56 protein-coding genes, 2 pseudogenes and 1 riboswitch (1 of these 59 only partly in view) are annotated in these 54666 nt (G+C 72.2%); of the genes and pseudogenes, 23 read left to right on the plus strand and 35 right to left on the minus strand.

What is annotated here, in order from left to right; translation table 11 throughout:
- Positions 1-117: 117 nt before the first annotated feature.
- From ACWGKT_RS35710 to ACWGKT_RS35720, 3 genes are all read right to left on the minus strand, one after another.
- Positions 118-1275 carry an ROK family transcriptional regulator gene (locus ACWGKT_RS35710; protein WP_356147366.1) on the minus strand — a complete coding sequence of 386 codons (1158 nt, stop codon included), beginning with the start codon at positions 1273-1275 and terminating at the stop codon, positions 118-120.
- 111 nt (positions 1276-1386) lie between these two features.
- Entirely contained in the window at positions 1387-2055 is a 669-nt protein-coding gene (locus ACWGKT_RS35715; RefSeq protein ID WP_453276917.1) for a response regulator, read from the minus strand.
- A 14-nt stretch (positions 2056-2069) separates the two neighbouring features.
- Positions 2070-3224, minus strand: a complete 1155-nt coding sequence (locus ACWGKT_RS35720; protein ID WP_453276918.1) for a sensor histidine kinase — start codon at positions 3222-3224, stop codon at positions 2070-2072.
- 107 nt (positions 3225-3331) lie between these two features.
- Here ACWGKT_RS35720 and ACWGKT_RS35725 point away from each other — a divergent pair, with 107 nt between their 5' ends.
- Genes ACWGKT_RS35725 through ACWGKT_RS35735 form a run of 3 tightly spaced genes read left to right on the plus strand, consistent with a single transcriptional unit; the run spans position 3332 to position 5450 of the window.
- Positions 3332-4252: an ATP-binding cassette domain-containing protein gene (locus ACWGKT_RS35725; RefSeq protein WP_356147374.1), complete on the plus strand. Its 921-nt coding sequence runs from the start codon at positions 3332-3334 to the stop codon at positions 4250-4252.
- 2 nt (positions 4253-4254) lie between these two features.
- On the plus strand, positions 4255-4965 hold the full coding sequence (locus ACWGKT_RS35730) for an ABC transporter permease (protein WP_453276919.1): 711 nt from the start codon (positions 4255-4257) through the stop codon (positions 4963-4965).
- A gap of 41 nt (positions 4966-5006) precedes the next feature.
- Positions 5007-5450 (plus strand): hypothetical protein, encoded by a 444-nt coding sequence (locus ACWGKT_RS35735; protein WP_356147379.1) that lies wholly within the window; start codon positions 5007-5009, stop codon positions 5448-5450.
- Here ACWGKT_RS35735 and mug read toward each other — a convergent pair.
- The 11 genes and pseudogenes from mug to ACWGKT_RS35790 all read right to left on the minus strand — a co-directional run.
- Positions 5411-5998, minus strand: coding sequence for a G/U mismatch-specific DNA glycosylase (gene mug, locus ACWGKT_RS35740; protein WP_356147608.1), 588 nt, complete (start codon positions 5996-5998; stop codon positions 5411-5413). The genes ACWGKT_RS35735 and mug overlap by 40 nt on opposite strands.
- Positions 5995-7437, minus strand: a complete 1443-nt coding sequence (gene purB / locus ACWGKT_RS35745; RefSeq protein WP_453276920.1) for an adenylosuccinate lyase — start codon at positions 7435-7437, stop codon at positions 5995-5997. The genes mug and purB overlap by 4 nt, the downstream gene beginning before the upstream one ends.
- A gap of 59 nt (positions 7438-7496) precedes the next feature.
- Positions 7497-7853, minus strand: coding sequence for a DUF4326 domain-containing protein (locus ACWGKT_RS35750; RefSeq protein ID WP_453276921.1), 357 nt, complete (start codon positions 7851-7853; stop codon positions 7497-7499).
- A 10-nt stretch (positions 7854-7863) separates the two neighbouring features.
- Positions 7864-8646, minus strand: coding sequence for an SGNH/GDSL hydrolase family protein (locus ACWGKT_RS35755; RefSeq protein ID WP_356147454.1), 783 nt, complete (start codon positions 8644-8646; stop codon positions 7864-7866).
- Positions 8647-8760: 114 nt separating this feature from the next.
- On the minus strand, positions 8761-9774 hold the full coding sequence (locus ACWGKT_RS35760; protein ID WP_453276922.1) for a hemolysin family protein: 1014 nt from the start codon (positions 9772-9774) through the stop codon (positions 8761-8763).
- Positions 9771-11117 carry a hemolysin family protein gene (locus ACWGKT_RS35765; RefSeq protein ID WP_356147460.1) on the minus strand — a complete coding sequence of 449 codons (1347 nt, stop codon included), beginning with the start codon at positions 11115-11117 and terminating at the stop codon, positions 9771-9773. Before ACWGKT_RS35765 ends, ACWGKT_RS35760 begins: the two co-directional genes overlap by 4 nt.
- A 162-nt stretch (positions 11118-11279) precedes the next feature.
- A complete protein-coding gene (locus tag ACWGKT_RS35770) occupies positions 11280-11744 on the minus strand; it encodes a GNAT family N-acetyltransferase (protein WP_453276923.1) in 465 nt (154 codons plus the stop codon).
- A 197-nt stretch (positions 11745-11941) separates the two neighbouring features.
- Positions 11942-14509 carry an ABC transporter permease gene (locus tag ACWGKT_RS35775; RefSeq protein ID WP_453276924.1) on the minus strand — a complete coding sequence of 856 codons (2568 nt, stop codon included), beginning with the start codon at positions 14507-14509 and terminating at the stop codon, positions 11942-11944.
- 4 nt (positions 14510-14513) lie between these two features.
- Positions 14514-15326, minus strand: a complete 813-nt coding sequence (locus ACWGKT_RS35780) for an ABC transporter ATP-binding protein (protein ID WP_356147469.1) — start codon at positions 15324-15326, stop codon at positions 14514-14516.
- 195 nt (positions 15327-15521) lie between these two features.
- Positions 15522-16232, minus strand: coding sequence for a class I SAM-dependent methyltransferase (locus ACWGKT_RS35785; RefSeq protein ID WP_356147472.1), 711 nt, complete (start codon positions 16230-16232; stop codon positions 15522-15524).
- A gap of 87 nt (positions 16233-16319) precedes the next feature.
- Positions 16320-16628: pseudogene (locus ACWGKT_RS35790) on the minus strand (lipase); the annotation flags it as partial.
- A gap of 4 nt (positions 16629-16632) precedes the next feature.
- Here ACWGKT_RS35790 and ACWGKT_RS35795 point away from each other — a divergent pair.
- Positions 16633-16818: pseudogene (locus tag ACWGKT_RS35795) on the plus strand (helix-turn-helix domain-containing protein); the annotation flags it as partial.
- 29 nt (positions 16819-16847) lie between these two features.
- Here the strand turns inward: ACWGKT_RS35795 and bioD are convergent.
- Genes bioD through bioB form a run of 3 tightly spaced genes read right to left on the minus strand, consistent with a single transcriptional unit; the run spans position 16848 to position 20065 of the window.
- On the minus strand, positions 16848-17564 hold the full coding sequence (gene bioD, locus ACWGKT_RS35800; protein WP_356147475.1) for a dethiobiotin synthase: 717 nt from the start codon (positions 17562-17564) through the stop codon (positions 16848-16850).
- 1 nt (position 17565) lies between these two features.
- Positions 17566-18855, minus strand: a complete 1290-nt coding sequence (locus ACWGKT_RS35805) for an adenosylmethionine--8-amino-7-oxononanoate transaminase (protein ID WP_453276925.1) — start codon at positions 18853-18855, stop codon at positions 17566-17568.
- Positions 18848-20065, minus strand: a complete 1218-nt coding sequence (gene bioB, locus ACWGKT_RS35810) for a biotin synthase BioB (protein WP_453276926.1) — start codon at positions 20063-20065, stop codon at positions 18848-18850. Before bioB ends, ACWGKT_RS35805 begins: the two co-directional genes overlap by 8 nt.
- 147 nt (positions 20066-20212) lie before the next feature.
- On the opposite strand from bioB, the gene ACWGKT_RS35815 reads away from it, so the two are divergent.
- On the plus strand, positions 20213-21340 hold the full coding sequence (locus ACWGKT_RS35815) for an 8-amino-7-oxononanoate synthase (RefSeq protein WP_453276927.1): 1128 nt from the start codon (positions 20213-20215) through the stop codon (positions 21338-21340).
- 75 nt (positions 21341-21415) lie between these two features.
- Here ACWGKT_RS35815 and ACWGKT_RS35820 read toward each other — a convergent pair whose 3' ends face one another.
- Entirely contained in the window at positions 21416-21640 is a 225-nt protein-coding gene (locus ACWGKT_RS35820) for a DUF397 domain-containing protein (protein WP_356147486.1), read from the minus strand.
- 9 nt (positions 21641-21649) lie between these two features.
- Positions 21650-22516, minus strand: coding sequence for a helix-turn-helix domain-containing protein (locus ACWGKT_RS35825; RefSeq protein ID WP_356147488.1), 867 nt, complete (start codon positions 22514-22516; stop codon positions 21650-21652).
- A gap of 213 nt (positions 22517-22729) precedes the next feature.
- Between ACWGKT_RS35825 and ACWGKT_RS35830 the strand changes: the two genes are divergently transcribed.
- The gene (locus ACWGKT_RS35830) at positions 22730-23188 is read left to right on the plus strand and encodes an ATP-binding protein (RefSeq protein ID WP_235453893.1); all 459 of its coding nucleotides are present in this window, start codon (positions 22730-22732) and stop codon (positions 23186-23188) included.
- Between the two features lie 31 nt (positions 23189-23219).
- On the opposite strand, the gene ACWGKT_RS35835 is transcribed toward ACWGKT_RS35830, so the two are convergent.
- Positions 23220-24134, minus strand: a complete 915-nt coding sequence (locus tag ACWGKT_RS35835) for a LysR family transcriptional regulator (protein WP_453276928.1) — start codon at positions 24132-24134, stop codon at positions 23220-23222.
- 102 nt (positions 24135-24236) lie between these two features.
- On the opposite strand from ACWGKT_RS35835, the gene ACWGKT_RS35840 reads away from it, so the two are divergent.
- Entirely contained in the window at positions 24237-24854 is a 618-nt protein-coding gene (locus ACWGKT_RS35840; RefSeq protein WP_453276929.1) for a LysE family translocator, read from the plus strand.
- A 74-nt stretch (positions 24855-24928) separates the two neighbouring features.
- On the opposite strand, the gene ACWGKT_RS35845 is transcribed toward ACWGKT_RS35840, so the two are convergent.
- The 3 genes from ACWGKT_RS35845 to ACWGKT_RS35855 all read right to left on the minus strand — a co-directional run bounded on the left by ACWGKT_RS35845 (position 24929) and on the right by ACWGKT_RS35855 (position 26906).
- Complete coding sequence (locus ACWGKT_RS35845) at positions 24929-25402, minus strand: C40 family peptidase (RefSeq protein ID WP_356147498.1); 474 nt, start codon at positions 25400-25402, stop codon at positions 24929-24931.
- A 3-nt stretch (positions 25403-25405) separates the two neighbouring features.
- Positions 25406-25614: riboswitch (cyclic di-AMP (ydaO/yuaA leader) on the minus strand.
- Positions 25615-25954: 340 nt separating this feature from the next.
- Complete coding sequence (locus ACWGKT_RS35850; RefSeq protein ID WP_356147501.1) at positions 25955-26263, minus strand: hypothetical protein; 309 nt, start codon at positions 26261-26263, stop codon at positions 25955-25957.
- Between the two features lie 7 nt (positions 26264-26270).
- The gene (locus ACWGKT_RS35855; protein WP_453276930.1) at positions 26271-26906 is read right to left on the minus strand and encodes an ATP-dependent Clp protease proteolytic subunit; all 636 of its coding nucleotides are present in this window, start codon (positions 26904-26906) and stop codon (positions 26271-26273) included.
- Positions 26907-27034: 128 nt separating this feature from the next.
- On the opposite strand from ACWGKT_RS35855, the gene ACWGKT_RS35860 reads away from it, so the two are divergent.
- The 8 genes from ACWGKT_RS35860 to ACWGKT_RS35895 all read left to right on the plus strand — a co-directional run bounded on the left by ACWGKT_RS35860 (position 27035) and on the right by ACWGKT_RS35895 (position 34133).
- Positions 27035-27319, plus strand: a complete 285-nt coding sequence (locus ACWGKT_RS35860; RefSeq protein ID WP_453276931.1) for a type II toxin-antitoxin system Phd/YefM family antitoxin — start codon at positions 27035-27037, stop codon at positions 27317-27319.
- A gap of 540 nt (positions 27320-27859) precedes the next feature.
- Positions 27860-28162 carry an urease subunit gamma gene (locus tag ACWGKT_RS35865; RefSeq protein ID WP_356147507.1) on the plus strand — a complete coding sequence of 101 codons (303 nt, stop codon included), beginning with the start codon at positions 27860-27862 and terminating at the stop codon, positions 28160-28162.
- Positions 28163-28175: 13 nt separating this feature from the next.
- On the plus strand, positions 28176-28487 hold the full coding sequence (locus ACWGKT_RS35870; protein WP_453276932.1) for an urease subunit beta: 312 nt from the start codon (positions 28176-28178) through the stop codon (positions 28485-28487).
- Entirely contained in the window at positions 28480-30201 is a 1722-nt protein-coding gene (locus ACWGKT_RS35875; protein ID WP_453276933.1) for an urease subunit alpha, read from the plus strand. Before ACWGKT_RS35870 ends, ACWGKT_RS35875 begins: the two co-directional genes overlap by 8 nt.
- A gap of 9 nt (positions 30202-30210) precedes the next feature.
- A complete protein-coding gene (locus ACWGKT_RS35880; protein ID WP_453276934.1) occupies positions 30211-30885 on the plus strand; it encodes an urease accessory protein UreF in 675 nt (224 codons plus the stop codon).
- A 90-nt stretch (positions 30886-30975) separates the two neighbouring features.
- On the plus strand, positions 30976-31653 hold the full coding sequence (ureG, locus tag ACWGKT_RS35885; protein WP_235453882.1) for an urease accessory protein UreG: 678 nt from the start codon (positions 30976-30978) through the stop codon (positions 31651-31653).
- Complete coding sequence (locus ACWGKT_RS35890) at positions 31650-32408, plus strand: urease accessory protein UreD (RefSeq protein WP_453276935.1); 759 nt, start codon at positions 31650-31652, stop codon at positions 32406-32408. Before ureG ends, ACWGKT_RS35890 begins: the two co-directional genes overlap by 4 nt.
- A gap of 129 nt (positions 32409-32537) precedes the next feature.
- On the plus strand, positions 32538-34133 hold the full coding sequence (locus ACWGKT_RS35895) for an alpha/beta hydrolase (protein ID WP_356147523.1): 1596 nt from the start codon (positions 32538-32540) through the stop codon (positions 34131-34133).
- Positions 34134-34213: 80 nt separating this feature from the next.
- Here the strand turns inward: ACWGKT_RS35895 and ACWGKT_RS35900 are convergent, their stop codons facing one another.
- Entirely contained in the window at positions 34214-34939 is a 726-nt protein-coding gene (locus tag ACWGKT_RS35900) for a lysophospholipid acyltransferase family protein (RefSeq protein ID WP_453276936.1), read from the minus strand.
- A gap of 237 nt (positions 34940-35176) precedes the next feature.
- A complete protein-coding gene (locus ACWGKT_RS35905) occupies positions 35177-38635 on the minus strand; it encodes a patatin-like protein (RefSeq protein ID WP_453276937.1) in 3459 nt (1152 codons plus the stop codon).
- A 133-nt stretch (positions 38636-38768) separates the two neighbouring features.
- On the opposite strand from ACWGKT_RS35905, the gene ACWGKT_RS35910 reads away from it, so the two are divergent.
- On the plus strand, positions 38769-39167 hold the full coding sequence (locus tag ACWGKT_RS35910; RefSeq protein WP_453276938.1) for a DUF6153 family protein: 399 nt from the start codon (positions 38769-38771) through the stop codon (positions 39165-39167).
- An 82-nt stretch (positions 39168-39249) separates the two neighbouring features.
- Positions 39250-39882, plus strand: coding sequence for a DUF305 domain-containing protein (locus ACWGKT_RS35915; RefSeq protein ID WP_453276939.1), 633 nt, complete (start codon positions 39250-39252; stop codon positions 39880-39882).
- A gap of 79 nt (positions 39883-39961) precedes the next feature.
- On the opposite strand, the gene rocD is transcribed toward ACWGKT_RS35915, so the two are convergent.
- From rocD to ACWGKT_RS35930, 3 genes are all read right to left on the minus strand, one after another.
- Positions 39962-41188 (minus strand): ornithine--oxo-acid transaminase, encoded by a 1227-nt coding sequence (gene rocD, locus ACWGKT_RS35920; RefSeq protein WP_453276940.1) that lies wholly within the window; start codon positions 41186-41188, stop codon positions 39962-39964.
- Positions 41185-42009, minus strand: a complete 825-nt coding sequence (ddaH, locus tag ACWGKT_RS35925) for a dimethylargininase (protein ID WP_356147536.1) — start codon at positions 42007-42009, stop codon at positions 41185-41187. The genes rocD and ddaH overlap by 4 nt, the downstream gene beginning before the upstream one ends.
- A 155-nt stretch (positions 42010-42164) precedes the next feature.
- Entirely contained in the window at positions 42165-42650 is a 486-nt protein-coding gene (locus ACWGKT_RS35930; protein ID WP_235453873.1) for an Lrp/AsnC family transcriptional regulator, read from the minus strand.
- Between the two features lie 77 nt (positions 42651-42727).
- Between ACWGKT_RS35930 and ACWGKT_RS35935 the strand changes: the two genes are divergently transcribed.
- Genes ACWGKT_RS35935 through ACWGKT_RS35950 form a run of 4 tightly spaced genes read left to right on the plus strand, consistent with a single transcriptional unit; the run spans position 42728 to position 46786 of the window.
- Positions 42728-43477: a LytR/AlgR family response regulator transcription factor gene (locus ACWGKT_RS35935; protein WP_453276941.1), complete on the plus strand. Its 750-nt coding sequence runs from the start codon at positions 42728-42730 to the stop codon at positions 43475-43477.
- A 2-nt stretch (positions 43478-43479) separates the two neighbouring features.
- Positions 43480-43875 (plus strand): hypothetical protein, encoded by a 396-nt coding sequence (locus ACWGKT_RS35940; RefSeq protein ID WP_356147613.1) that lies wholly within the window; start codon positions 43480-43482, stop codon positions 43873-43875.
- The gene (locus tag ACWGKT_RS35945; protein WP_453276942.1) at positions 43872-45584 is read left to right on the plus strand and encodes a sodium/solute symporter; all 1713 of its coding nucleotides are present in this window, start codon (positions 43872-43874) and stop codon (positions 45582-45584) included. The genes ACWGKT_RS35940 and ACWGKT_RS35945 overlap by 4 nt, the downstream gene beginning before the upstream one ends.
- On the plus strand, positions 45581-46786 hold the full coding sequence (locus ACWGKT_RS35950; RefSeq protein WP_356147545.1) for a sensor histidine kinase: 1206 nt from the start codon (positions 45581-45583) through the stop codon (positions 46784-46786). Before ACWGKT_RS35945 ends, ACWGKT_RS35950 begins: the two co-directional genes overlap by 4 nt.
- A gap of 14 nt (positions 46787-46800) precedes the next feature.
- Here the strand turns inward: ACWGKT_RS35950 and ACWGKT_RS35955 are convergent, their stop codons facing one another.
- The 5 genes from ACWGKT_RS35955 to ACWGKT_RS35975 form a co-directional block, all read right to left on the minus strand.
- Positions 46801-46971 carry a hypothetical protein gene (locus ACWGKT_RS35955; RefSeq protein WP_235453869.1) on the minus strand — a complete coding sequence of 57 codons (171 nt, stop codon included), beginning with the start codon at positions 46969-46971 and terminating at the stop codon, positions 46801-46803.
- Between the two features lie 101 nt (positions 46972-47072).
- A complete protein-coding gene (locus tag ACWGKT_RS35960) occupies positions 47073-48023 on the minus strand; it encodes a cytochrome c oxidase assembly protein (RefSeq protein WP_356147548.1) in 951 nt (316 codons plus the stop codon).
- Between the two features lie 122 nt (positions 48024-48145).
- Complete coding sequence (locus tag ACWGKT_RS35965; protein WP_453276943.1) at positions 48146-49171, minus strand: 6-phosphofructokinase; 1026 nt, start codon at positions 49169-49171, stop codon at positions 48146-48148.
- A 255-nt stretch (positions 49172-49426) separates the two neighbouring features.
- Positions 49427-50155 (minus strand): type 1 glutamine amidotransferase, encoded by a 729-nt coding sequence (locus ACWGKT_RS35970; protein ID WP_356147554.1) that lies wholly within the window; start codon positions 50153-50155, stop codon positions 49427-49429.
- Between the two features lie 20 nt (positions 50156-50175).
- Complete coding sequence (locus tag ACWGKT_RS35975) at positions 50176-51414, minus strand: MurT ligase domain-containing protein (RefSeq protein ID WP_235453865.1); 1239 nt, start codon at positions 51412-51414, stop codon at positions 50176-50178.
- 151 nt (positions 51415-51565) lie between these two features.
- On the opposite strand from ACWGKT_RS35975, the gene def reads away from it, so the two are divergent.
- Entirely contained in the window at positions 51566-52105 is a 540-nt protein-coding gene (gene def / locus ACWGKT_RS35980; RefSeq protein WP_356147557.1) for a peptide deformylase, read from the plus strand.
- Positions 52106-52108: 3 nt separating this feature from the next.
- On the opposite strand, the gene ACWGKT_RS35985 is transcribed toward def, so the two are convergent.
- A complete protein-coding gene (locus ACWGKT_RS35985) occupies positions 52109-52753 on the minus strand; it encodes a TetR family transcriptional regulator (protein ID WP_453276944.1) in 645 nt (214 codons plus the stop codon).
- 170 nt (positions 52754-52923) lie between these two features.
- Between ACWGKT_RS35985 and ACWGKT_RS35990 the strand changes: the two genes are divergently transcribed.
- Positions 52924-54153, plus strand: a complete 1230-nt coding sequence (locus tag ACWGKT_RS35990) for an acyl-CoA dehydrogenase family protein (RefSeq protein ID WP_453276945.1) — start codon at positions 52924-52926, stop codon at positions 54151-54153.
- Between the two features lie 84 nt (positions 54154-54237).
- On the opposite strand, the gene ACWGKT_RS35995 is transcribed toward ACWGKT_RS35990, so the two are convergent.
- On the minus strand, positions 54238-54666 hold the 3' portion of the coding sequence (locus tag ACWGKT_RS35995) for a cupin domain-containing protein (RefSeq protein ID WP_356147616.1). 93 nt of this gene lie beyond the right edge of the window; only the last 429 of its 522 coding nucleotides appear in the window; the start codon falls outside the window, past its right edge; it ends in the stop codon at positions 54238-54240.

Raw genomic sequence — 54666 nt, forward strand, 5'->3', positions numbered from 1 at the left:
CGACTGCCGACTGCCGACTGCCGACTGCCGACTGCCGACTGCCGACTGCCGACTGCCGACTGCCGACTGCCGACTGCCGACTGCCGACTGCCGACCGCCTTTCGCGTGGCGTCGGCGTCAGCGGCGGGCCGTCACCGTGCCCTCCACGGCGAACAGTTGCTCCTCCACATGGTCGAGCGCGAGCCGCAGGGCGCCCGTGGCCACGGCCGCCTCGCCGAGCAGGGAGAGGGCGACCTTCGGCGGGCGCAGGCAGTAGCGGGCGAGTTCGTTGCGCAGGGGTTCCAGGACGCCGTCCAGCCCGGCCGCCCAGCCGCCGACGACGACCAGCTCCGGGTCGAGGGCCAGCACCAGGGCCGCCACGTCGTGGACCAGGCGCTGGATGAACCGCTCGACGGCGGCGCGGGCCCGCTGGTCGCCCTCGCGCGCGAGCGCGAACACCTCCGCGACCGCCTGTTCGTCCAGCGGGTGCAGCGGCTCGTCCGTGGTGGACAGCAGCGTCTCCGGAGTCACCTCCCGGCCCAGCAGATGGAGCGCGCCGATCTCCCCGGCCGCCCCGCCGTACCCCCGGTGCAGCCGTCCGCCGATCAGCGAACCGGCGCCCGGGCTCAGCCCCGCCAGTACGAACACGATGTCGTCCGACTCGGTCGCCACGCCCTTCCAGTGTTCGGCGACGGCCGCGGCGTTGGCGTCGTTCTCGACCAGCACCGGGCACTTGAAGGAGCGGCTGAGCCGTTCCCCGAGCCTGAGGCCCGTCCACTGGGGGAGCGCGGTGCCCAGCCGCACGGTGCCGTCGGCCTCGACGATCCCCGGCGTACCGACGCCCACCGCGCGCAGCGAGCCGCGCGCGACCCCGGCCCGGCGCAGCAGTTCGGCGACCGCGGTGCGCAGCCGTTCGAGACGCTCGTCCGCGTCGGCGGTCTCGTCGACGTCCTTGGCCTGCGCGCCCAGGACCCGTCCGTCCAGGTCCGAGAGCAGCGCGGCCACGCGGTGTGCGCCGATCTCCAGGCCCAGCAGATGGCCGGCCTCGGCCCGGAACCGGAACCGCCGCGCGGGCCGCCCCTGACGCCGGGTCGCGCCCTCCTCGGCCGCCGTCTCGACGACCAGCCCGGCCTCGATGAGGCCCTCGACGACGCCCTCGACGGTCGGCCGGGACAGTCCGGTCACCCGGGTGATCTCGGTGAGCGTCGCGCAGTCCGTGGCACGCAGCGCGTGCAGCACCACCGCGGAATTGATCCTTCGCAGCAGCGAGGGATCCCCGCCGGTCAGCCGCCCCACCGTCCGTCCTCCCAGCTCGTGCGCGTGTTGGGCGGATCGTACTCGGCGTGACGTGCCCCGGCGAGTGCCGGGCGCCCGGGACCCGTCCGGCCTTCCGGATCGTTCCCGGGATCACCCGGGGGCGACGAAGCCCGACTGATACGCCGCGATCACCGCCTGCGTCCGGTCCCGCGCCCCGAGCTTCGCCAGGACGGCGCTGACGTGCGACTTCACCGTCTCCGTGCCGACGAACAGCTGGTCCGCGATCTCCGCGTTCGACAGCCCCCGGGCCATGAGCCGCAGCACTTCCGCTTCCCGCTCGGTCAGCCGCGCCCGCTCCAGCGCGGCGCGCGCCGCCCGGTTGCCGTCGCCCTCGCCCTCGCCGTACCGGGCGGCAAGTTGCCGTACCGAGGCGGGGAACAGCAGTGACTCGCCCTCGGCGACCAGCCGGACCGCGTGCACGACCTCCGCGGGCCGCGCCCGCTTCAGCAGGAACCCGTCGGCGCCCGCCCGCAGCGCCTCGTACACGTACTCGTCGTTCTCGAACGTGGTCACCACGAGGATCTTCGGCGGCTCGTCGACGGTGCGCAGCACCGCGCGCGTGGCCTCGATCCCGTCCAGCAGGGGCATCCGTACGTCCATGGCGACCACATCGGGCCGCAGCTGCCGGACCAGCGGGATCACGGCGGCTCCGTCGGCCGCCTCACCGACCACCTCGATGTCGGACTGGGCCTCCAGCACGGCCCGCAGACCGGCGCGGACCAGGGGTTCGTCGTCGACGAGGAGAACGGTGACCGGCATCCGGCCAGCGTAGATCAGGCGAGCGGCAACTCGGCGCGCACATGCCAGTCGTCCGCGTCCGGCCCGGTCCGCGCGCGGCCGCCGAGCAGGGCTGCGCGCTCACGTATGCCCCGCAGCCCGCTGCCCCGCCCCGGACCGGGCACGGGAGCCGTCAGCGGATTGCGCACCTCCAGGCCGAGCAGGCCGTCGCCGACCCTGACGCGGACGGTCACCGGCACGGGCCCCGCGTGCCGCAGCACATTGGTGAGCGCCTCCTGGAGGATGCGGTAACCCTCGCGGGAGACCGGGCCCGGCACCGTCTCCAGGGGGCCGGTCACCTCGGCGTCCACCGTGGCGCCGGAGGCCCGTGCCGACTCCAGCAGCCGGTCGGCGTCGGCCAGCGTCGGGCGGCCGCTCGCCGGGCGCTCCGACTCCCGCAGGACGCCGAGCACCCGCTCCAGGTCCTCCAGGGCGGCCCGCCCCGTCTCCTCGATGGCACCGAGGGCCCGGTCCGTGAACTCCGGGTTGCCCGCCGCCCGCGCCGCGCCCGCCTGCACGACCGCCACGGTCAGCGCGTGCCCGATGGAGTCGTGCAGTTCACGGGCGATACGGGTGCGTTCCAGGAGTTGCTCGGTGCGCTCCTCAAGGGCGGCCATCCGCTCGGCGGCGGACGGGCCGAGCAGTCCCCGCGCGAGGGCGGTGACCAACGCGCCGAGACCGACCACGACTGCGTAGTACGCCACCAGTGGCAGCGGGATCAGCAGGGCGTACGCCCAGTGCGGCTCGGTCCGCCCGACCAGCGGAACGTCGGCCGAGGCGTGGCCCGCGGCGAGCCGGGCCAGTTCGTACACCAGCCCCGGCAGCCACACCGTGGCGAACACGGCGGCCGCCCCCAGGACCATCCGTGCCTCCAGCCACACCACTGTGCGCAGCCGGTCCCGCCAAGAGGCCGACGGGGTCACGGAGATGCCCGGCTCCTCCTCGCCCGGTGTGAGCAGGAGCCGCGCCTGAACCCCCTCGCCCATGCGCACGGCGGGCACGAGGCCGGCCGGGACCAGCACGAGCGCGGGCACCCACGGAGTCGACATGTCGATGAACATCCACATGCTGACGACGAGCATCGGCACCCACAGGTGCAGCAGGCGCGTGTACGTCGTCCCCCGCAGCAGCGGGCGCAGGAAGCGGACCATTCGGCCATCGTCGCAGGTCCCACCGACAACCGGCCTCCCCCGGGCGGGGGAGGAGATCTCCTCCCGCGGGGGAGGAGCCAACGCCCCCGGGACGCCAGGGTGTTGCCATGACCAGCATCGACGTACGCGACCTCACCAAGGAGTACGGCGGCCGACGCGCCGTGGACCGGCTCACCTTCCGGGTCCGCCCCGGCCGGGTCACCGGCTTCCTCGGCCCCAACGGCGCCGGGAAGTCCACGACCCTCCGGCTCGCCCTCGGACTCGACCGGCCGACCTCCGGGACCGCCACGATCGGCGGCCGCCCCTACACAGCGCTCCGAGAACCCCTGCGCCACGTGGGCGCCTTGCTCGACGCCCAGGCGGCGCACGGCTCCCGCACCGGACGCGACCACCTGCGCGCCCTGGCCGCGAGCAACCGCATCCCGCGCGAACGGGTCGAGGCGGTACTGGAGGAGACCGGGCTCGCCCCGGCCGCGCGGCGGCGGGTGCGGACGTACTCCCTGGGCATGCGCCAGCGGCTCGGCATCGCCGCCGCCCTGCTCGGCGACCCCGCCGTGGTCGTGCTCGACGAGCCCTCCAACGGCCTCGACCCCGAAGGCATCGTCTGGATCCGCCGGTTGCTCCGCAGGCTGGCCACGGAAGGGCGCACCGTCCTGGTCTCCAGCCATCTCATGAACGAGACCGCGTCCTTCGCCGACCACCTGGTCGTCCTCGGACGCGGACGCCTGCTCGCCGACACCCCGATCCGGGACTTCATCCACGCGCGTGTACGGCCCGGTGTGCGGATCCGCACGACCGACGGCACCGCCCTCACCGCCCTGCTCGCCCGCCACGGATACGACGCCGTCCCGACCGAGGACCGGGGGTGGACGGTGCCGGACGCGCGCGTGGAGGACATCGGCCGCCTCATGTCCGAGGCGGGTGTGCCCGTACTCGAACTCGCCGCGGAGGAGGCCACCTTGGAACAGGCCTACCTCGATCTGACGTCCGCCGAGGCCGAGTTCGCCGCACAGCCCCAGGAGGCCTGACCATGTCCTTCACGCCCCTCCTCCGGTCCGAGTGGATCAAGATCCGCACACTGCGGTCGCTCGTCGGCAGTCTCGGCGCGGTCCTGCTCGCCACCGTCGCCTTCTCCGCGCTCGGCGCGGCCGGCACCGACGGCACCGACCCCCTGTTCTCCGCGTTCTTCGGCGTCAGCTTCGGGCAGATCGCGGCCATCGCGTTCGGGGCGACGGCCGTCTCGTCCGAGTTCCACGGCGGCGCCCTGCGCCTGACGCTGTCCGCGGTCCCCGACCGGCGCCGGTGGTTCGCGGCCAAGGCCACGGCGATCGGCGTGCCGGTGCTCGCCGTCGGCCTGCTCACCGGCCCGGTGACCCTCGCCGTGGCCAGAGGCGTGTCCGGCGCGACGGCGCCGACCTGGGCCGAGGGGCTGCGCGGCACGCTCGGCTGCGCCCTCTACCTGACCCTGATGGCCTTGTTCGCGGCGGGAGTCGCGGCTGTCCTGCGCAGCGGTGTGGCGACGCTGAGCACGCTGATCCCCTTCCTGCTGATCGTGTCGTTCGTCATCGGCGACATGTCCGGCGGCGTCGCCGACTTCCTGCCCGACCGGGCGGGCCAAGTGGCGCTGCACAGCTCCTGGGACGGCACCCTGGGCCCATGGACCGGGCTTGCCGTGACCGCGCTGTGGGCGGCGGCCGCGCTGCTCGCGGGAGCCTGGAGCGTGCGGCGACGGGATGCTTGACGCCCCGCCAAATGTCAGTGGCGCCCGCTTTACTGGATCACATGGACATCGCGAAGTGCCTGACCCTCATCGACCTGCTGTGCGCCCGGGAGTTCCCCGCGGCGCACGGCAGGACGGAGCACGGCGAGAGCGGGCCCGGATACCACATAGCCGAATTACACACGAGCGCCGAGTTCTGGGAGGACGACGGCACGGAACGCGAGGAGACGGCAGCGCAGTACGAGATCGACCGGGACGGCCTCGGCGAGCGGTTCACGGACCGCTGGGGGCCGGCGGAGGCCATCAGCCTCCACAGCGTCCACGTGCGGACCATGGACGGGGAGGACATCGAGCAGCCGTGGGCCGGCCTGTCCGGGCACGTGCCGGACGTCCAGCTGTGGCGGGTGCCCGAATCGGGCCGGTGGGTCGCCCTCGGGGTCTCCCAGTGGGGCAAGGAGCTGCCCTTTCAACTCCTCGGGATCGTCACGGAGACCGACCCGCCGTGACCGTCCTCGCCCGCCGCCTCGCGCAGCCGGGCGTACTCCTCGGCCATCGTCGCCGCCGTCCAGTGGGCGTTCAGTCCGCTGGGATTGGGCAGCACCCACACGCGCGTGTCCCCGATCGTCCCCTCCTGCGGCCCCACCCGGGCCTTGCGGTCCCCGAACGCGGCCCGGTACGCGGTCACCCCGACCACCGCGAGCCAGCGCGGCCGCAGCCGCGTCACCTTCGCCGTCAGCTGCCGCCCGCCGTCGACGTACTCCTGCGCGGACAGCTCGTCGGCCCGCGCCGTCGCCCGCGCCACGACGTTCGTGATGCCGAGGCCGTACGACAGCAGCTCCCGCTGCTCGGCCGGCTTCATGAGCCTCGGCGTGAACCCGGACAGATGGAGCACCGGCCAGAAACGGTTGCCGGGACGGGCGAAGTGGTGGCCCGTCGCCGCCGTCATCAGGCCGGGATTGATCCCGCAGAACAGGACGTGGAGGCCGTCCGCGACCACGTCCGGTACCAGACGATCGCGGGCGGCCTCCAGTTCCGCCTGGGTGAAGCGGGTCAGAGGATCGCCCCCGGGGTGTACCCGGCAGCCTCCGGGCGCTGCTTGGCGATCTCCTCGATACGACCGACGACGACAGCGACCTGGTCGGCGGCCGCGCCGGTGAAGGACAGCTTGTCGGCCATCAGCTCGCCCAGCGCCGCCCGGTCGAGCGGCAGCCGCTCGTCGGCGGCGAGCTTGTCGAGCAGGTCGTTGCGCTCGGCGCCCTGCTCCCGCATCGCGAGCGCGGTGGCGACCGCGTTCTCCTTGATCGCCTCGTGCGCAACCTCGCGGCCGACGCCCGCGCGCACCGCGCCCATCAGCACCTTGGTGGTGGCGAGGAACGGCAGGTAGCGGTCCAGCTCCCGGGCGACGACCGCCGGGAAGGCGCCGAACTCGTCGAGCACGGTCAGGAAGGTCTCCAGCAGACCGTCCAGGGCGAAGAAGGCGTCCGGCAGCGCGACCCGGCGCACCACCGAGCAGGACACGTCGCCCTCGTTCCACTGGTCGCCCGCGAGCTCCCCGGTCATCGACGCGTAGCCGCGCAGGATGACCATGAGGCCGTTGACGCGCTCGCAGGAGCGGGTGTTCATCTTGTGCGGCATGGCGGACGAGCCGACCTGGCCCGGCTTGAAGCCCTCGGTCACCAGCTCGTGCCCGGCCATCAGACGGATCGTCTTGGCCAGCGAGGACGGCCCGGCGGCCAGCTGCACCAGCGCGGTGACGACCTCGTAGTCCAGCGAGCGCGGGTAGACCTGGCCGACGGAGGTGAAGGCCTGGGAGAAGCCCAGGTGCCGGGCGATCCGGTCCTCCAGCTCGGCCAGCTTGGCGGCGTCCCCGCCCAGCAGGTCCAGCATGTCCTGCGCCGTGCCGACCGGACCCTTGATGCCGCGCAGCGGGTAGCGGCCGAGCAGTTCCTCGACCCGGCCGTAGGCCACGAGCAGCTCGTCGGCGGCGGTCGCGAAGCGCTTGCCGAGGGTGGTGGCCTGGGCGGCGACGTTGTGCGAGCGGCCGGCCATGACCAGCTCGGCGTACTCGCCGGCCAGCTTGCCCAGGCGCGCGAGCACGGCCACCGTACGGTCGCGCATCAGCTCCAGCGAGAGCCGGATCTGCAGCTGCTCGACGTTCTCGGTCAGGTCCCGGGACGTCATGCCCTTGTGCACGTGCTCGTGCCCGGCGAGGTCGTTGAACTCCTCGATCCGCGCCTTCACGTCGTGCCGGGTGACCTTCTCGCGCTCGGCGATCGAGGCCAGGTCGACCTGGTCGAGGACACGCTCGTAGTCGGCGATCGCCGCGTCCGGCACCTCGATCCCGAGGTCCTTCTGGGCCCGCAGCACGGCGAGCCAGAGCTGCCGCTCCAGCTTCACCTTCTGCTCGGGCGACCAGAGCGTGGCGAGCTCGGCGGAGGCGTAGCGTCCGGCGAGGACGTTCGGAATACGGGGCTTGGCGGGCGCAGAAGTCACGTGTACGGATTCTACTGGCGATTCGTGCAGGCCAGCGCCACAGGCTCAGTCGGTGGAACCTACGAGACCGGGGTCACGTCGTCCGTGTCGGCCAGTTCCGCCAGTACGTCGGCGTGGCAGAGTGCCGGCGCGCACCAGCAGGCCAGGGTCTTTCCGCGCAGGTCCGACACCAGGTCCAGGAACTCGGGGTGTTCCAGGAGGTACGCCCGGTACATCGCCATGACCTCGGCCCGGGTGCCGTGCCGCTTCTTCTTCGGGGTGTCGTAGGCGAAGGGGTTGTACAGGGGGTGGCGAGGCAGGTCCCAGCCGCCCATGGTCCAGCGGCGGCCGACGTAGACCACGTCCGCGGGGGCGTGCTCCAACCGGGGGCCGAACTCGTGGATCCGGCCCCGGACGTTGATCACCCGGGTGGTCATGGGAGCGACGCTACGCCGCCGGGCCCTCGTACGGCAGCAGCTCGGGCCGCTTCGCCGGGAGGCCGTCCCCGGACGAGCGGCCGGTCAGCCGCCGGCCGATCCACGGCAGCAGGTGCTCCCGGGCGAACCGCACATCTGCGGAGCGCCGGGTGGCCCACCCCGGCCGCGGGGTGGCGGGCATCGGTGTGCGCCACTCGGTGTCCTCGGGTGCGTAGCCGAGCGTCTGCCAGACGGCCTCCGCGACCCGCCGGTGCCCCTCGCCCGTCAGGTGCAGGCGGTCCACGTCCCACAGCCGGGGGTCGGACAGCGAGGGCGCCCCGTACAGGTCGACGACCAGTGCGCCGTGCCGCTGGGCGAGGTCCTCGACGTGGGTGAACAGCTCCTCCATGCGGGGGCGGAAGCGCTCCAGGACCGGGCCCTGGCGGCCCGGGCTACGCATCAGCACCAGCTGCCGGCACGACGGGGCGAGGCGCTCCACCGCCTCCGTCAGCAGCCCGCGGACCTGGCCCATGTCGCACTTGGGTCGCAGCGTGTCGTTGAGCCCTCCGACCAGCGTGATCACGTCCGCGTTCATCGCAGCCGCCACCTCGACCTGCTCGTCGACGATCTGCCCGATCAGCTTGCCGCGCACGGCCAGGTTGGCGTACCGGAAGCCGGGGGTGGTGGCGGCCATCCGCGCGGCGAGGAGGTCGGCCCAGCCCCGGTAGGAGCCGTCCGGCAGCAGGTCCGACATGCCCTCGGTGAAGGAGTCGCCGACCGCGACCAGGCTGGAGTGTGTGGGAATCGTCTGCATGGCGACAGCGATGGTATCCGAGCTCCATACCCGCCGGTCGGTCGGCCCGGTGTCCGCCGGTGGACCGGCCTGCGCGGCCTCCGCGGGCTCGGCTGCCCCCGGCCCGCCGCGGGCTCACGCGTGCTGGCCGAACAGCTCCCGCAGTACGTCCTCCATCGTCACCAGCCCGGCCAGTCGCCCGTCCGCGCCGAGCACGGCCGCCAGATGCGTACGGCTGCCGCGCATCGCGGTCAGCACGTCGTCCAGCGGTGTGCTCTCCCGCACACGCGCGATGGGTCGCATGTCCCGCAGCCGGAACGGCTCCTCGCGCGGGGAGGCGTCCAGCGCGTCCTTCACATGCAGGTAGCCGACGATCCGCCGGCCCTCGTCCACCACCGGGAAACGGGAGAAGCCCGAATGGGCCGACAGCCGCTCCAACTGCTCCGGGGTCACGCCCACGCTCGCGTACTCCACCTTCTCCAGCGGGACCACGACGTCCTGCACCGGACGCCGGCCGAGCTCCAGCGCGTCGTGCAGCCGCTCCCGGGCCCGCTCGTCGATCAGGCCCGCCTCGCCGGCGTCCTTGACGATCTCCGCCAGCTCCGCGTCGGAGAAGGTCGCGGCGACCTCGTCCTTCGCCTCCACCCGCAGCAGCTTCAGCAGCGCGTTGGCGAAGGTGTTGATCGTGAAGATCACCGGGCGCAGCGCCCGGGACAGCGCGACCAGGGGCGGGCCGAGCACCAGGGCACTGCGCACCGGTTCGGCGAGGGCGATGTTCTTGGGCACCATCTCGCCGAGCAGCATGTGCAGATAGGTGGCCAGGGTCAGCGCGATCACGAAGGAGACGGCGTGGCCCGCGTCCTTGGGCACGCCCACCGCGTGGAACACCGGTTCCAGCAGGTGCTCGATCGCCGGTTCGGCGACGACACCCAGCACCAGCGTGCACAGCGTGATGCCGAGCTGGGCGGCCGCCAGCAGCGCGGACACGTGCTCCAGCCCCCACAGCACGCTCTTCGCGCGCCGGTCGCCCTCCTCCGCGTGCGGCTCGATCTGGCTGCGGCGCACCGAGATCAGCGCGAACTCGGCGCCCACGAAGAAGGCGTTGACGACGAGCGACGCCAGACCGATCAGTATCTGGACCGTGGTCATCGTCCGACCTCCCCCTCACGGCCGATGGCGGCCTCGTCGTCCAGCGGCGCGTGCAGCAGCACCCGGGCCGCCCTGCGCCCCGACGCGTCCACCACGTCCAGCCGCCAGCCGGCGACCTCGACGCGGTCACCCGTCTCGGGTATCCGGCCCAGCAGCGTCGCGACGAGCCCGGCCAGCGTCTCGTACGGCCCGTCGGGGGCGCGCAGGCCCACGCGCGCGAGCTGGTCCGTGCGGGCGGCGCCGTCCGCCGAGAACAGCGCCCTGCCCGCCTCGTCGGCCCCGGCCGGGGCGAGGTCGGGCGTCTCGTGCGGGTCGTGCTCGTCCCGCACCTCGCCGACGACCTCCTCGACGATGTCCTCCAGCGTCGCGACACCCGCCGTACCGCCGTACTCGTCGATGATCACGGCCATCGTGCGTTTGCCGGAGAGCCGGTCGAGAAGCCGGTCCACGGTCAGCGACTCGGGGACCAGCAGGGGCTCGCGCATCACCTGGGCGACCGAACGGCGCGGCCGCTCCTCGGCCGGCAGGGCCAGCACGTCCTTGACGTGGGCGGTGCCGACGACCGAGTCGAGGCTGCCGCGGTAGACCGGGAACCGGGACAACCCGGTCGCCCGGGTCGCGTTCGCCACATCCTCACAGGTCGCCTGCGCGTCCAGGGCGACGACCTGGACGCGCGGTGTCATCACGTTCTCCGCGCTGAGATCGGCGAGGTTCAGGGTCCGTACGAACAGTTCGGCGGTGTCCGCCTCCAGGGCGCCCGCCCGGGCGGAGTGCCGGGCCAGCGCCGCCAGCTCCTGCGGTCCGCGCGCGGAGGCCAGCTCCTCGGCGGGTTCCACGCCGAAGCGGCGCACCACGCGGTTGGCCGTGTTGTTCAGGTGCTTGATGAAGGGGCGGAAGAGCGCGCTGAACAAGCGCTGCGCGTTGCCCACCGTCTTGGCCACGGCCAGCGGTGAGGAGATCGCCCAGTTCTTCGGCACGAGCTCGCCGACGACCATCAGGAACACCGTCGACAGGGCCGTACCCACGACCAGGGCGACGGACCGGGCCGCCGAGGCCGAGACGCCGAGCTCCTCCAGCGGTCCCGCCAGGAGCTCGGCGATGGACGGCTCGGCGAGCATGCCGACCACCAGGTTGGTGACCGTGATGCCGAGCTGCGCCCCGGAGAGCTGGAACGTCAGGTTCCGTACTGCCTTGAGGGCGCCCGCCGCGCCGCGTTCGCCGCGTCGCGCCGCCCGCTCCAGCTCGCCGCGCTCGACCGTGGTCAGCGAGAACTCGGCGGCGACGAAGCCGCCGCAGGCGAGCGCGAGCAGGACCGCCACCAGCAGGAGCAGCACTTCGGTCATCGGGTCACCTCCGTCCCATGATCGGGCAGGGCAGGGAGGAACGCGCGATGTCGTTGGCCGGGAGGCTCGCCCATGGGCGGACGCTCACACCTTTCATCAGAGGCTGGCAAGAAACCGAATGCCCTCCAATGGTAAAGGATCGGCAAAGCGAGCTGGAGGGGGTCAGTCGGTCAATGGCTTCACCCAGCGTCGCCAGCGCTCCTCGGGCGCGTACCCGGCCGCCCGCCAGGCCTGCTGCGCCGACTCGTTGCGGACCAGCACCATCGCGTCGCCGCGTCGCCCGCCGAGCCGTACGAACCGGTCCTCGGCGGCGGCCAGCAGCGCCGAGCCGATGCCCTGGCGCCGCCGCTCAGGATGCACCGCCAGCCGGTACAGATGGCAGCGCCAGCCGTCGAAGCCGGCGATCACCGTGCCGACCAGTTCGCCGTCCTTTCCCCAAGCTCTCGACTTCGCTCCACCAGGGGAGACCCCCAAGGCGAGGATGAGCGCCTCGGGGTCGCGGGCGATCAGCCGCTCCACGCCGTCGCGGTCGTCACTGATGCTGGTGCCCTCGGCGGCCACCTTCCAGAAGGCGAGCACGGCGTCGAGATCGTCGGGGCCGGCGGGACGTATGCGCAATGCGGTCATGCGGATGATCACAGCACGGGGCACGGCGCCCGACGCGGAATTCCGTCATGCGGACAGGCGCCACAGCGGCACCCGGGACTGCGCGGGGCGCGGCCGAGGATCACGTCGTACTCGAGTTCCTCGGCACGCCGAAACGGACCGGACGCGGCATGAACTCTCCTCACCGGCGGGCGACTTGAGTGCATGCCGCGACCGCGTCACTCGTGCGCGATGGCTGCCAGCACATTCATGCGCGAGGCACGCAACGCCGGCAGCAGCGCCGCCACGACGCCCACCACGGCCGAGCCCACCACGACCGCGACGATCGTGCTCCAGGGGATCGCCAGCGCCGACATGCCCTGCAGCGCCAGTACCTGCTGGGTGCACACGCCCCATACCAGGCCGAGCGCCAGCCCGAGGACCGCGCCGAACACCGCGATCACCACCGACTCCAGGCGGATCATCCGGCGCAGCTGCCGCCGGGCCAGGCCGATCGCCCGCAGCAGACCGATCTCGCGGGTCCGCTCCACCACCGACAGGGCGAGGGTGTTGACGACGCCGAGCACCGCGATGACGATCGCGAGCCCGAGCAGCGCGTACACCAGGTAGAGCAGCACCGCGATCTGGTCGTGGACCAGCTTCTTGTAGTCGGCCTGGTCGCGCACCTGCACCTGCGGGTAGGGGTCGAGGGTCTTCTCCAGCCGAGTGCGCAGCTGGTCGGCGGTGGTACCGGCCGTCTTGTTCACGTACAGCGAGGAGTCCTGGCCGCCGGGCACGTACTTCTCGACCGTGGCGATGCCGAAGAACAGCCCGCCCTGCATGCCGAATCCGTCACCGCCGCCCTGGTCGGTGAGCGCGGTCACCTTCATCTCGGCGCTGCGGCCGCCCTGGAACTCGACCGGGATCGTGCTGCCCAGGCGGACCTGGTGGTCCTTGGCGAAGTCCACGTCCATGCCGAGGGCGCCGTCGGCCAGCGCCGCCGCCGTGCCGCCGCCCGCGTAGGTGACATGGGCGACGTCGTCGAGACGCGCGTCGTACCCGGCTGCGGTGGTCTTGATCCGCTTGCCGTCCGGCAGGCGCACGGCCACCGGCGCGAACCGCTGCCGTACGACCAGGCCCACGCCGTCGGTGCCGCGCACCTTGTCCGTGATCTCCTGGGTGAACGGCTGGAAGTTGCTGTTCTGGATCACGTAGTCGGCGCCGAGCGTCTTGTCTATCTGCTGGTCGAACGACTTGGACATGGAGGCGCTGGCCACCGACATCCCGCCGACCAGGGCGAGTCCCACCATGAGCGCGGCCGCGGTGGCGCCGGTGCGGCGCGGGTTGCGCAGCGCGTTGCGCTGGCTCATCCGGCCGATCGAGCCGAACAGCGCGGGGAAGGCCCCGCCGAGGACTCGGATCACGGGCCGCACCAGCAGCGGTCCGGCGATCACGGTCGCGACGAGCGTGAGGACGACGCCGAGGCCCAGCAGGGAGGCCGCCGAGGCGGTCTTCGTCGCGGCCGCGCAGCCGGCGAGCGCGGCCGCGCCGGCCAACCCGACGACGGACCCGACGATCGCCCGCATCCGCAACGGCCGCCCCACACCGGCGATCTCGGCGTCCGCCAGTGCCGCCATCGGGGACACGGTCGCCGCGCGCCGGGCCGGCAGATAGGCGGCGACGAAGGTGACGCCGACACCGACGACGTACGCGGCGACGGGCGTCGGCCACCCGATGACCATCTCGGTGGCCTTGAGGTTCATGCCGAACGCGCTCATCAGCCGGATCAGCCCGAAGGCCAGTCCGATGCCGGCCGCCAGGCCCAGCGTGGAGCCGACCACGCCGAGCAGCACCGCCTCGGTGAGCACGGACCGCCGCACCTGCCGCCGGTCGGCGCCCAGTGCCCGCAGCAGCCCCAGTTCGCGGGTGCGCTGGGCGATCAGCATGGAGAAGGTGTTGACGATCAGGAAGATGCCGACGAGCACGGCGATCCCGGCGAAGCCGAGCATCACGTACTTGATGACGTCGAGGAATCCGCCGAGGTCGGCGGCGTCCGACTTGGCCTGCTCGTCGGCGGTCTTCAGGTCGTAGGCGCCGGTGCCGACGGCCGCGCCGACCCGGCTCTTGAGCGCGGCGTCGGTCACGCCCTTCGCCGCGTCCACCGAGATGCTGGTGGCCCTGTCGGCGGAGCCGAGCAGTTTCTCGGCGGCGACGGCGGGGTCGAGGAAGACGAGGGCGGCGCCCGGGTTGGTGGTCGTGAAGGTGGCGATGCCGACGACCTTCACCGGGAAGGTGCCCGGCTGCGCCTGGACGGTCAGCGTGTCGCCGATCCGTACGTGCTTCTTGTCGGCGGTGTCCGCGTCGAGCAGTGCCTCGCCCGCGCCGCGCGGGGCGTGACCGGAGGTCAGCTTCACGGGGCTGCGGTCGGTGACGTACCAGTCGGTGGCGATGGTCGGGGCGCCGGTGGTCGGGCCGACGGACTTGTTGTGGCTGTCGACCACCACGATGTTCTCGACGGACACGTCCGCGTGGGTCTCCACGACCCCGTCGACGTGGGCGACCTGCTGGGCGAGCGCGGCGGGCACGGTCTGCACGGCACCCGTCGGCACGGACGACTTGAGGTCGTCCTTCGGCTCCACCGTCACGTCGGCGGCGGTGGAGGCGAACAGCCGGTCGAAGGTACGGCTGACGGTGTCGGAGAAGATCAGGCTGCCCGCGACGAACGCCACGGACAGCAGGACGGCGAGCGCGGACAGCAGCAGCCGTCCCTTGTGGGCGAGGAAGCTCCTGAGCGTTGCCTTCAGCACCGGGTCAGACCTCCTCGGCGGCGCCGTCGCCGTCGGCCTGGGTCCGGGTGACGTCGAATCGCTTCATGCGTTCCAGCACGGCCTGGGCCGTCGGGCGCTCCATCCGGTCCACGATCCGTCCGTCGGCGAGGAAGAGCACCAGGTCGGAGTGGGCGGCGGCGCCCGGGTCGTGGGTCACCATGACCACGGTCTGCCCGAGTTCGTCCACGGCGTCCCGCAGGAACCCGAGGACTTCGAGCCCGGCCCGCGAGTCCAGGTTGCCGGTCGGCTCGTCGGCGAAGATCAGCTCGGGCCGGGAGGCCAGCGCCCGCGCGCAGGCCACGCGCTGCTGCTGCCCGCCCGAGAGCTGCGCCGGACGGTGCCCCAGCCGGCCGCGCAGACCGAGGGTGTCGATGACCTGGTCCAGCCACTTCTCATCGGGCTTCTTGCCCGCGATGTCCATGGGCAGGGTGATGTTCTCGGCCGCGTTCAGCGTCGGGATGAGGTTGAACGACTGGAACATGAACCCGATCCGGTCACGCCGCAGCCGGGTCAGCTCCCGCTCCTTCAGCCCGGTTATCTCGGTGTCACCGAGCCACACCTGACCGGCCGAGACCGTGTCGAGTCCGGCCAGACAGTGCATCAGCGTGGACTTCCCGGAACCGGAGGGCCCCATGACGGCCGTGAAGCGGCCGCGCGCGATCTGCACGTCCACCGCGTCGAGGGCGAGCACCGCGGTCTCGCCCGAGCCGTAGGCCTTCGTCAGCCCGCGGGCGCGGGCCGCGATCCCGTCGGCCGGCACCTCGTCCGGCGGATGCTCCGCAACAGGTGTGGACAAGGCGGCCTCCTCGCGCACCTCGACGTCAGGACTCCCGTGTCCCGGCCGAGCCTAGTGTGACGAGGCGCACAGCCGGTATCCCCCCTGTGGCCGAGACTGTCTCTCCACCCCAGGGGCGGGTCCCCGATGCCGGTGTAAGGGGCACATTCCACCCTGGGGTGGAGGCGCGGCGCGCGTGCCGGTGGGCCCCGACGATCAGGTCTCCGTGTCGTCGGGGTCGCCGGGCCCGGAAGCGGGCCGCCAGGCCGTGCCCAGCACGCAGTACGAGGTGGGCAGCCGCGGCCCCTTCTCCGGCATCAGCACCTGCCGGTACGGGCCGAGTTCGAACCCGGCGTCCCGCAACGCCGCGACCGGCTCCCGAGCGAGGTGGCAGCCGCCGTTGAGCGGGGGCCACAGCGTCCGGTCCAGGGCGCGCTGGGTGAGGGTCATCGCCGGGCCGCCGCCCCGGCCGTGCTCGAAGAAGCGCAGCTCGCCGCCGGGCCGCAGGACGCGCCGCACCTCCCCGAGGGCGCGCGGCAGATCACGGACGCTGCACAGCACGAGGGACAGCACGGCCGCGTCGAAGGCCTCGCTCTTGACCGGCAGCGCCTCCGCGGCGCCCGGTGCCACGTCCACCGGCACCTCGCTGCGCAGCGCGGCCTCCACCGCCAACTGCCGCAGTCGGCGCTCCGGTTCGATCGCGACGACCTCCGAGACGGCGCCGGGGTAGTGGCCGAAGTTCAGCCCGTTGCCCGCGCCGATCTCGATCACCCGGCCGGACAGCCCTGCGAGCAGCCGGTCGCGCACCCCGGCCATGCCGAGCCGGGTCTCGGCGCCCACGCTGACGCGGGCGTAGTAGCGGGCGAACAGCGGGTGGTGGACGGGATCCCGCACCACCTTGCCGGAGCCGGCGGGGCGCATCCGCATGGCAACCTCCCCAACAGGACGGTCGGGACGGTACTGGGGGACAAGGGCATTGTCCCCCGCGCGGGCCCGTCACACCCCCGCTGACGCTCACGCGATGAAGTCGCGCACCTGTTCGTACACGCCGTGGTCGTTGTTCATGTCGGTGTGCGAGATGCAGCCGACCCCGACATTGATCGCTCCGCTGAGCAGCGCCGAGCTGTCCGGGTTGATCGCGTCGTCGCAGTGCGACCAGTAGCTCGCGTACGACACGCTGCCCGGCGTCTCGTCACCGGAGTTCAGCGCCGTCAGCAAGGAACTGCCCGTCCGCATCTCCTTGCAGGAGGGGTACAGCCACCCGCACAGGGAGGCGGGGGAGATGCCGTGGTTCACCCCGGCGACGGACACGAAGTCGTCCACGCTGCTCACCGCGCAGCAGCTGATGGTCGCCCGCATGGCCGCCGAGGGCGCCACCAACCGCGAGATAGCCGACCGGCTCGCGCTCAGCCGCCGCACGATCGACCACCATCTGCGCGGTGTCTTCGCCCGGCTGGGCATCCGCTCCCGGATCGAACTGGTGCGGCTGCTGTCGGACCCTGACGAAACCTGACGGACGCCGACACCCTTTGAGCGGTCGCCTCAGGGCGCCTCGCGCACCCGGAACGCCTCCGCGTCCCAGGTTCCGTCCAGCCGTGGTGACAGCCAGCCGGGAGCCGCCGTACGGAAGTCGGCGGGCGCCAGCGACGCGGCACCGGCGGGAAGCGCACCGAGCAGCGGGGCGCCCGCGACCTCCGAAAGGTCGGCCACGTTGCACCGGGACGCGAGGTCCGGGGAGTCGGGCCAGCTGCCGATCACCACACCCAGCAGGGTGAGCTCCCGGGAACGCAGTTCCCGCGCCGTCAGCTCCGTCGTGTTCAGCGTGCCGAGCCCGGCGGAGGCGACGACCAGCACCGACGCGTTCAGCAGCCGGGCGGCGTCCGCCAGCGTCCCGCCCGCGGCGTCGAACCGGACGAGCAGCCCGCCGGCCCCCTCGACCAGCACCAGATCGTGCTCGGTGGCCAGCTTGGCGGCGGCCTCGGCCACCTCCTGGGGATGAACCGGGGCGCGGCCCGCCCGGCGCGCCGCCGTGCCCGGCGCCAACGGCTCGGGGTAGCGGGCCATTTCGCTCGCCGCCACCGGGCCCGCGAGCCGGACCACCTCGTCGGCGTCGCCGGGCTCGTCGGGCCCTACGCCCGTCTGGGCCGCCTTCAGCACGGCCACCGATCGCCCGGCCGCGAGCGCGGCGGCGGCCACGGCGGCGGTCGTGACGGTCTTGCCGACCTCCGTGCCCGTGCCCGTGATCATCAGTACCGGCATCTCAACCCTCCCGCGCCGCCGCGCACACCGCGCGGGCGATCCGTGCCACGTCGTCGTCGCCGCTGACATAGGGCGGCATCGTGTAGACCATGTCGCGGAACGGCCGCAGCCACACGCCCTCGCGCACGGCGGCCCGGGTGGCCACCGCCATGTCCACCTCGTGGTCCAGCTGGACCACCCCGATGGCACCCAGGACCCGTACGTCCTTCACTCCGGGCAGCTCCGCGGCCGGGGCGAGCCCGTCCCTGAGGCCCCTCTCGATCCGCTTCACCTCGGACAGCCAGTCCTGCCCGAGCAGCAGCCCGATCGACGCGCAGGCCACCGCCGCCGCCAGCGGATTACCCATGAACGTCGGCCCGTGGGCCAGCACCGGGACCTCGCCCATCGAGATGCCGTCGGCCACCCGCGGCGTGCAGAGCGTCGCCGCCATCGTCAGATAGCCGCCGGTCATGGCCTTGCCCAGGCACATCACGTCCGGCGTCACCGCGGCGTGGTCCGCCGCGAACAGCGCGCCCGTGCGCCCGAACCCGGTCGCGATCTCGTCGAACACCAGCAGCACGTCGTGCGCGTCGCACGCCTCGCGCAGCACCCGCAGATACGCGGGGGAGTGGAAGCGCATACCACCCGCGCCCTGCACCACGGGCTCGACGATCACCGCGGCGACCTCGTCGGCGTGACGCTCGATCAGCGAGCGCAGGTGCTCGGCGTACGACTCCTGGTACTCGGCCGGCGGGGCGTCCGCGAACACCTGGCGCGGCAGGACGCCGGTCCACAGCTCGTGCATCCCGCCGTCGGGGTCGCACACGGCCATCGGCTGCCAGGTGTCGCCGTGGTAGCCGCCCCGCCAGGTCAGCAGCCGCCGCTTGTGCGGACGGCCGAGCGAGCGCCAGTACTGCAGGCACATCTTCACGGCGACCTCGACCGACACCGAACCGGAGTCGGCGAGGAAGACGTGCTCCAGACCGTCGGGCGACATGTCGACAAGGAGCTTCGCGAGGCGCACGGCGGGCTCGTGCGTGAGCCCGCCGAACATCACGTGACTCATCCGGCCCAACTGCGCCTGCACGGCCTCGTTGAGCACCGGGTGGTTGTAGCCGTGGATCGCCGACCACCAGGACGACATGCCGTCCACCAGCTCGCCCGAGCCGTCCGCGAGGGTCAGCCGGATCCCGCTCGCCGCCTCCACGACGAGCGGTTCGGCGCGCCCGGGCATCGGGCCGTACGGATGCCACACGTGCCGCCGGTCGAGCTCCAGCAGCTCGGGGACGCCCAGGTCCGGAAGGTCAGGCATTGGGCGCGAGGTCCGTTCCGGCGCCCCGGCGGCGCACGGAGACCAGGTCCGTGCGCGGCTCGGCGGTCTGCGCCACCGGAGCCGTACCGCAGACACCGCCGGCCTCGTGGGACCCGCAGCCCGCGGCCTCGTGCCCACCGCAGCCGGCACCCTCGTGCGAGCCGCAACCGGCGCTCTCGTGGGACCCGCAACCGCCCCCGGCCGTCGCCCGGTGCTCGGGCAGCGTCACCTGGTCGGTGCCCTCCACCTCGAACCCGGCGTCCGCGATCATCTCCAGGTCGGCCTTGCCGGCCTGGCCCTCACTGGTGAGGTAGTCGCCGAGGAAGATGGAGTTGGCCAGGTTCAGCGCGAGGGGCTGCAGGGTGCGCAGATGCACCTCGCGGCCGCCCGCGATCCGCACCTCGACGTCCGGGCAGACGAACCGGACCATCGCCAGGATGCGCAGACAGCGCTGCGGGGTGAGGTTCCACTCCTTGGCGAGCGGGGTGCCCTCGAACGGGATGAGGAAGTTCACCGGCACCGAGTCCGGGTCCAGCTCGCGCAGCGAGTAGACCACGTCCACCAGGTCCTCGTCGCTCTCGCCCATGCCCGCGATCAGACCCGAGCAGGCGGACAGACCCGCCGCGTGCGCCTTTTGCACCGTGTCCACCCGGTCGGCGTACGTGTGCGTGGTCGTGATGTCCCCGTACGTCCCTTCGGACGTGTTGAGGTTGTGGTTGTACGCGTCCGCGCCCGCGTCGCGCAGCTGTTCGGCCTGACCGTCGGAGAGCAGACCGAGGCAGGCGCACACCTCGACGCCCTCGTTCTGCTCCTTGATGGCCTTGATGGTGTCCGACACCCGGTCCACGTCCCGGTCCGTCGGGCCGCGCCCGCTGGCCACCAGACAGACCCGCTTGGCGCCACCGGCCAGGCCCGCGGCGGCGGCCTCGGAGGCCTCGTCGGGCTTGAGCCAGGTGTACTTCAGGATGCCGGCCGTGGAGCCGAGCCGCTGCGAGCAGTAGGAGCAGTCCTCCGGGCACAAGCCGGACTTGAGGTTGACCAGGTAGTTAAGTTTCACGCGCCGGCCGAACCAGTGCCGGCGCACCTTGCCGGCCGCGGCCACCACATCGAGTACGTCGTCGTCGGAGGTGGCCAGCACGGCGAGTGCTTCCTCGCGGGTCGGCAGCTCGCGCCGAAGCCCCTTGTCCACCAGCGTGTTCAGCAGGTCCATGAGGTCCGATCCTGTCCTACGGGACCGCCCGGGGCCAAGGAGAGTTTGCACAACGGAGACGGTTGGACGTGTGGGTATTGCCACACCCTGGGCGGCTGGGCGTCCGACTAGTGTCTGTCCGCTACCTACAAAAGCCTCGGAGGACCCATGGTGTTCGGCTGGATCGACGACCAGGCGGAGCAACGGCGCCGCGCCGGACTCGTGCGGATCCTGCGGCCCCGTCCCGCCGATTCACCTCTGCTGGACCTGGCGAGCAACGACTACCTGGGCCTGTCCCGGCACCCCGAGGTCACCGAAGGGGCGGCGGCCGCGGCCCGCGCCTGGGGCGGCGGCGCGACCGGCTCCCGGCTGGTCACCGGAACGACCGAACTGCACACCGAGCTGGAGCGCGAGCTGGCCGACTTCTGCGGCGTCGAGGCGGCCCTGGTGTTCTCCTCCGGGTACGCGGCCAACCTCGCCGCGGTCACCGCGCTGGGCCCGCACGACTCCCTGATCGTCTCCGACGCCGGCAACCACGCCTCGCTCATCGACGGCTGCCGGCTGGCCCGCGGCACCACGCAGGTCGTCGCGCACGCCGACCCGGACGCGGTGCGCAAGGCGCTGGGCACGCACGAGGGGCCCGCGATCGTCGTCTCCGACACGGTGTTCTCGGTCGACGGGGACGCCGCGCCGCTCACGGAACTCGCCGCGGCGTGCCGGGAGCACGGGGCGGGGCTGGTCGTCGACGACGCCCACGGGCTCGGTGTCCTGGGCGACGGCGGGCAGGGAGCCCCGTACGCGGCGGGACTGGCCGGTGCCGACGACGTCGTCGTGTCGGTGACCCTGTCCAAGTCGCTGGGCAGCCAGGGCGGTGCGGTGCTCGGCCCGGCCCGGGTGATCGACCATCTGGTCAACGCGGCACGGACGTTCATCTTCGACACGGGACTGGCCCCCGCCTCGGCCGGCGCGGCCCTGGCGGCGCTCCGGCTGCTGCGCCGCGAGCCCCAGCGGGCCGCGCGGGCCCGCGCGGTGGCCGCCGAACTGCACGCGCGCCTGACCGCCGCGGGTCTGGAAGCGGTACGTCCAAACGCCGCGGTGGTCTCCGTGCGGGCACCGTCCCCGGAGAAGGCCGTGCGCTGGGCGGCCGACTGCCGTACGGCCGGCCTGGTCGTGGGCTGCTTCCGTCCTCCCTCCGTGCCCGACGGCATCTCACGGCTCAGGCTGACCGCCCGAGCGGACCTCTCCGGGGCCGAGATCGAACGCGCTGTACGTGTGATCGGCGAGGCGCGACCATGAGTCGGCGTGACACGGCCGAGCGCGCCTTGACGGAATGTGATCAGTTGGGATCGATCGAGTCGGGGTGCGCGGGGATCAACGGAACGCGGTGACGAATCCCGCCCAGCTCTCGGGGGAGAAGAGCAGCGCGGGTCCGGCCGGTTCCTTGGAGTCGCGCACGGCCACCAGCCCGGTCATCGGACCGGAGCGCGGCCGTGCCGTCTCCACGCAGTTGTTGGCTCCCGTGCTGTAACTGCTGCGCAGCCACCGCACACCGTGCAGATCGGTACTTGAGGGAACGTTCCGAGGCAGTGCAGTCATGGTGCCTCCTTACGCGCCGTCGCCTATCCCGGCGATGTAATCCAACGAGTCCTCGGGTGAAAGGGCGTGGATCTGAAGGTTGTTGAAGGCCTCCGAGTACGCCTGGAGGTCTTCTTTCCGTTCGAGATAGAGGCTACTCGTCAAGTGGTCCAGAACAACCACATCCAGATCAGACGTGCTCGGAAATGAGAAGATAACGAAAGGCCCGGTGATGCCGATGTGAGCACCGGCCGCGAACGGCAGTACCTGAAGCCGTACTTGGGGCAGGCGCGCCGCGTCCATCAGTCGTTCCAGCTGCCGTGCCATCACGTCAGGACCTCCGACCTCGCGCCGCAGCACCGCCTCGTCCAGCACGGCGGTCAGCTCCAGCGGCGGATCCGAACGCAGCACGTCCTGCCGGGCGAGCCGCACCTCCACCAGCGCGGCCAGCCGCTCCTCCGCGTCGTCCCGCCCGTTCACGGCCGCCCTGGTCACCGCGCGGGCGTACTCCGGCGTCTGCAGCAGCCCCGGGACCACCGACGTCTCCAGCGTGCGCATCTCGCTGGCCTGCGACTCCAGGCTGATGAAGTCCCGGTAGGTGTGCGGCAGTACCCCGCGATAGGCGTGCCACCAGTGGTGCCGGCCGGCGACGTCGTCCGACCCCGCCAACACCATCAGGAGGTCACGCAGTTCGCCGTCCGTCACTCCATAGGCGTCGAGGAGTAACCGCACATCGGCCGATTTCACACCGCTGGCGCCGGTTTCGATGCGGCTCACCTTCGACTGGTGCCAGCCCACCAACCGGGCCGCCTCACCGCTCGTGAGACCCGCCTCGGTGCGCAAGGTGCGCAGTTCGGCGCCCAGTTTCCGGCGGCGCACCGCGGGACCGTTCTGCATGGGCTACTCCTTACTCCTTCCGAGCCGCCCAAATACGGTCTGCCGTCGCAGAGTTCACCGCTTCGAGCGACAGATATATGCATATCTTGGTGGATCGCCACCCGTGACCGGCCTGGTAATGGCAGTCTGGCGACGAAGCACCAGTCCGGGACCGTACTCGAACCATCCGCACCGTGTCGGACTCCGGTCCCGTGGGAAAAGGACGACGTCGCCATGGCAGACCATCTGGAAGCATCCGTCACTCTGCCGAGCGATCCCGCCTCGGTCTCCGTGGCTCGTACCTACGTGGTGGGCACGCTCGCGGAATGGGGTCTGCCGGCGGACACGGAAGTGGCCGACACCATCCGGCTCATCGTCTCCGAACTCGCCACCAACGCCGTACAGCACACGTTCGGACAGTCACCCACCTTCACGGTGGACATGGTCCTCCACCGCGACGAACACCTGCGTATCGGCGTCACCGACAGTCACCCCCGCTTCCCCAAGAGACTCCCCGCCGCCGTCCAGCAGGACAACGGGCGCGGTCTGGTCATCATCCGCTGGCTCACCGCCGAATGCGGCGGAAAGCTGCGGGTGCGGCCCACCCGCGAGGGCGGCAAGACCGTCTCCATCGAACTGCCCTGGACGGTACGGGCCCAGCCGGTCAGCGCGGCGGGTCAGCAGGAACCCTAGCGCGAGCCGCGGGCCGGCAGGAGCTCTGGCGTCAGCCCTGTCGTGCGCGGCCGAACGCGCCCCGCAGCAGCGCCCGGAAGGCGTCCGCGGCGGGGGCCACCTCGTCGGCCCGGTGGGCGACCGAGATCGTACGGCGCAGTTCTCCCGCGGCCAACGGCCGTACCCCGACCGGAGTGACCGCCGTCCGCGCCACCATCTCCGGTACCACCGCCACGCCGAGCCCCGCGCTCACGAGCGCGCACACCACGGCATACCCGGGAGTCGGGACCAGCACGGACGGCGTGGCTCCCGCCCGCGCCAGCAGGGACTCGACGCCCTGCCGAGCCGGATTGTGCGGCGCCATGCTGATCAGCGGCTGGCCGGCCAGCTCGGACAGTGGCAGCCGGGCGGACCCCTCGCTCAGAACGTGCCCCGGAGCGGTCACCAGGACCAGCTCCTCCTCCAGCACCGGCTCCAGACCGACCGAGGACGGCACCGGCCACGGCTCCGCCGGGTGGTACGCGTGCGTCAGCGCCAGGTCCACCTCCCCGGCCGCGACCGCGGCCACCCCGGCCGGCGGATCGTAGTCCGCCACCGACAGCTCCACGTCCGGATGCGCCCGGCGGAACGCGCTGAGTGCCGGCGGCAGCAGATGGATCCCGGCCGTCGGGAAGGTGCCGAGCCTGAGCGTGCCGCCCGTGAGTCCGGTCAGCCGGGCCAGTTCGTGCCGGGCGCGCTCCAGCTCGTCCAGGATCCGGCGCGCCCGCGCCACCAGCAGCTCGCCCGCGTCCGTCAGCCGCGCCCCGCGGTGGTGGCGGACCAGTAGCGCCGTGCCCGCCTCCCGCTCCAGTTTGGCCAGCTGCTGGGACAGCGCGGGGGTCGTGTAGCCGAGCCGCTCGGCGGCCCGTGTGATGGAACCCGCCTCCGCCACCGCGACCAGCGCGGCGAGCCGTGTGGGGTCGTACATGCCCGGCCGCCCGTCTGCCGTCCCGTGCCTAAAGAGATGCTTAAGGCTAACCCAGGGGATTCGACATACCTGCTGAAGGCTCCGCTCCGGCAGGCTGGGCCCATGGACCGACAGCTCATCGCCTTCACCGGGGTCGCCGCCGGCATGGTCGCCATGCCGGGTGCCGACTTCACCGTCGTCGTACGCAACGCACTGGTCTCCCGCCGCGCGGGCGTGGCCTGCGCGCTGGGCATCGCGGGCGGGCTGCTCGTGCACACGACGCTGGTGGTCGCGGGGGTCGCCGCGGTCCTGGTGGCCGTGCCGGCGCTGTTCCGGACCCTGCAACTGCTGGGCGGCGCCTACGTCCTGTATCTCGGCGTACGGACCCTGTGGGCGCTGCGGGGGGCGGCGGGGGAGCCCGAGGCGCTTCCGACGGCGGCCACGCACCCCGTGCGGCAGGGGTTCGTCACCAACGCCCTCAACCCCAAGGTCTCGCTGACCTTCCTCAGCCTGCTGCCCCAGTTCGTGCCCGCGGGGAGCCCCGCGCTGCCCAGGACCCTGCTGCTCGCCCTGATCGTGATCGGGCTGACCCTCGTGTGGTTCCCGACGGTGGCGCTGCTCGTCGACCGGCTCGGCACGTGGCTGCGCCGGCCGCGGGCCGCCCGGGCCCTGCGGACGGGGACCGGTCTGGCGCTGACGGTCCTGGGCGGGGCCCTGCTGCTCGAACCGTTCGTGTCGTGACCTGACCACGCGTCATCGCGGGCCAGGCCCCGAGGGGGTGACGGCGCGTCAGTCGCCGCCACCCCTCGGGCAGGTCAGCTGACCCGGCCGTACCAGACGCTCCTCGTCCAGATCTTCTGGAGCTTCACCACGTCCCCGGTCTTCGGGGCGTGCCAGATCTTCCCCTTCCCGGCGTAGATGCCGACGTGGTAGACGCTGGAGCCGTAGTGGAAGAACACCAGGTCTCCGGCCTTGCGGTGCTTGGCCGAGACGTGGTGCGTCCTGTTGTACTGCTGAGCGGCCGTGCGGGGCAGGGTCTTGCCCGCCTTCTTGTACGAGTACAGCGTCAGCCCGGAGCAGTCGAACCTGCGCGGCCCCGTGGCGCCCCACTTGTACGGGGCACCCTTCTTGGAGGCCGCGACCTGGAGTGCCTTCGTCGCCATGGTCGCCGCCGAGGCGTCGGCGGCGAAGCCCGGGACCACGATCGAGCCGCCCACGGCGGCGATGGTGAGGGCCGAGGCCGTACCGGCCCGGGCCATGAGCGACGGGACACGATTGAGCGCAGTCATGCGCAACCCTTCGTCAGCCGCCTGTGAAGGATGACCTGTCGGATTCGGGCTGGCGAAGTTGCCCGGCCGCGTTGCCGCGGCTTCACCCCAAGGGCTGCTCGGAACGAACAAACAGACGAAGAACGTCCGTTCCGGCGACCCGTCTTGCTCGGGTCCTCCACTCCTGCCGATCCACTCCTGTCGACCGGTCATCCGGGCGGCGGCAGGACTCGGCGTCCGCCCGGACCGCCCCGCCGTTGTGGCGGGGGCTCGTCAGACAGGGATCTTCACTCACAGGTGTCCGAAAATCCCAATGGAATCGGGGATTTGTGGTGTTACTCACCACTCACCCGTTCGGGTGGACAGTGCTGTGTTCGAGTCACGGTCGAGTGGGTCACGAGGCCCCGGACCAGCGCGAAAGCACCCCACGACACCTCTCGGGCAAGCGCGTTGCGCAACCCTGACGGTCGAGTGGAAGGACGCGCCGCTACGCCGAACGGGGGTACGTCATTTGGATCGTTTCGACCGGACCGCGCACGTGTCGACGAACAGCAGCGCGGTCGACCCACGCCGTCAGCAGGTGTCGTCGGGCGGCACGGCGAGGCGGGCGGTGCGTCGTTCGCCGTCGAGCACCCGCAACGCCCGTGCCAGAGTGGCCGCGTGCACCTCCGTCTCGCCCCTTCGGTGCATCAGGGCCAGCGCGTCGCGCAACTCCGTGGCCTTGGCGACCAGTGCCTGGGCCGCCCGCAGTCCACGGTACGTGTCCCCGTGCCGGCCCGGGTTGATCCGGCCGAGCAGATCGACCACGTCCAGGTAACGGTCGATCAACTCGCCCTCGGCACGGGTCAGCGCGGGCAGTGGCGGAAGTTCCGGTGGCAGCATCGGCGGCTCACCTCGCGTCCGGCGTGCCGCGCGAGGCCCTGCGGTTCGGGATGATCCCGTCCACCAGCCCGTACTCCAGCGCGCCTTGCGCGTCGAGGACCAGGTCCCGCTCCAGGTCCTCGCGCACCTGCTCCGGGTCGCGGCCCGTGTGCCGGGCGAGCATCTCTTCGAGGAGGGTGCGGACCCGGGTCAACTCCTCGGCCTGGATGACGAGGTCGCTCGGCTGGCCCTGCACCGGCTCGGGCAGGGACGGCTGCCGGAGCAGCATGCGCGCGCCCGGCAGCGTGAAGCGCTTGCCCGGTGTGCCGGCCGCGAGCAACAGCGCGGCGCAGGAACCCGCCTGGCCCAGGCAGATCGTCTCCACGTCACAGGTGACGTACCGCATCGTGTCGTAGACGGCCGCCGCCGCGCTGAAGGAGCCGCCGGGGGAGTTGACGTACAGCGAGATGTCCCGGTCGGGGTGGTCGTGCTCCAGGTGCATGAACTGCGCCATCACGTCGTTGGCCGACGTGTCGTCGATGGGTGTGCCGAGGAAGACGATCCGCTCCTGAAGGAGCTTGGAGTACGGATCGAGCGTGCGGTGGCCGGTGCTCGTGCGCTCGGTGAACTCGGGCAGGACATAGCGGGCGGACGGTCGGGTCATGGCATACCCCTCCTGTCGGCAGAGCCGTCTCCGGCAGAGCTGTCTGTAAAAAATGTACAGGACGTACAGACTTTTGGGATGGCTGTCCTCGGGGCGGTGTGTCCGGGGGAGCCCCGTAAGCTGTGGGTATGGCCTACGAGATTCCGGTGACTCAAGCCAGGGCTGAGCTCGCCGACCTGATCAACCGGGTGGTGTACGGCGGTGAGCGTGTCGTCGTGACCCGGCACGGCAAGCCTCTCGTCGCCCTCGTCTCCGCCGCCGACCTCGAACGGCTGGAGGAGCTCCAGGAGCCCGCCGAGGAGCCGGTGATCAGCTCGGTCTCCGGCGTCCGCGACCCCGCCCCCGCCCCCGCGTCCCGCGAACGCAGGCGCTTCGGCATCGCGGCCGAGCACCGGGGGTCCAACGGGGCCTAGCGGTACGGCTTCCCGGGCCGGCGCGATGCTCGTGTCGCGGGACGGCAGCGCCGCCGGTCTGTGCGGCGCCCGGACCGAGGGCGGGGGCCGCCGCAGCGCCGTCGAAGAACGACACCGAGTGCAGCAGGGGCGCGCCCGCGCCCGGCGGCAGCCACTGGCCGATCGTCCCGACCGCCTCGGGCGGTACCTGCGGGGCCGAGGTGGCGCCCGAGAACGGGTTGCCGAATACCACCACCCGCGCAGCCCGAGCAGGGTCACCTCCGCGCCCGCCGCTGTGCCGGCCAGGACGGCGGTAGCCCGCTCGCCGTCGGGGCGCTGACGAGCGGGTCCGTCGCGGGGGCCGCCACCATCCTGAAGGGGGGGCTGAGGGGGTTGACGGGCCTGCATGCCCCGCGCACCGGTGACCGAGGGATCACAGCTTGGGTTAACGTGCTCGAAACTCGGTCCAACTAGCCTGCCGCATCACGCCACCAGGGACTTTGCCCCGGGGCTGCGGTATCCGGACCCCGCACGGTCCGGGCGAGGACGGTGAAGTGGGACGTGCAACTGACCCCGCACGAGCAAGAACGGCTGCTGATCCATGTGGCGGCCGACGTGGCCGACAAGCGCCGGGCCCGGGGCCTCAGGCTCAACCACCCCGAGGCGGTCGCGCTCATCACGTCGCACATCCTCGAAGGCGCGCGCGACGGTCGTACCGTCGCCGAACTGATGGCCTCCGGCCGCACGTTGCTCACCCGGGACGACGTCATGGAGGGCATCCCCGAGATGATCCACGACGTCCAGGTGGAGGCGACCTTCCCGGACGGCACCAAGCTCGTCACCGTCCACGACCCGATCGTATGACGGGGAGGCCGTCGTGATTCCCGGAGAGATCCTCTTCGCCGACGAGCCGATCGTCTGCAACGAGGGCCGCGAGGTCACTCGCCTGACCGTGCTCAACGCCGCCGACCGGCCCGTCCAGGTCGGCTCCCACTACCACTTCGCCGAGGCCAACCCCGGCCTGGAGTTCGACCGCGCCGCCGCGCGCGGGCTGCGGCTGAACGTCGCCGCCGGCACCGCCGTGCGCTTCGAGCCCGGCATCCCCGTCGACGTCGAACTCGTACCGCTGGCCGGCGCCCGCGTCGTGCCCGGACTGCGCGGGGAGATCGGAGGTGCCCTCGATGCCTGAACTCTCCCGCGCCGCGTACGCCGACCTGTTCGGGCCGACCACCGGCGACCGGATCCGGCTCGCCGACACCGACCTGCTCGTCGAGATCGAGGAGGACCGCTCCGGCGGGCCCGGACTCGCCGGTGACGAGGCCGTGTTCGGCGGCGGCAAGGTCATCCGGGAGTCCATGGGCCAGTCCCGCGCCACCCGAGCCGACGGCACCCCCGACACCGTGATCACCGGTGTCGTCGTCATCGACCACTGGGGGATCGTCAAGGCCGACGTCGGCATCCGCGACGGCCGGATCGCCGGCATCGGCAAGGCGGGCAACCCCGACACCATGGACGGCGTGCACCCGGATCTGGTCATCGGCCCGGAGACCGAGGTGATCGCCGGCAACGGCCGGATCCTGACCGCGGGCGCCATCGACGCGCACGTCCACTTCATCTGCCCGCAGATCGCCGACGAGGCGCTCTCCGCCGGCATCACCACCCTGGTCGGCGGCGGCACCGGGCCCGCCGAGGGCTCCAAGGCGACCACCGTCACCCCCGGCCCCTGGCATCTGGCCCGGATGCTGGAGGCGATGGAGCGGTACCCGCTGAACATCGGCTTCCTCGGCAAGGGCAACACCGTCTCCCAAGAGGCGATGCTCTCGCAGATCCGCGGCGGTGCGCTGGGCCTCAAGCTGCACGAGGACTGGGGCTCCACCCCGGCCGTCATCGACGCCTCGCTGACCGTCGCCGACCGGACCGGCATCCAGGTCGCCATCCACACGGACACGCTGAACGAGGCAGGGTTCGTCGGCGACACCCTCGCCGCGATCGGCGGGCGCGGCATCCACGCGTACCACACGGAGGGCGCGGGCGGCGGGCACGCGCCGGACATCATGACCGTCGTCTCGGAGCCGCACGTGCTGCCCAGCTCGACGAATCCGACGCGGCCGTTCACCGTCAACACCGCCGAGGAACACCTCGACATGCTGATGGTGTGTCACCACCTCAACCCTGCCGTGCCGGAGGATCTCGCCTTCGCCGAGTCCCGGATCCGGCCGTCCACCATCGGGGCGGAGGACATACTCCACGACCTGGGCGCCATCTCGATCATCTCGTCCGACTCCCAGGCCATGGGGCGGGTCGGCGAGGTAGTCCTGCGGACCTGGCAGACCGCGCACGTGATGAAGCGGCGTCGGGGCGCCCTGCCGGGGGACGGGCGCGCCGACAACCTGCGGGTGCGGCGGTACGTCGCCAAGTACACGATCAATCCGGCGCTCGCGCAGGGCCTCGCCCGGGAGGTGGGCTCCGTGGAGACCGGGAAGCTCGCCGACCTGGTGCTGTGGGAGCCCGCGTTCTTCGGTGTGAAGCCGCAGCTCGTCATCAAGGGCGGACAGATCGCGTACGCGCAGATGGGTGACGCGAACGCCTCCATTCCGACCCCGCAGCCGATCCTGCCGCGTCCGATGTACGGGGCGATGGGGCGGGCGCCCGCGGCCAACTCGGTCAACTTCGTGGCGCCGCTGGCCGTCGAGGACGGGCTGCCGGAGCGGCTGCGGCTGGGCAAGCGCTTCGTCGCCATCGAGTCGACGCGCGGGGTGACCAAGGCCGAGATGAAGGAGAACGACGCGCGGCCGCGGGTCCAGGTCGACCCCGACAGCTTCGCCGTACGCATCGACGGGGAACTGGTCGAGGCGACACCGGCCGTCGAACTGCCCATGGCCCAGCGTTACTTCCTCTTCTGAGGGGGCGAGATGGCACGGGCAGCGCTACTGGTCCTGGCCGACGGCCGCTTTCCCGCCGGGGGGCACGCGCACTCCGGCGGGGCGGAGGCGGCCGTCCGCGCCGGGCGGATCACCGGGGCCGCGAACCTGGAGGACTTCTGCCGGGGCCGGCTGCACACGGCGGGGCTCGTCGCGGCCTCGATCGCCGCGGCGGCCGTACTCGGACTGGATCCCGGGGAGTTGGACGCGGCGGCGGACGCGCGGACGCCCTCGCTGGCGTTGCGGGGTGCCGCGCGGCGGCTCGGGCGGCAGTTGATGCGGGCGGCCCGGGCGACCTGGCCCTCGACCGAACTGGACGCCCTGGCGGGGGAGTTCCCCAAGGGGGCGCATCAGCCGGTGGTGCTCGGGCTCACGGCGCGGGCGGCTGGGCTGGGAGCGGACGATGCGGCGTACTGCGCGGCGTACGAGAGCGTCAGTGGGCCCGCGACGGCGGTGGTGAGGTTGCTGAGTCTCGATCCGTTCGATGCGGCGGGGGTGTTGGCGCGGTTGGCGGGGGAGGTGGACCGGGTGGTGGACCAGGCCGTGGAGGCGGGGCGACGGGCATCGGTCGACGGGGTGGATGTGTTGCCCGCGGCTTCCGGGCCGGTGTTGGAAGTCAGTGCGGAGGCTCATGCGGCGTGGGCTGTCCGCCTGTTCGCCTCGTAGGTGACCGGCGCCCGACCCGGCGGGACGAGATGTCGGCCCACGGGATTCGGGCCTTTCCAGGAATCACGTCAGCTCGTACAGGAGCCGTACATGCATATCGATCACGTTCAGCACGGTCCCGCCGTCATGAGTGCCGATGCTCGTCGTCCCGACGGGGCCCGGCGGGCGTTGCGGATCGGGCTCGGGGGGCCCGTGGGGTCCGGGAAGACCGCCACCGTCGCGGCGCTGTGCCGGGTGTTGCGGGAGGAACTGTCGCTCGCTGTCGTCACGAACGACATCTACACCCGCGAGGACGCCGAGTTCCTGTTGCGGGAGGCCGTGCTGCCGCCCGAGCGGATCGCGGCCGTGGAGACGGGGGCCTGCCCGCACACGGCGATCCGGGACGACATCTCCGCGAACCTCGAAGCGGTCGAGGACCTTGAGGACGAGGTCGGGCCGCTGGACCTGATCCTCGTGGAGTCCGGCGGGGACAACCTCACCGCGACCTTCTCCAGAGGACTCGTCGACGCGCAGATCTTCGTGATCGACGTGGCCGGCGGGGACGACATCCCGCGCAAGGGCGGGCCCGGGGTGACCACGGCCGACCTGCTGGTCGTGAACAAGACCGACCTCGCGCCGTACGTCGGCTCCGACCTCGCGCGGATGGCGGCGGACGCGAAGGCGCAGCGGGCCGAACTGCCGGTCGTCTTCCAGTCGTTGCGCGGCGGGACCGGGGTGGCGGACGTGGCCGACTGGGTACGCGGGCGGCTCGCCGCGTGGACGGCATGACCGCGACCGGGGTACGGGCCGCCGCGCGGATCGTCGCGCGGGCGGACGGGCGCGGCGGCACCTCGCTGCCCGTGCTGCGAGGGGAGGGGCCGCTCGCGCTCCGCCGGACGCGGGCGGGAGGTGACGAGGCCCGGGTCATGCTGGTGGGGGCGATGAGCGGGCCGCTCGGCGGGGACCGCTTCGCCGTGACGGCGGAGGTGGGACAGGGGGCCCGGCTGGAGGTCCGGTCCGCTGCCGCCACCCTCGCGCTGCCGGGGCAGGCGAAGGGCGAGGCGCACTACGACGTCCGGCTCGAAGTCGCCGAAGAAGGTGAACTGCGGTGGCTGCCCGAGCCGTTGATCTCGGCGGCGGGGAGCGACCTGCGGGTCACCACCCGGGTCGAGCTCGCGGGCGGTGCGCGGCTCGTGTTCCGAGAGGAGCAGGTGCTGGGGCGGGTGGGTGAGCAACCCGGACGGCTCGTCAGCCGTCTCACAGTGCGGGTGGCGGGGCGGACCGTGCTCGATCAGGAGCTTGCCTGCGGACCCGGTGCGCCGGGCGGCTGGGACGGGCCCGCCGTGCTGGCGGGGCATCGGGCGGTGGGGCAACTGGTCCTCGTACGACCGGAGTTCGGCGACGGGGCGCCGGCCGCGCGGATGCTGGGGGAGTGTGCGGCGCTGGTGCCGCTCGCGGGTCCCGCCGTGCTGGTGACCGCTCTGGCGTCCGACGGGCTGCGGCTGCGGCGGGTGCTGGACGAGGCACTGGCACTGATCGGTTGATTCCGCTCAGCGGGACATGATTGTCCGGTTATCGGATTGGTAAAGAAGGTCGACGACCCCTGTTCTCAGGCTCTTCACAGCCGCGAGGATCCCCGTGACCATTCGCAACCATGCACGGGAGGGGCCCACTTGAGGGACATCAGACCGAAGAACCGCGCGCTGACGCTCGGTTCGGCCGGAGTCCTCGTCACGGCCACGCTGATAACCGGCGCCCTCGCGGCGCCCACGGCCAGCGCCGACAGCCGGCCCGGCCAGGACCGGGAGGCCCGCGGCGCCACGATCGCCGCCGCGCGGGCCGCGAAGGCGGGCATCGACTGGCAGGACTGCCCGGCCGACTGGGGGCTGGAGAAGCCGATCCAGTGCGGCTGGGTCACCGTGCCGCTCGACTACGCGAAGCCGTTCGGCAAGCAGATCAAGCTCGCCGTCGACCGCATCGGCAGCACCGGGACGAAGTCGGAGCGCCAGGGCGCGCTCATCTACAACCCGGGCGGCCCCGGCGGCTCCGGCCTGCGGTTCCCGCGCCGGGTCACCACCAAGAACCCCCTGTGGGTCAACACCTCCAAGGCGTACGACTTCGTGGGCTTCGACCCGCGCGGCGTCGGCCACTCCACGCCGATCTCCTGCATCGACCCGCAGGAGTTCGTCAAGGCGCCCAAGACGGACCCGGTGCCGGACACCGAGGCCGACAAGTCCGCCCAGCGCAAGCTGGCCCGCGAGTACGCCGACGGCTGCTACGAGCGCAGTGGCACGATGCTGCCGCACATGACCACGCCGAACACCGCACGCGACCTGGACGTCATCCGGGCCGCGCTCGGCGAGAAGAAGCTCAACTACCTGGGCGTCTCCTACGGCACCTACCTCGGCGCCGTCTACGGCACGCTGTTCCCGGGCCACGTCCGCCGGATGATCGTCGACAGCGTGGTCGACCCGGCGCGCGAGAACATCTGGTACCAGGCCAACCTGAACCAGGACATCGCCTTCGAGGGCCGCTGGAAGGACTGGGAGGACTGGGTCGCCGCCAACGACGCCGCCTTCCACCTCGGCACGACCCGCGACGCCGTCCAGGCCAAGTGGCTCGAACTGCGCGCCACCGCCAAGAAGAATCCCATCGGCGGGGTCGTCGGCCCGGCCGAGCTGATCTCCTTCTTCCAGAGCGCCCCGTACTACGACTCCTCGTGGGTGCCGGTCGCCACGGTCTTCAGCAAGTACGTGGCCGGTGACACCCAGGCCCTCGTCGACGCGGCCGCGCCCGACCTGTCCGACACCGCGGGCAACATCTCCGCGGAGAACGGCAACGCCGTCTACACGGCCGTCGAGTGCACCGACGCCAAGTGGCCCACCAGCTGGAAGAAGTGGGACCGGGACAACACGAAGCTCAACAAGGACTACCCGTTCATGACCTGGGCCAACGCATGGATGAACCTGCCGTGCGCCACCTGGCCGGTCAAGCAGCGGACCCCGGTGAACGTCAAGACCCACAAGGGTCTGCCGCCGGTCCTCATCGTGCAGTCCACGCGTGACGCGGCCACCCCGTACCCGGGCGCCGTCTCACTGCACCAGCGTTTCAAGGGCTCCCGCCTGATCACCGAGAAGGGCGCGGGCTCGCACGGCGTGACCGGCCTGGTCAACCCGTGCATCAACAGCCGGGTCGACGCCTACCTGATCGACGGCAAGGTCGACACCGCCGACGTGACCTGCGCGCCGCACGCGACGCCCAAGCCGTAACCACGTCCGGTACACGAGCGAGGGGCGGCCGGAACTCCGGCCGCCCCTTCCTCTTCGTCCGCGCCCGTTGAGCGCGAGGCTCAACCGAGCGGCGCCCGCGGGAATCTGCGTTCCCGTTCGCCCTTCGAGGCGGTCTCCTCCGCCTTGACGACCGCCGCGTACTGGTCGACGTACTCCTGCTCCGACAGCGTCAGGATCGCGTACATGATCTCGTCGGTGACGGCGCGCAGGATCGCCTTCTCGTTCTCCATTCCGGCGTAGCGGGAGAAGTCCAGGGGCTTGCCGAAGCGGATGACGACCGGGTGGACGTTCGGGACGACCTTGCCCGGCGGCTGCGCCTCGAAGGTGCCGATCATCGCGCAGGGGACGACCGGGACCCCGGCCTTCAGCGCCATCACGGCGACCCCGACCTTGCCTTTGTAGAGCCGGCCGTCGTGCGAGCGCGTGCCCTCCGGGTAGATGCCGAGCAACTCGCCCTTGCGCAGCACCCCGAGTCCCTCCCGGATCGCCGTCTGGCCCGCGTCCTTGCCGGAGCGGTCGACCGGGATCTGGCCCGCGCTGCGGAAGAAGGCCGCGGTCAGACGGCCCTTGATGCCCGGTCCGGTGAAGTACTCGGCCTTGGCGAGGAAGGTGATGCGCCGCTTGAGCATCGCCGGCATCAGGAAGTGGTCCGAGAACGAGAGGTGGTTGCCGGCGACGATGGCCGGCCCCGACGCCGGCACGTTGTCCAGGCCCTCTATTCGCGGTCGGAAGAACAGTCTCAACAAGGGACCCAACAACACATATTTCAGCAGGTAGTAGAACAAAGGGGGTCGCTCCTCACTCCGGTGGATCTCCTGAGCCGCCGTGTTCTCGCAGGTCAACCGGCGCGTGATGGGGTGCCAGTGTAGGGGCAGGCACAGCGGGCCGGAACCGTCGCGGACGTCGGTCGCCGGACCACACTCGTCTCCGTCGCGGCCGCGGGGCAACCCGAAGCCGCAGGCTGGCGTGATAGCGGTGTTGAGTGGCAGGCGCGCGGGTCTTGCCGCCGGGCCGCCAGGTGTTCACCCGGCGCCCGACCCGGGCCCGGAGTCGGCCAACGGAACGACGGCGGGGGCCCGTTCACGCCGCCGGAGCGCCCCGAACAGGCCACTGAGCAGCAACGCCAGGGCCACGAGCGCGCCCAGGGCGACGAGTGGGTGCCACCATGGCGCGCGCAGCCACGGCAGCGCGTGCCGACCGAACGCCCCCACGTCGCCGTGGTCGTTGCCGAACAGCCAGCGGCGCCCGATCGGGCAGGCGAGGAAGAAGACCGCCACCACGAGCGTGAACGTCCCCGCGCCGACCAGCACCTTGCGCCAGTGCGCGTAGCCGCCGAGGGCGAGCAGATAGCCGCCGATCAGCGCGAGCACCACGCCGGTCAGACCGAGCCAGGTGGCCTGCTGGAACATCGAGAGCACGCCGACGACCAGCGCCACCAGCCCGATGAGCAGCAGATTGCGGGAGGCGCCGCTGGAGAGGGCGCAGGCGCGGTAGCCGGCGAGGGTGACCGTGCGGGCCGAGGAGACGAAGGGCCGCAGGGGCGCCGGGATCCTGCCGAACCCGGAGGCCAACGAGGCGGTGACGGCGGCCGCCTTGCTCGCCGTACGGGTCAGCAGGGGGCGGCCCAGCTCGTCGGCGAAGGTCTCGTCGGGCACCGGACAGGTCGCGAGCAGGGCGGCCAGCGCGTCGGGGTCAGGCGCTGCGGCGGGCGAGCCGTCCAGCAGCGCCGTGGTGACCAGGCCGCGCTGTACGGGGGTCCAGGTGCCGTTCACGACCGCCGCCTCGGCGGTCCGGGCGGCCGCCTGGGCCCGGGCGGGGCGGCCGGCCGCGTCGAGCACCTGGGCGGCCCAGGTGTGCCCCCGTGCGGACGGTGTGGCCATCACCTCCCGTGCGAGGACCGGCAGTTCGACCTCGACGACGCACCGCTGCCAGGCCTTCGCCACCCACATCGACGTCAGGGGCAGGCTGCGCGGCAGGGGTGCGTCGGCGTCGTCGAGGAAGCCCAGCTCGCCCAGGACGTCCCGCTCGGTCAGCCGGATCCCGGATCCGTCGGCGGCCGTTCCGACGACGTCGTCGGGGTCCGCGCCGGCCGCGAACAGCTCGCGCAGCTTCGCGTAGAACCACTCGCCGCGGCTCCCGGTGGGCGGGTGCTCCGGTACGACGGTGAGGATCCGGCGCGGGTCGAGCAGGAGGTGCACCAGCCAGCCGGCGCCGTCCAGCCGCCCCCAGGTCCAGTCGTTGGCCCGCCACGAGGACTTGTAGAAGGCGCCGAAGTGGTGCAGTTGGAGGCCGGTGAGCTTGGAGGCCGCCGTCGCGCGGCGGTGTGCGAGGAGGCACCGGGTGTCGGCGCTGACCTGCACCAGCTCGACGGGCTGCTCGATCTCGGTGCCCACCGGGAGCACGGAGCGGGTCGCCACGTGCAGCTCGAACAGGGCGAGGGCCGTGCCGTCGGCGCTGGCGGGCAGGAAGCCGAAGTAGGCGAGGAGTTCCGCGGCGGCCCGCTGCCGTCGCCCTTCGGCGCTGGCGGGAGGGGCCAGGACGCCGGTGCCGGGCGGGGCGAGGAGCGCGTCCGGGACGATGTCGCGCAGGGCGACCACGGCCGCGGCGAGCCGCTCCCAGCCGTTCTGGAGGCGGGGATCCCGACGGCTGTCGGACCCCGGCCCCGTGGCCGGTTCGGCGGGCTCGGGGGCGTACCGCTTCATCGCCTCGGCCGCCACGCGCGGGAGCGGCCAGCCGGCCGCGTACCCCTCGTCGAGCACCTCCTCGACCAGCTCCTCCAGGTTCGGCCGCGGCGGCGGCTCGTACGCCTCGTGCACCCGCTCCACGACGTCGGCCAGCCGGTGGCGCCGGTCGGGGCAGCAGACGTGCGCCTCCCGGAGCAGGGCCAGCACCGTCGCCTTGGCACCGTTGAACGGAGCCACGCCGAAGGCCGCCAGCCGTTGGTACAGGGCGGTGCCCTCGTCGCCGGGCTCCGGGAAGCGCCACTCCCGCGTCGTCTCGGTCACCGCGGCGGCCCGGCACTCCTCCTCGGCGCTGCGGCCCGGCCCCAGGGCGTCCAGCCACGCGCGCGTCATCGCGTCGTACGGCCGTGTGGTCAGGGCGCGCATCAGGGCGGCGATCACGGGACGGGCCAGCCAGGCGCCCTCACGACCGCGGAAGTCGTCGCGCATCGCGGGGCCGAGCAGCGCACACCCCGGAGCCGGCGTGCCGGCCTCGTCGGCCGGGGCGCCCGTCGCCTCGGCCAGCCGCCGCCGGCACGCGGCCAGTTCCTCCTGGACCGCACGGCCCTGCGCGCCGAGCTCGGCCATGCGGCGCCGGGTGTCGCGCAGGGCGTCCATCCGGTCGTTGTGGTCGCGCAGTTCGGTCAGTTCGGCGCTCACGGACTGGTTGAGCGCGGCACCGAGATCCTTCGCCAGTGCCTCGCCCAGGGTCCACGGCTGCTCGAAGGACTCCGGGGCGGGCGTGGGACGGGGGTCGGGTGCGCCGCCGGCCGTGGGGACGACGTAGAGCAGGACACGCCGCACCTGGCGGGCGGCCGGACGCTCGAAGACGGCTCGCAGCAGCGGCCGGATCGGACGGTTCGCCAGCAGTCCGCCGTCCGCGACCCAGTGCGGGCGGGTGATGTTGGCGTACTCGCGCATCGGAGGGCGTTCGGGGGCGCCGGGGCGTCCCGGGATCGTCGTGTCGTACGGCAGGAACGAGGGCTCGAACGCGGCCGGGTACGAGGCGCTGCTGCGCGCCGCCAGCGCCACGGCCTGTTTGCCGCCCTCGTCGGCCAGTGCCTCCTCGTCGAAGACGAGCAGGCCCCGGTGGTCGTCGTCCTGGACCTGGGTGCCGTAGGAGTCGGTGAACCGGCCCGTCTCCCCGGTGAGCAGGGTGGTGGTGATGAGGACCCTGGTGGTCCTGGGCGGGCGGGGTGTGGCGTCGTCGTCCCCGGAGCCGGGAAGCGGGGGCGTGGACGACGCCCGGACGCCCAGATCGGCGATGCCGTCCACGAGTTCCTGGAACAGGACGCCGTCCCCCTGCAGGAGCGAGGGCGGCCGCTTCTCGTCGGGATCGCGCAGCAGGGTCTCGAACGCGCCGGAGGTCAGCCAGAAGTCGCGCAGCGGCCCGAGGTCCCAGGACCGGGCCCGTGCGAGCCCCAGCAGCGCGGCGTTGATGCCGCCCGCGCTGGTGCCGGACAGGATGTCGACACAGACGGTGGTGTCCAGCAGGTCCAGCAGCCGCAGGTACAGCGCCTTCGCCCGCTCGTCGCCCGTCGCCGAGGCGGCCGCCTCGGGGAGCGCCGCATCCTCGGGGAGGCCGTCGCGCCACCAGGCCGCCTGCTGGAGCAGGTTCAGCTCGCGCGCCACGCCGCCCATCCAGATCGCCAGGCTCACGCCGCCGGTCATCGCCGTGGCGATCCGCAGCTCCTGGGTGCCGGGCCCGAGTTTCAGCCTCGGCCTGCGGTCACCGAGTCCGGACTTCGTCGTACCGCGCATATCCCAGGTTCTTCCCACGCGACGCACGACGCGCAGGGTTCGGCAGCACATATCACCCGATCGTGGCCCTCCGCTTTCCGTGCGGATGCGCCCGGTCGCGTCGCCCGCCGGCGCCCTGGCTACGATGGCCGGGATGATCGCAGCCGAGCACAGCGCACCGCGACCGCCCACGCGGCGGTGGCACACGCTGCTCGTGCTGGGCCTGCTGGCCGGGTTGCTCGGTATGCACGCCCTGGCCCCCGGCGGCGCCGTCGAGCGCGCCGAGCACGTCCGTTCCGCGCACGCCGCGGCGACGCTCACCGCCGTCGACGACTGCCCCGACGAAGGGCACTGCGGCGGACACCACCTGCGGCACGCCGACCCGACGTGCGCGTCGGCCGCCGTGAGCGGGGGGCCGCAGCTGCCCGCGCTGGCTCCCGACCCGGTGGCCGTGCCCGTACGGGCCGCATGCGCCCGCTCCCACCCGGCGACGGCACCGGACGGCGCACGCGCGCCACCGTCCCTGGCGGAACTCCAACTCCTGCGGATCTAGAAGCCGCGCCGACCGCACCGAGCCCCGGGCCGATGCGGTCCCACGCGTGCCCACTTCCCTTTTCCACCGCAGGAGTTCACGTATGACCACCCGTACCCCGGCGCGCCGTGCCGCCCTCGTCGCGGTCACCGCCGCCGCCGCGCTCCTCCTCGCCGCCTGCGGCGGCGAGGACCACGACAGCGCCGGTCACACCGGCCACGGCGCCTCCGCGTCCCCGAGCGCGGGCGCCGAGGCCCACAACGCCCAGGACGTCTCCTTCGCGCAGGGCATGATCCCGCATCACCAGCAGGCCCTGGAGATGGCCGCACTCGCGGCCGACCGCGCCTCCTCGGCGCGGGTCAAGGACCTCGCCGCGCGCATCCAGAAGGCGCAGGACCCGGAGATCAGGACCATGACCGGCTGGCTGAGGTCCTGGGGCGAGGACGTGCCCATGGCCGGCACGGACCACTCCCACCACTCCGGCATGTCGGGGATGCCCGGTATGTCCGGGATGATGAGTGGCAAGGACCTGGACCGGCTGAAGAAGGCGTCCGGCAAGGACTTCGACACCATGTTCCTGACCATGATGATCGAGCATCACCGGGGCGCCGTCGCGATGGCCACCACCGAGAAGGGCGAGGGCCGGTACGGTCCCGCCACGAGCACGGCCGACGACATCGTCACCGCGCAGAACGGCGAGATCAAGGAGATGAACCGGCTCCTCGGCACGAGCTGATCCGGCAGGGGGCCGACCCCCTGCAGCAGAGGGGGCCGGCCCCGTGGCCGGCCCCCTCTCACCGTCGGTTCGCCCCGGGTCAGCCGCCCTGGGTCAGGACCTTCTCCAACGTGCCCAGCGCGGAGCGCAGTTCCTCGTCCGTGATGGTCAGCGGCGGGGCCAGCCGGATCGTGGAGCCGTGGGTGTCCTTGACCAGGATCCCCTCGCGCATGAGGCGCTCGCTGACCTCGCGGCCGGTGCCGATCGCGGGGTCGACGTCGACGCCCGCCCACAGCCCGCGCGCCCGGAAGCCCACCACGCCCCGGCCGACCAGGGCCGCGAGACCCTCGCTCAGCACGACGCCCAGGTCGGCGGCCCGGCGCTGGAACTCACCGGTCTCCAGCAGCTCGACCACCGCCGTGCCGACCGCCGCGGCGAGCGGGTTGCCGCCGAACGTCGAGCCGTGCTCGCCCGGCCGGAGCACGCCCAGGACGTCACGGCGGGCCACCACCGCGGACACCGGCACGATGCCGCCGCCCAGCGCCTTGCCGAGGAGCAGGACGTCGGGAACGACGGACTCGTGCTCCACGGCGAGCGTGCGGCCGGTGCGGCCGAGGCCCGACTGGATCTCGTCCGCGATGAACAGGCAGCACTTGCGGCGGGTCAGCTCGCGGACCCCCGCGAGGTAGCCGTCGTCCGGGATGACCACCCCGGCCTCGCCCTGGATCGGCTCGATCAGCACGGCCGCCGTCGTCTCGTCGACGGCCTCCTCCAGCGCGGCCAGGTCGTTGTACGGGACGATCCGGAAGCCGGGGGTGAACGGGCCGAAGCCGGTGCGGGCGGTCTCGTCGGTGGAGAAGCTGACGATCGTCGTCGTACGGCCGTGGAAGTTGTCCGCGGCCACCACGATCGTGGCCCGGTCGGCCGGGACGCCCTTCACCTCGTAGGCCCACTTGCGGGCCACCTTGATGCCGCTCTCCACCGCCTCCGCGCCGGTGTTCATCGGCAGCACCATGTCCAGGCCGGTCAGCGCGGCCAGACGCTCGGCGAACTCGGCGAGCCGGTCGTTGTGGAAGGCGCGCGAGGTCAGCGTCAGCCGGTCGAGCTGGCGGTGCGCCGCCTCGATCAGGCCCGGGTGGCGGTGGCCGAAGTTGAGGGCCGAGTAGCCGGCCAGCATGTCGAGGTAGCGTCGGCCCTCCACGTCCTGGACCCACGTGCCCTCGGCACTGGCGACGACCACCGGCAGCGGGTGGTAGTTGTGTGCCAGGACCGGCTGCTCGGCACGGATCAGGTCGTCGGACGTACGCGTGCGGGCAGGTGCGGTCATGAGCGGATCTCCTGGGTGCAGCACTTGATGCCGCCGCCGGCCTTGTGGAACTCCGACAGGTCGACGGGGACGGGGATGTAGTCGTGGTCGGCCAGGCGCGAGGCGAGGGCCTCGGCCTGCGGCGCGATGAACACGTGGCGGCCGTCGGAGACGGAGTTCAGGCCGAAGGTCATCGCGTCGTCGCGGGTGGCCAGCACGGCGTCCGGGAACAGCCGCTGGAGCACCTCGCGGCTGCCGGGCGAGAACGCCTCCGGGTAGTAGACGATGTTGTGGTGGTCGTTGTCGTCGTTGAGGACGAACAGCGCCGTGTCCAGGTGGTAGAAGTACGGATCCACCAGCGTCAGGCTGATCACCGGGTGGCCGAAGAACTCCTGCGCCTCGCGGTGGGCCTCCCGGGTCGTGCGGAACCCGGTGCCGGCCAGCACGTACCGGCCCGTCCACACCAGGTCGCCCTCGCCCTCGGACACCGACTCGGGGCGGTGCACGTCGAACCCGGCCGCCTTGAACCAGGTGTCGTAGTGGGTCGACTCGGGGCGGCGCTCGGGCGCGTGGAAGAGGGAGCCGAAGACGCGGCCGCCCACGACGACCGCCGAGTTCGCGGCGAAGACCATGTCCGGGAGACCGGGCACCGGCTCCACGGTGTCGACCGTGTGGCCGTGGGCACGGTAGACGCGGATCAGCGCCTGCCACTGCTCCTGGGCCAGGTCCACATCCACCTGGACGTCGGGTTGCATCCAGGGATTGATCGCGTACTGCACGCCGAAATGTCTGGGTTCACAGACGAGAAAGCGCCGGGGGCGCGGCACACGGCTGTCGGACACAGAGGTGTTCCTCCGCTTTCCTGCGGTGTCGACTGGGGGTGGACACCAAGGTAGGAAGTGACCGGCAGGCCCGACAAGAAACGACAGCTGCGTGTGTGCGCAGGAATGCTGCGTTGTGCCCGGGGAAAACGCAGGACTGCTGCGCGTTGCCGGGTTTACTCCGGAGCCGCGTGCGTCGCACCCGCCTCGGGACTCTCCGGCAGCAGGTGGGACAGCACCATCACGCTGATCGTCTTCCGGATGAACGGCTCCACCCGGATCCGCTCCAGCACCTCCTCGAAGTGCCCCACGTCCCGCGCCCGCACGTGCAGCAGCGCGTCCGCGCCGCCCGTCACCGTCATGGCGGCCGTGATCTCCGGATGGTTGCGCACCACCTCCGCCAGGCGCCGGGGCGGGGCCGCGCCCTCGCAGTACACCTCGACGTACGCCTCCGTGCGCCAGCCCAGCGCCGACGGCCGCACCGTGGCCGTGAACCCGGTGATCACGCCCGTGTCCCGCAGCCGGTCGACCCGCCGCTTGACCGCCGTCGCCGAGAGCCCGATGTCCGCCCCGATCTCGGCGAAGCTGCTCCTCGCGTTCGCCATCAACGCGGTGATGATCTTCCGGTCGAGCTCGTCGAACGGGGCCGTCCTGCTGTTCATGTCGGCACTGTATCCAGCGGGAACGCCCGTGCCCGGCACATGTCCAGGCGTACGGATCGCCCCTACACTCCACGTTCATGCTGCGCGCCCTCGCCGTCGACGACGAACGCCCCTCGCTGGAGGAACTTCTCTATCTGCTGGGCGCCGATCCACGCGTCGGCAGCGTCGAGGGCGCCGACGACGCGACCGGCGCGCTGCGCCGGATCACCCGTGCACTGGAGTCCGGTCCGGACGGACCCGAGGCCATCGACGTCGTGTTCCTCGACATCCAGATGCCGGGCCTCGACGGACTGGAGATGGCCCGGCTGCTGACCGGCTTCGCCCGCCCGCCGCTGGTCGTGTTCGTCACCGCCCACGAGGACTTCGCCGTCCGCGCCTTCGACCTCGATGCGGTCGACTACGTCCTCAAACCGGTCCGCAAGGAGCGGCTCGCCGAGGCCGTGCGCCGGGCCGTCGAACTGAGCGGCGCCGCCCCGCGGATCCCCGTGCACGAACCCGACCCCGACCACATCCCCGTCGAACTCGGCGGCGTGACGCGCTTCGTCGCCGTCGAGGACATCACCCATGTCGAGGCCCGCGGCGACTACGCACGGCTGCACACCGACCGCGGCAGCCACCTCGTCCGCATCCCGCTGTCCACCCTGGAGGACCGCTGGCGCTCGCGCGGCTTCGTCCGCATCCACCGCCGCCACCTCGTCGCGCTGCGTCACGTGGGCGAGCTCCGGCTGGACGCGGGCACCGTGAGCGTCCTGGTCGGCGGCGAGGAACTCCAGGTCAGCCGCCGCCACGCGCGCGAGCTGCGGGATCTGCTGATGAGGAGGACATGACGGTGCCCCAGGACCCCGCCGAGCGTCGTGTCGTCGTCACCGGCCCGCCCCGCCGCACCGCCTCCCACGCTCGGCTTCGCTCGCGCGGGCGCCACCCCCATGCCTCCGGCTACTACCGGCCGCGCACCGAGATCGACGAACAGACCACCCTCGGCCACACCTACGTCCGCTCCCTCATGCGCACCCAGCTGCGGGCCGCCCTGACCGTGTTCGCGGTCCTCGTGCTGCTCGTCGGCCCGCTGCCGCTGGTCTTCGCGGCCGCCCCGGACGCCGGCCGCCTGGCCTGGCTGGTGCTCGGCTTCTGCCTGTACGCGCCGCTGATCCTGCTGGCCCGCTGGTACGTGCGCCGTGCCGAGCGCAACGAACGGGACTTCGTGCGCCTCGTCGAGGACCGATGAACCCGAACTTCGCGATACCCGCCGTCGCCCTCGTCGTCGTGGCGACCGTGCTCGTCGGCGCCTTCGGCCTGCGTGTCTCCCGCACCACCTCCGACTTCTACGTCGCCTCGCGCACCGTCGGCCCCCGCCTCAACGCGGCCGCCATCAGCGGCGAGTACCTGTCCGCCGCCTCCTTCCTCGGCATCGCCGGCCTGGTCCTCGTCCAGGGCCCGGACATGCTCTGGTACCCGGTCGGCTACACCGCCGGTTACCTGGTCCTGCTCCTGTTCGTCGCCGCCCCGCTGCGCCGCTCCGGCGCCTACACGCTGCCCGACTTCGCCGAGGCCCGCCTCGCCTCGCCGGGGGTACGGCGGCTGGCCGGGGCCTTCGTCGTCGGGGTCGGCTGGCTCTATCTGCTGCCCCAGCTCCAGGGAGCCGGGCTCACCCTGGCGGTCCTCACCGGCGCGCCCGACCCGCTCGGCGGGATCGTCGTGGCCGTGGTCGTCGTCGCGACCGTCGCCGCCGGCGGCATGCGCAGCATCACCTTCGTCCAGGCCTTCCAGTACTGGCTCAAACTCACCGCCCTCCTCGTCCCCGCGCTCTTCCTGCTCCTCGCCTGGCAGGGCGACGGCGCACCCCGGCACGCCTTCGAGGAACCGGCCACCTTCCGCGAGCAGCGCACCGTACGCGTCGAGGTCACCGTCGACCTGGACCTCGCACGGCCGCTCACCGTCACCGTGAGCGGCCGGGTCGACGGCCGCCCGCACGACGAGACCAGGCTGCGGCTCTCCGCCGGCCCGCACCGCATCGCCGCGGGCACCCGGCTGACCTTCGCGGCGGGCACGCCCGTCCCCGCCGCCGAGCGGGCCGGTACCGGCGGCATGTCCACCTCGCTCGCCGCTAGCCGCGAGGAGCGCCCGCTGTACGCCACGTACGGACTCATCCTCGCCACCTTCCTCGGCACCATGGGCCTGCCGCACGTGGTGGTCCGCTTCTACACCAGCCCGCACGGCGTCGCCGCCCGTCGCACCACCGTCGCCGTCCTCGCCCTGATCGGCGGCTTCTACCTGCTGCCGCCCGTGTACGGCGCGCTGGGCCGCCTCTACGCCCCCGAACTCACCCTCACCAAGGACACCGACGCGGCCGTCCTGCTGCTGCCCGACCGAATGATCGGCGGGCTCGGCGGCGACCTGCTCGGCGCGCTGGTGGCGGGCGGTGCCTTCGCCGCGTTCCTGTCGACCGCGTCCGGGCTGACCATGGCGGTGGCGGGGGTGCTCACCCAGGACGTCCTCCCCACGCGCGGAGTGCGGCATTTCCGGCTCGGCACGGTGCTCGCCATGGCCGTACCGCTCGCGGCCAGCGTGCTGGTGGGCGGACTGCCGGTCGCCGACGCGGTGGGGCTCGCCTTCGCCGTCTCCGCGTCGTCCTTCTGTCCGCTGCTCGTCCTCGGCATCTGGTGGCGGCGGCTGACCCCGCCCGGCGCGGCCGCGGGCATGCTGGTGGGCGGCGGCTCCGCGTTCCTCGCCGTCGCCGCGACCATGGCGGGCTTCCCCGGCGGCGGCCCCCTGCACGCGCTGCTCGCCTGGCCCGCGCTGTGGTCGGTGCCGCTGGGCTTCCTCACCATGGTGCTGGTGTCGCTGGCCACCGCCTCCCGCGTGCCGCCCGGCACAGCGGCGATCCTGGCCCGGTTCCATCTGCCGGAGGAGCTGTGGGCGGAGGCCAAGGCATGAGCGGCTTCCTCGCCGGACTCTGCGTCGCCGTGCTCCCCCTGCTGGCCGCCGGTTTCTGGCTCGGCCGGCGCACGGCCCGCCCGCAGAGCCTCGCCGGTCTCGGCACCCCCGTCGAGCACGCCACCTTCGAGACCCTGCACACCGCCTCGCTCGCCGCGCCCCCGCTGCGGGCGGGCCTCACGGAGGAGACCGCCCGCCGGTCGGCCCGCGGACTGCGCTCGCTGCTCGGCACCGACGCGCTGTGCCTCACCGACGAGAAGCGGGTGCTCGTCTGGGACGGCGTGGGCGACCACCACCGCGGCGAGATCATGGAGCGGCTCGCCGGGCCGCTGGAGACCGGCCGCGGCGAGGCGTTCCCGCTGGCCTGCGAGACCCCCGACTGCCCGGTCCGCTGGGCCGTGCTCGCCCCGCTCACCGTCGACGACCGGGTGTACGGCGCCCTCGTCGCCTGCGCCCCGCGCGAGTCCGCCGTCCTGGTACGGGCGGCCGGCGAGGTGGCCCGCTGGGTGAGCGTGCAACTGGAACTGGCCGACCTCGACCAGTCCCGCACGAAGCTCATCGAGGCCGAGATCAAGGCCCTGCGCGCCCAGATCTCACCGCACTTCGTCTTCAACTCGCTGGCCGTGATCGCCTCGTTCGTCCGCACCGACCCGGAACGCGCCCGTGAGCTCCTGCTGGAGTTCGCCGACTTCACCCGCTACTCGTTCCGCAGGCACGGCGACTTCACCACCCTCGCCGAGGAACTGCACGCCATCGACCACTACCTGGCCCTGGTCCGCGCCCGCTTCGGCGACCGCCTCTCCGTCACCCTGCAGATCGCCCCCGAGGTGCTGCCGGTGGCCCTGCCCTTCCTGTGCCTGCAGCCCCTCGTCGAGAACGCCGTCAAGCACGGCCTCGAGGGCAAGTCGGACGCGTGCCACATCCAGATCACCGCACGGGACGCGGGCGCCGAGGCGCTGGTCGTCATCGAGGACGACGGCGTCGGCATGGACCCCGCACTGCTGCGCCGCATCCTCGCCGGGGAGACCAGCCCCTCCGGCGGCATCGGCCTGTCCAACGTGGACGACCGGCTCCGCCAGGTCTACGGCGACGACCACGGCCTCGTCATCGAGACCGCGGCCGGAGCGGGCATGAAGATCACGGTCAGGGTGCCGAAGTACCAGCCGGGCGTGCACTCGGCCGGACGCCTCTCGGCACCGTGACCGCGTCCTCGCTCTCAGGCGCTCTGGGTGACCACCATCGCCAGGGTGAGCAGGCCCAGGACGACCCAGCCGAACCACAGCCAGCCGTTGCTGCCGAGCGCCACCGTGTAGGCCGTCACCATCACGAGACCGCCGACGGTGAGCACCCCCATCGCCTTCGTGGAACCGTGCGTAGAACCGGGCATCGCGACACCCTCCTCATGGTTCGTCCTCCTCCATGGTGACCCCGGTTCGGCCCGCGCACGGTACGGACGAGGAAATGAGTGCCCGGTGCTGCCGCCGCCGCTCAGCCCTCGCGGGCGTTCAACGAGGCCAGGTAGGCGTTGTACGCCGCCAGCTCCTTGTCCCCGTCCCGGTCGGCCGCGCGGTCCTTGCGCCGGGCCTGGCGCTGCTCGGAGCCGTACCACTGGAACAGCAGGGCGATCAGCACCAGCACGGACGGGATCTCGCTGAACGCCCAGGCGATGCCGCCGGCCGCGTTCTGGTCAATGAGCGCGTCGATGCCGAGCGAGGCGGGCGGGTTCTTGAACGTCTCGACCATCGGCGACGACGCCATCATCAGCGCGATGCCGAAGAACGCGTGGAACGGCATGCCCGCGAACAGCTCCAGCATCCGCATCAGGTAGCCCGGCCGGTGCGGGCCCGGGTCCACGCCGATGATGGGCCAGAAGAACGCCACGCCCACCGCGAGGAAGTGCACCATCATCGCGATGTGCCCCGCCTTCGAGCCCATCAGGAAGTCGAAGAGGGGCGTGAAGTACAGCGCGTACAGGCTGGCGATGAACATCGGGATCGTGAACGCCGGGTGCGTGACGACCCGCATGTACCGGCTGTGCAGCAGCGCCAGCAGCAGTTCGCGCGGACCCTTGCGGCCCTTGCCCGCGACCGGCAGCGCGCGCAGCGCCAGCGTGACCGGGGCGCCCAGCAGGATCAGGATCGGCGACAGCATGCTGATCACCATGTGCTGCACCATGTGCACGCTGAACATGACCATGCCGTAGTCGTTCAGCCCGGTGCACATCATCAGCATGATGGTCAGCACACCGACGGCGTACGACACGGTCCGGCCGACGGGCCACGCGTCCCCGCGCCGCCGCAGCCGCACCACACCCCAGCCGTACAGCCCCAACCCCACCAGGCAGGCGACGAGGAAGAACGGGTCCGCCGACCACTCAAGACCTCGCCCCAGCGTGAACGGCGGCAAGTCCGTGGTCATGCCGTGCCCGCTGTGATCCATCCGCCGGCTCCTGATTCGTGGGGGTTGTGCAAGTCTGTCCGGACCAGACTAGAACCGACCCCGGCCACCTTCGTGACCGGGGTCGGCGCGACCCACGAGACAGTCCCCCTGTGGCGAGCGCTCTAAAGAACGCACTCCGCCTCGTCGTACCGCTCCTGCGGCACCGTCTTCAACGTCTCCACGGCCTGGGCCAACGGCACCATCACGATGTCGGTCCCGCGCAGCGCGGTCATGTGACCGAACTCCCCCCGGTGCACCGCCTCCACCGCATGCCAGCCGAACCGCGTCGCCAGCACCCGGTCGTACGCCGTGGGCGTCCCGCCCCGCTGCACGTGCCCGAGGATGACCGGCCGCGCCTCCTTGCCCAGGCGCTGCTCCAGCTCGATCGAGAGCTGCCGGGCGATGCCGGCGAACCGCTCGTGGCCGTAGATGTCCTTGCCGCCCTCGTCGAACTCCATGGAGCCGGCCTTCGGCTTGGCGCCCTCCGCGGCCACCACGATGGCGAACCGCTTGCCCGCCTCGAAGCGCTCGCCGACCCGCTTGGCCAACTCGTCGATGTCGAAGGGGCGTTCCGGTACGACGACGGCGTGCGCGCCGGCCGCCATGCCGGAGTGCAGCGCGATCCAGCCGGTGTGGCGGCCCATGACCTCCACGACCAGCACGCGCTGGTGGGACTCGGCGGTGGTCTTCAGCCGGTCCAGGGCCTCGGTGGCGACGCCCACGGCCGTGTCGAAGCCGAAGGTGACGTCCGTGACCGCGATGTCGTTGTCGATGGTCTTCGGCACGCCGACGATGGGCAGGCCGCTGTCGGACAGCAGGCGGGCCGCCTTCAGCGTGCCCTCGCCGCCGATCGGGATGATCGCGTCGAGGCCGAGCTCCGCGACGTGGCCCTTGGCCCGCTGCACGCCGTCCCGCAGATGCGAGGGCTGGACGCGGGAGGAACCGAGGATGGTGCCGCCGCGGGCGAGGATGCCCGCCACGGCGTCGAGGTCGAGCTTCAGATAGTCGCACTCCAGGAGGCCCTTCCAGCCGTCCCGGAAACCGATGACCTCGTCGCCGTGGTCGACGACGGCACGGTGCACGACGGACCGGATGACAGCGTTCAGGCCGGGGCAGTCGCCGCCTGAAGTGAGGACACCAATGCGCATAGCCCGAATACCTTCTCAACGTGGGCCGGGGACCGGACCACGTTGTCCGGTTGGTACCCGGTCACCCTACCGGCGTGAGGGGGTGGCTCCGTAGCGGGCGTCCGCCTGCTGGACGTGCCCGCACATGTGAGCGGACGGTCTGTCAGGCGGGCCCGATGACGACGATGCCGACTTCCACTGGAAGACCCCTCAGGTCCCTCTCGAACACCGGTGTACGCGCAGGCCGCCGCCGTACGCGGCGGCCTGCGCGGGCGGCTACGCGGGCTGCTGCGCGGCCGTGATGCGCTCGTTGCGCAGTGCCTCGTACCAGCGGTCGTCGGTCGGCGGCAGCGCGTTCACGTCGAGCGCCAGCTTCAGCAGCAGGTCGGCGATCAGCGGGTTGCGGGCGAGGACGGGCCCGTGCATGTACGTACCGAAGACGGTGTCGTTGTACGCGCCCTCCGTGCCGTCTCCCGCGCCGTTGCCGTTGCCCACCCGGACCTGGGCGAAGGGGCGGGCGGTCGGGCCGAGCTGGGTGACACCCTGGTGGTTCTCGAAGCCCGTCAGCTGGGGCAGGCCGAGGCGCGGGTCGATGTCCGCGAGGACGTCACCGACGCACCGCTCGCCCTCGCCGCGCACCGAGACCACGTCGAGCAGGCCGAGGCCCGGCTCGCGCTGGCCGAGGTCGTTGATGAACTCGTGGCCGAGGATCTGGTAGCCGGCGCACACGGAGAACAGGATCGCGCCGTTCTCGGCGGCCCGGGTCAGACCCCCGTCCCGGCGCAGCCGCTCGGCCGCGAGCCGCTGCGGCCGGTCCTCGCCGCCGCCGATCAGGTAGATGTCGCCGGAGGTCGGCACCGGCTGGTCGCTGCGCACGTCGAGACGGGCCACGTCGAGGCCACGCTGGCGGGCGCGGCGCTCCACGACGAGCGCGTTGCCCTGGTCGCCGTAGGTGCTCAGCAGGTCCGGGTAGACCCACACCAGCCGCAGTTGGTTGTCGCTCATGAAGTGATCCTCCTCCGTGGTCAGTTGCCGACGCGGCGGCGCAGGTCCTGGAACGCGGTGTAGTTCGCGATGACCTCGATCCGGCCCTGCTGGGCCTGCTCGACGGCCTGGTCGAGGCTGTCGCAGACCTGGAAGTGCTGGTTCGCGACCTCAAGACGCACGGCGAGGTCCAGCTTCCGGTCGCCGATCACGAAGATCGGGTGCCCGGTCAGACGCGTGTAGTCGACGTCCCACAGCCAGGAGGTGTCGGTGCCGTCGGCGCCGCGCGCGTTCACGGAGAGGATCACCGGGGCCGGCGGCGGGTCGATCAGGGAGAACGTCTCGAGCCAGCCCGCGGGGTTCTTCGCCAGCAGCAGGCGCAGGTCGCGGCCCTGGAACTGGACGACGTCATAGCGGCCGGCGACCGCCTGCACCTGGTACATGCGCTCCAGGGCGACCTGCGGCGGCACACCGAAGACGGCGGCGACGGCCGCGGAGCTGGCGGCGTTGGCCTTGTTGGCGCGGCCGGGCAGCTGGAGGTGGATCGGCCAGGCCGAGCCGTGCGGGTCGAGGACGTGGTCCCCGGACAGCGCCCAGGTCGGTGTGGGGCGGCGGAAGCCGCACTCGCCGCAGTACCAGTCGTCGCCGGGGCGCTGCATCACACCGCCGCAGGACGGGCAGGACCAGGCGTCGTCCTTCCACATCTGGCCGGCCGCGACCCAGATCACGTTGGGGGAGGAGGACGCGGCCCACACCACCAGCGGGTCGTCGCAGTTGGCGACGACGACGGCCTTGGAGCCGGCCAGGCCCTCGCGCCAGTTCTCGGCGAGCATGCGGGTCTCGGCGGCGCGGTCGAGCTGGTCGCGGGAGAGGTTGAGCAGGGCGATGCACTTCGGGTCGGTGTCCCGCGCCACGCCCGCCAGGTACTTCTCGTCGACCTCGATCACGCCGTAACGGGCCTCCGAGCTGCCCGCGAGCGCCGAGGTGATGCCGGCGGGCATGTTCGCGCCGAGCGCGTTGGAGACGACCGGGCCCGCGGCGCGCAGCGCCTCGGCGATGAGTCGGGTGGTCGTGGTCTTGCCGTTGGTCGCCGAGACCAGGACGACGTCCAGGTTCTGGGCGAGCCGTCCGAGGAGGTCGGGGTCGAGTTTCAGCGCGACCCGGCCACCGATCACCGATCCGCTGCCGCGCCCCGCCGCGCGGGACGCCGCCGCGACCGCCTTGCCCGCGGTCACGGCCAGCTTGGCCCGCGGCGTGAGCGGGTCCGAGTTGCCTGCCATCAGTTCTCGATCCTCCTTGCGTACGCGCCGCGCCTGAGCCATTCGGCACGTGGGTGTGGGCCTCAGCCTATCGAGATCCATTCGCACACCCGAATCCCGGCCCACGGTCGCGCGGCGGGTGGTGGGCCGAGGGAACCGTACCCTTGCCGCCATGCGACACGGCTCGATCCCGGGCGCCCGCGGGCGCGTCCGGCCTCTTTCCCTGCTGGGTGACCCCGTACTCCAGTCCCCGTGCGCCGAGGTCACCGACTTCGGCCCCGAACTGTCGGTGCTCGTGGAGGACTTGTTCGCGACCATGTACGCGGCACAGGGGGTGGGCCTGGCCGCGAACCAGATCGGCGAGGGATTGCGGGTGTTCGTCTACGACTGTCCCGACGACGAGGACGTGCGTCACCTGGGGCACCTGGTGAACCCGCGGCTGGTGGAGGCCGACGGCGTGGTGATCCGCGGGCCGGAGGGCTGTCTGTCCCTGCCGGGGCTGGAAGCGGGCACGCCGCGGTACGACCACGCGGTCGTCGAGGGCTTCACGATGAGGGGGGAGGCGGTCACCGTGCACGGCACCGGGTTCTTCGCCCGGTGCCTGCAGCACGAGTGCGACCACCTGGAGGGCCGGGTCTACGCGGACCGGCTGACGGGCTGGCGCGGGCGCAGGCTGATGCGTCAGGTGGACCGAGCCCCCTGGAGCCGCTGAGGGTCAGAAACCCGGGCCGCCGATCTTGTCCCCGGCCGCCGCGAGGCGGCCCCACAGCAGGTCGGCCAGGCTCCGCACCAGCTCCGCGCGCGAGCAGGGACGCTCCCCGAGCCACCAGTCACCGGCCGCGTGCATCATGCCGACGATCCCGTGTCCCCACACCCGGGCCAGTTGCTGGCTGCCGGGTCCGAGGTCGAGGCGGTCCTCGATGACCTGGGCCAGCTCCTCACCCATCCTGCGCAGCAGGGGTGCCGAGTGTTTCCCGACGTCGAATCCCTGGTCGGCGCCCGGGGTCCCCTCGGCGGGGTGCATCAGGAACCGGTACACCTGGGGCCGTGCCTCGATCGCCGCGAGGTAGGTGTCCAGGGTGGACTCGACCCGCTCCCGCCGGTCGGCGGGGGCGTCCAGCGCGGCGCGCAGGGAATCGAGCAGGGCGTCCGTGTGCCGCTTGGCGAGGGCGGCGTACAGCCCGCCCTTGTCGCCGAAGTGGCGGTAGAGGATCGGCTTGGTGATGCCGGCCTCCGCGGCGATCGCGTTCATCGAGGCCTGCGGACCATCACGCAGCACCACTTTGTCCGCGGCCTCCAGCAGCTCGCGCCTTCGGCGGTCCGCGGACCGCTGCTGATCGGTCCGCTGCGTGGTGTCCATGTGCTCTCCCCACCCGTGCTGTTTCGGTGACGCCTGCGCAAACTAGCACTGACTGGGCTGCTGACATCGAACGGGATGCCGACAGGTCATCGGGAGTTGACTTTTCCTACCCGTGAGTAACAGACTCGGGTTACCGCTAGTAACATGCACGTGCCGCCGCTGGAGGGGACATGGCCGAGTTCACCATGGAGCTCAATGACGAGCAGAAGGAGGTGCGGGACTGGCTCCACGGCTTCGCCGCCGATGTGATCCGTCCCGCCGCGGCCGAATGGGACGAGCGCGAGGAGACACCCTGGCCCGTCATCCAGGAGGCCGCCAAGGTCGGCATCTACTCCCTCGACTTCTACGCGCAGCAGTACTTCGACCCCACCGGGCTCGGCATCCCGATGGCCATGGAGGAACTGTTCTGGGGCGACGCCGGCATCGCCCTGTCCATCGTCGGCACCGGCCTCGCCGCCGTGGGCGTCCTCGCCAACGGCACCGAGGAGCAGATCGGCATCTGGATCCCCCAGATGTACGGCGACGCCAATGACGTGAAGGTGGCCGCGTTCTGCTCCTCCGAGCCCGACGCCGGCTCGGACGTGGCCTCCCTGCGCACCCGGGCGGTGTACGACGAGGCCAAGGACGAGTGGGTGATCAACGGCACGAAGACCTGGGCGACCAACGGCGGCATCGCCAACGTCCACGTGGTCGTCGCCCAGGTCGACCCGGAGCTCGGCTCCAAGGGCCACGCCTCCTTCATCGTCCCGCCGGGCACGCCGGGCCTCACGCAGGGCCAGAAGTTCAAGAAGCACGGCATCCGCGCCTCGCACACCGCCGAGGTGGTCCTGGACCAGGTCCGCGTCCCGGGCTCCTGCCTGCTCGGCGGCAAGGAGAAGCTGGACGAGCGGCTCGCCCGCGCCCGCGAGCGGGCGAAGGCCTCCTCGGGGGAGCGGGTGAAGAACGCGGCGATGGCCACGTTCGAGGCGTCGCGGCCGGCCGTCGGCGCGATGGCCGTGGGCACCGCACGCGCCGCCTACGAGGTCGCCCTCGACTACGCGATGACCCGCGAGCAGTTCGGGCGGCCGATCATCGACAACCAGGGGGTCGCCTTCCAGCTCGCGGACATGCGCACGGCCGTCGACGCGGCCCGGCTGCTGGTGTGGCGCGCCTCCTGGATGGCCGTCAACGGCAAGCCGTTCACCGCGGCCGAGGGCTCGATGTCCAAGCTGTTCGCCAGCGAGACCGCGAAGAAGGTCACCGCGCAGGCGATCCAGATCCTGGGCGGCAACGGCTACACGCGGGAGTACCCGGTGGAGCGCATGCACCGCGACTCGGCGATCTACACGATCTTCGAGGGCACCAGCGAGATCCAGCGGCTGGTCATCGCCCGGACCCTGTCCGGGATGCCGATCCGGTAGTGCCGCACGGGGCTGCGCGACCCGGGCCGCGGATGTGCCGCGGCGGGTCGCGCAGTTCCCGGCGCCCCCTCGGGGCAGCGGCGCTCACCGGTGCCGCAGAGGCGTGAGCTGCTCGATGTCGTAACGTCGGCGCAGTTCCTCGATCGCCTCGTGGTCGGGCGGGCCCGAGTTGTTCAGGATCTCCAACAGCTCCTCGAAGTAGCGTTCGTGGTCGGGGGGCGGGGACGCCTGGAAGAACATCTTCGCCGGGGCGTCCGTCGGGTTCGCGAAGGCGTGCGGGCAGCCGGGGGGTACGACGATGACCGTGCCCGGCGTCGCCCGGACCACCCGGTTGCCCGAACTCGACTCCCACTTCTGCCAGTTGTCGGGGGTGCGCACGCGCGGCTCGAAGGCGAGCACGTCCAGCTCGCCGTCCAGCACGTAGAACAACTCCTCGCTGCGCGTGTGCACATGGGCGCCGACGTCGAAGCCCGGCGGGACCTCCACCTCGAAGGTGGAGGCCATCCGCGAGTG

It is taken from the genome of Streptomyces sp. NPDC054794, from assembly GCF_053611585.1.

Bases quoted from the DNA above. Each gene is read 5' to 3' on its own strand.
- rocD (WP_453276940.1), bottom strand. From the start codon at position 41,188: ATGACCGCACCTGCCCGCACGCGTACGTCCGACGACCTGATCCGTGCC.
- ACWGKT_RS35720 (WP_453276918.1), bottom strand. From the start codon at position 3,224: ATGGTCCGCTTCCTGCGCCCGCTGCTGCGGGGGACGACGTACACGCGC.
- ACWGKT_RS35785 (WP_356147472.1), bottom strand. From the start codon at position 16,232: ATGCGGATGCGCCCCGCCGGCTCCGGCAAGGTGGTGCGGGATCCCGTC.
- ACWGKT_RS35765 (WP_356147460.1), bottom strand. From the start codon at position 11,117: ATGACCGAAGTGCTGCTCCTGCTGGTGGCGGTCCTGCTCGCGCTCGCC.
- ACWGKT_RS35915 (WP_453276939.1), top strand. From the start codon at position 39,250: ATGACCACCCGTACCCCGGCGCGCCGTGCCGCCCTCGTCGCGGTCACC.
- ACWGKT_RS35880 (WP_453276934.1), top strand. From the start codon at position 30,211: ATGGCACGGGCAGCGCTACTGGTCCTGGCCGACGGCCGCTTTCCCGCC.
- ACWGKT_RS35815 (WP_453276927.1), top strand. From the start codon at position 20,213: ATGGTGTTCGGCTGGATCGACGACCAGGCGGAGCAACGGCGCCGCGCC.
- ACWGKT_RS35960 (WP_356147548.1), bottom strand. From the start codon at position 48,023: ATGGATCACAGCGGGCACGGCATGACCACGGACTTGCCGCCGTTCACG.
- ACWGKT_RS35965 (WP_453276943.1), bottom strand. From the start codon at position 49,171: ATGCGCATTGGTGTCCTCACTTCAGGCGGCGACTGCCCCGGCCTGAAC.
- ACWGKT_RS35935 (WP_453276941.1), top strand. From the start codon at position 42,728: ATGCTGCGCGCCCTCGCCGTCGACGACGAACGCCCCTCGCTGGAGGAA.
- ACWGKT_RS35970 (WP_356147554.1), bottom strand. From the start codon at position 50,155: ATGAGCGACAACCAACTGCGGCTGGTGTGGGTCTACCCGGACCTGCTG.
- ACWGKT_RS35855 (WP_453276930.1), bottom strand. From the start codon at position 26,906: ATGACCCGACCGTCCGCCCGCTATGTCCTGCCCGAGTTCACCGAGCGC.
- ACWGKT_RS35975 (WP_235453865.1), bottom strand. From the start codon at position 51,414: ATGGCAGGCAACTCGGACCCGCTCACGCCGCGGGCCAAGCTGGCCGTG.
- ACWGKT_RS35755 (WP_356147454.1), bottom strand. From the start codon at position 8,646: ATGCAGACGATTCCCACACACTCCAGCCTGGTCGCGGTCGGCGACTCC.
- def (WP_356147557.1), top strand. From the start codon at position 51,566: ATGCGACACGGCTCGATCCCGGGCGCCCGCGGGCGCGTCCGGCCTCTT.
- ACWGKT_RS35910 (WP_453276938.1), top strand. From the start codon at position 38,769: ATGATCGCAGCCGAGCACAGCGCACCGCGACCGCCCACGCGGCGGTGG.
- ACWGKT_RS35840 (WP_453276929.1), top strand. From the start codon at position 24,237: ATGGACCGACAGCTCATCGCCTTCACCGGGGTCGCCGCCGGCATGGTC.
- ACWGKT_RS35805 (WP_453276925.1), bottom strand. From the start codon at position 18,855: ATGCCTGACCTTCCGGACCTGGGCGTCCCCGAGCTGCTGGAGCTCGAC.
- ACWGKT_RS35770 (WP_453276923.1), bottom strand. From the start codon at position 11,744: ATGACCGCATTGCGCATACGTCCCGCCGGCCCCGACGATCTCGACGCC.
- ACWGKT_RS35945 (WP_453276942.1), top strand. From the start codon at position 43,872: ATGAACCCGAACTTCGCGATACCCGCCGTCGCCCTCGTCGTCGTGGCG.
- ACWGKT_RS35850 (WP_356147501.1), bottom strand. From the start codon at position 26,263: ATGCTGCCACCGGAACTTCCGCCACTGCCCGCGCTGACCCGTGCCGAG.
- ACWGKT_RS35985 (WP_453276944.1), bottom strand. From the start codon at position 52,753: ATGGACACCACGCAGCGGACCGATCAGCAGCGGTCCGCGGACCGCCGA.
- ACWGKT_RS35730 (WP_453276919.1), top strand. From the start codon at position 4,255: ATGTCCTTCACGCCCCTCCTCCGGTCCGAGTGGATCAAGATCCGCACA.
- ACWGKT_RS35905 (WP_453276937.1), bottom strand. From the start codon at position 38,635: ATGCGCGGTACGACGAAGTCCGGACTCGGTGACCGCAGGCCGAGGCTG.
- ACWGKT_RS35725 (WP_356147374.1), top strand. From the start codon at position 3,332: ATGACCAGCATCGACGTACGCGACCTCACCAAGGAGTACGGCGGCCGA.
- ACWGKT_RS35830 (WP_235453893.1), top strand. From the start codon at position 22,730: ATGGCAGACCATCTGGAAGCATCCGTCACTCTGCCGAGCGATCCCGCC.
- ACWGKT_RS35820 (WP_356147486.1), bottom strand. From the start codon at position 21,640: ATGACTGCACTGCCTCGGAACGTTCCCTCAAGTACCGATCTGCACGGT.
- ACWGKT_RS35715 (WP_453276917.1), bottom strand. From the start codon at position 2,055: ATGCCGGTCACCGTTCTCCTCGTCGACGACGAACCCCTGGTCCGCGCC.
- ACWGKT_RS35930 (WP_235453873.1), bottom strand. From the start codon at position 42,650: ATGAACAGCAGGACGGCCCCGTTCGACGAGCTCGACCGGAAGATCATC.
- bioD (WP_356147475.1), bottom strand. From the start codon at position 17,564: ATGCCGGTACTGATGATCACGGGCACGGGCACGGAGGTCGGCAAGACC.
- ACWGKT_RS35750 (WP_453276921.1), bottom strand. From the start codon at position 7,853: ATGACCACCCGGGTGATCAACGTCCGGGGCCGGATCCACGAGTTCGGC.
- ACWGKT_RS35835 (WP_453276928.1), bottom strand. From the start codon at position 24,134: ATGTACGACCCCACACGGCTCGCCGCGCTGGTCGCGGTGGCGGAGGCG.
- ureG (WP_235453882.1), top strand. From the start codon at position 30,976: ATGCATATCGATCACGTTCAGCACGGTCCCGCCGTCATGAGTGCCGAT.
- ACWGKT_RS35955 (WP_235453869.1), bottom strand. From the start codon at position 46,971: ATGCCCGGTTCTACGCACGGTTCCACGAAGGCGATGGGGGTGCTCACC.
- ACWGKT_RS35735 (WP_356147379.1), top strand. From the start codon at position 5,007: ATGGACATCGCGAAGTGCCTGACCCTCATCGACCTGCTGTGCGCCCGG.
- bioB (WP_453276926.1), bottom strand. From the start codon at position 20,065: ATGGACCTGCTGAACACGCTGGTGGACAAGGGGCTTCGGCGCGAGCTG.
- ACWGKT_RS35760 (WP_453276922.1), bottom strand. From the start codon at position 9,774: ATGACCACGGTCCAGATACTGATCGGTCTGGCGTCGCTCGTCGTCAAC.
- ACWGKT_RS35990 (WP_453276945.1), top strand. From the start codon at position 52,924: ATGGCCGAGTTCACCATGGAGCTCAATGACGAGCAGAAGGAGGTGCGG.
- ACWGKT_RS35875 (WP_453276933.1), top strand. From the start codon at position 28,480: ATGCCTGAACTCTCCCGCGCCGCGTACGCCGACCTGTTCGGGCCGACC.
- ACWGKT_RS35860 (WP_453276931.1), top strand. From the start codon at position 27,035: ATGGCCTACGAGATTCCGGTGACTCAAGCCAGGGCTGAGCTCGCCGAC.
- ACWGKT_RS35825 (WP_356147488.1), bottom strand. From the start codon at position 22,516: ATGCAGAACGGTCCCGCGGTGCGCCGCCGGAAACTGGGCGCCGAACTG.
- ACWGKT_RS35950 (WP_356147545.1), top strand. From the start codon at position 45,581: ATGAGCGGCTTCCTCGCCGGACTCTGCGTCGCCGTGCTCCCCCTGCTG.
- ACWGKT_RS35845 (WP_356147498.1), bottom strand. From the start codon at position 25,402: ATGACTGCGCTCAATCGTGTCCCGTCGCTCATGGCCCGGGCCGGTACG.
- ACWGKT_RS35890 (WP_453276935.1), top strand. From the start codon at position 31,650: ATGACCGCGACCGGGGTACGGGCCGCCGCGCGGATCGTCGCGCGGGCG.